Here is a 57671-nt window from a genome sequence, read left to right on the forward strand (position 1 = left end):
ACTGGCGAAAAGCCTGCTGGACGATATCAAAAGTCTGGGTTTTGAAGTACGTGAATTCGGTAAAAATACGCTGATCATTGAAGGTATTCCGGTAGACCTGGGTAGTAACCAGATTAACGAAACACAGCTTTTTGAACACCTGATTGAAGGATTTAAAAATTCTCAGCAGGAACTGAAACTGGATAAAAGAGATGCACTGGCCAGGAGTATGGCCAGAAACAGTGCGATAAAGAGTGGTGTTGTTTTAGGGCAGGAAGAGATGAATATGCTGATTGAACAGTTGTTCGCTTGTAAAGCGCCTAATTTTAGTATTGGTGGTAAACCGGTGATACAGACGATGACTTTGCTGGAACTGGACAAAAAATTTGATAAATAAAGAAATTCATGAATACAATAAATATTCCTCCTGTTGTAAAAAATCTGCTCATTATTAATGTGCTGTTTTTTATCGCGACCTGGGTTCTGGAAACAAAAGGTATAGATCTGGCTACATATCTTGGGGCTTTTTATTTTGACTCTCCAAATTTTAAGATCTGGCAGCCGATTACCTATATGTTTATGCATGGTGGTTTCACACATATTTTATTTAATATGTTTGCGCTGTATTCATTTGGGTCAGTACTGGAAGCACATTGGGGACCAAAAAGGTTCATTAATTTTTATCTGATTACTGGTCTGGGGGCTTTAGCATTACAATGGGGTGTACAGGCATTTGAGATTTATCAGATTACCGGTACTCCGGTTGCACATCAGGTACTTTCTTTGACTTCACTTGAACAAGGGCAGTATAATCCTTCGCTATATAGTGCTAATCAGGCTTCTACTTTATATGGAACTTATTTCGGCCCCATGGTTGGTGCTTCTGGTGCTATCTTTGGTTTACTGGTGGCATTTGGTATGCTCTATCCCAATGCAGAGTTGTATATCATGTTCATTCCCGTACCTGTTAAAGCAAAATACATCATCCCTGTTTATATTCTGATAGAGTTAAGTTTGGGTGTGGCACAGTTTCAGGGGGATTCCATAGCGCATTATGCCCACCTTGGCGGTGCATTATTAGGTTTTATTCTGGTCAGATTATGGAAGAATAAAAACACATTTTACGATTATTATGACTAGAAATACGCTTTTAGCAGATCTTAAATATAAAGTTTTCCGCTCCGGGAATCCTGTGTTCTTTTATATAGGAGTCAATACCATTGTGTTTGTAGCGATGGCACTCTTTGGGGTAACTTATTTTTTAGCCGGAAACACGGGTGTCAGATTCCTGGATTATGCTAAGGAATACCTGGCTTTTCCTGCGGCAGTAGAACGACTGCCTTTACGTTTTTATACGCTGATCACTTATCAGTTCCTGCATCAGAATATCTTTGATGTGTTGTTCAGTATGTTATGGCTTTTTTGGATAGGACGGATCTTTATGGATTTCCTTAAACCACACCAGTTTCATTTCGTATACCTTACTGGTGGTGTAGTTGGTGCGCTGATCTTTATGCTGGCTTATAATTTTATCCCTGTATTCGCGCCTTCGCTACCGTTTATGACAATCATCGGCTCTTCTGCATCCGTGATGGCAATCGCGGTCGCAACCACAACGCTGGTGCCGGATTATACGCTTTCATTAATGCTGATTGGCAGCATCAAACTGAGATACATTATTCTTGCTTATATCGTTATTGACCTGATCAGTATTGCTTCTACCAATGCAGGTTTAAGTTTCGCACACCTTGGTGGCGGATTGTTCGGTTTTGTGTATATCAAATTGCTGCAAAACGGTAAAGACTGGAGCAGCTGGTTTAAGAGAAAGCCCAAACTTAAGGTGGTTAAAAATGATACGGCGAAGGCTGGAGCGAAAGGTAAAGTGAATAAAGTAAACCAGAAAGAGGTGGATATGATCCTGGATAAGATTTCTAAATCAGGGTATGATAAATTGAGTAAGGAAGAAAAAGAAGTGTTGTTCAAAGCAAGTAAGAATTAATGAAGAAAGAGGGATTGGGTTTCTTTGGTAAGCTGCAAGTGCTGATAGGTGCCGTTCTGGCTTTCTGTCTGCTGCTGGGTATTCTGGCCGGCAAGCTCGATCCGCGGGAACATGTACTGATCGCTTTTTTTGGGTTGGCCTATCCCTTTTTCCTGCTGCTGAATTTCCTGATGGTTTTGTGGTGGAGCCTAAGAACAAGATGGGTTTTTGCATTGCTTACTGCTGGTGTGATACTCGTTGGCTGGCATGCCTTGATGGCGACTGTCGGGCTCAAAGGTGAAGCTGGCGAGGGACCCAAAACGGATGCTGCTTTAGTAAGAATGATGACTTATAACGTGCACAGCTTTAAACCTTATGGAGAACAAAGCAATGAGGCCGTGAAGCAACAGATGCTGAATGTTGTACGTACGGAGAACCCTGACATTATCTGCTTTCAGGAATACTATACCCGCCGGAAAGGTCCTTTTGATATTACGGATAGTCTCAAACGCATTTTAAAAACGCGGAACTTTTACTTCGTTCCTTCCTCTAAAAATGACTACGAGGCATATGGATTGGCCATATTTTCAAGATATCCGATTACCAATAAGGGAGAGATCGTGTTTCCGGATCAAAATGGTAATATGAGTATTTATATTGACGTAACGGTTGGCGACAAAAAAATCAGAGTTTATAACGTACATCTGCAGTCTATTTCTTTTGATAAACAAGACTATAACTACCTGGATAAGGTAAAGGCAAAAATGGATGCAGAGATCACTCCGGCAAAAAGAATCCTGAGGATGCTGAAAACGGCCTTTGTGAAACGCAGCGCACAAGTAGATATCATGAAGGCACATATGAAAACCTGCGAAACGCCCTTCCTGATTGCAGGCGATTTCAATGATACACCGGCATCTTATGCGGTTACGCAAATGACAAAATCACTGAATAATACTTTTGTGGAAGAGGGAACAGGTCTTGGGCGTACTTATAACGGCAAATTTCCTAATTTTCAGATTGACTATATCTCAGCTTCAAAGACAATCAAAGTCATTAATCACCGGATAATTGAAGCGAAATTATCCGATCATTTCCCTGTAAGAAGTGACTTAAGGATCAACTAAATATACCTGCAATTTTTTACCTTTGTCGCCAGGGCCTTAATGCGCCCTGCATATAAATATTATAAAATGGAGAACGGCTTACAGCTTTACAACACGCTAACACGTAAAAAGGAACTTTTTGAACCCCTGAACGGACCCAATGTTGGGATGTACGTTTGCGGGCCTACTGTTTACAGTGATGTACATCTGGGTAACTGTCGTACTTTTATTTCTTTTGATTTGATCTTCAGGTATTTGAAATTCCTGGGTTACAAAGTGAGGTATGTACGTAATATTACTGATGCCGGCCATTTGGAGGGCGACCGTGACGAGGGGGATGACAAGTTTGCGAAACGTGCCAAACTGGAGCAGCTGGAGCCGATGGAGATTGTGCAGAAATACACGCTGGGTTTCCATGATGTAATGAGGATGTTCAATACCCTGCCACCAAGCATAGAACCTACCGCTACGGGACATATTATCGAACAGATTGAAATGATCCAGGATATTATTGCAAACGGTTACGCTTATGAGACCAATGGGACTGTTTATTTTGATGTAGAAAAATATAGCCAGACTTATAATTATACTATCCTGACCAACCGTAACCTGGAAGACATGATGGCGAATACCAGGGAGCTGGGCGGTCAGGATGAGAAACGGGGAAGACTGGATTTTGCCTTATGGATCAAAGCTAAACCAGAAACTATTATGCGCTGGATCTCTCCATGGGGAGTAGGATTTCCGGGATGGCATATTGAGTGTTCAGCAATGAGTGCTAAGTATTTGGGTGAAGAATTTGATATCCATGGTGGTGGAATGGATCTGGCTGCAACGCATCATACGAATGAGATTGCACAATCTGAAGCATGTTATCATAAAGAACCGGCAAAATACTGGATGCATACCAATATGCTTACGGTTAATGGTTCACGCATGTCTAAAACAGCCGGCAACGGATTTATGCCATTGCAGTTGTTCAGTGGCGACCATCCATTGCTGACTAAAGGCTATAGCCCGATGACGGTTAAGTTTTTTATGCTGCAGGCACATTACCGCAGTACGCTGGATTTCTCTAACGATGCACTGGATGCTTCAGAGAAAGGTTTCAGAAGGCTGATGAATGCTTTAAGTTTACTGGAGAAACTGGTGGCATCTGATAGCGGAGAATTTGAAATTGAACCTATCAGACTGAACTGTATCAAAGCAATGAACGATGATTTTAACAGTCCGGTAGTAATTGCTGAGCTGTTTGAAGCGGCTAGAATCATCAATACAGTTTATGATGGCAAAGGACGTATTACTGCTGCAGAACTGGAAAAACTGAAGGTGCTGATGCAGGAATTTGTTTTCGATATATTTGGACTGAAGGATGAAGAATCTTCAAATAATGAATTAAACGATGTGCTGGATATGGTAATCGATATCCGTAAGAGCGCTAAAGAAAATAAAGACTACGCCACTTCTGATAAGATTCGTATCGGACTCCAGAATATTGGCATCCAGTTAAAAGACAGCAAAGAAGGTACTACCTGGAATAAAATTTAATATTAACCTACAAAACAACTATTTTAAAATGATGAGGAATAAAATAATCTGCACCCTGATTGCTGTAGCTTTCGCTTTCGGGGCTTTTGCACAGCGTTCTGATGGTACTACAAAGTCGCTGGTTAACGCAGAAAAAGAGTTTGCAGAAAGTGCAGTGAAAAATGGTGTGAAGTCAGCTTTTCATTCTTATAGTGCAAATGATGCAATTGTTTTCAGGCCAAATCCTGTCAATGCAAAAACTTACTATGCTACACAGCAGAATGATAAAAACCTGGTATGGTCACCTTCATATGCAAGGGTAGCAAGGAGCGGCGACTGGGGATTTACTACCGGCGGGTTCACTTTAGAAGGTGATCAGAAAGTGTATGGACAGTACGTTTCTGTGTGGAAAGCGATTAACGGTAAATGGGAATTAGTGATAGATCTGGGTGCAGAACATAATAAGCCATTGCATCCGGTGGCTGAAAAATTTATTGAACCTACCGAGTATTACAAACCTAAATTCAATGGAGAGAAGCAGATTGCTGCCGGAAAAGATATCCTATTTACGACAGAAAGAACATTGAACGCTACCCTGAAGTCTTACGGTATGGGTGCCTTTGGCGGTTTCTTAAATCATGATGCCAGGGTTATTTTTCCCGGATATGAGCCTATCATAGGCAAAGATAAAGCGATTGCTTTCTATTACAATATGGTGAGCAAGATGACCTTAAAAACCACTCAGGCAGATAAAGCTTCAGGTGGTGACCTTGCCTATACTTATGGAATTGCTACTATAGATTACAAAACTGATTTAAGAGAAAGCTTTAATTATGTTTTCATCTACGAGCGCCAGAAAGATCATAACTGGAATTTAATACAGCAAATTTATACGCCGGCAGAACGTTAACCGGCATGCTAAAAGGAAAGGGTTTCTTAAACTAAGGTTTAGAAACCCTTTTTTTATACCTGATAATTAATTGCAGCGTTAATAAAATACGATGAAAAAACACTTACTTTTTACCACGTTATTGTTGCTTGGCTTGTTAACAGCTGAGGCGCAGAAATTCGATAAACAGAGTCACAGAGGGGCAAGGGGACTCATGCCGGAAAATACGGTCCGTTCAATGCTGCGCGCACTGGACCTGGGTGCTACTACGATAGGGATGAATGTGGTCATCTCTAAAGATCATATGGTGGTGCTGTCTCATGAACCCTATTTCAATAATGAAATTAGTCTTACTCCGGCGGGGAAAGAGATTTCCCTGAAAGACGAGAAGAAGTTTAACATGTACCAGATGGATTATGCAGAAATCAAGAAGTTTGATGTAGGCAGCAAAGTACATAAACGTTTTCCTGGTCAGCAGAAATTTAAGGCTTACAAGCCTCTGTTAGCTGAAGTGATCGACTCTGTGGAGGCCTATGTAAAAGCGCATAAGCTGCCAAAGCCGGTTTATGCTATAGAAATCAAGACCATCCGTAAAGGTGATCTGGAGTTTCATCCCGAGCCTGCAGTTTTCTCACAGTTGGTCATGGATGTAATTGTAGCAAAAAAGATGACCAAAAGAGTACTGGTTCAGTCTTTCGATATCAGGTGTCTGCAATATGTGCACGAGAAATACCCAAAGATAAAAACCGGTCTGATGATAGATGAAAAGGAAGATTTTGCCAATAATATCAGTGACCTGGGTTTTAATCCGACGGTATATAGTCCTTACGCCGTATTGGTAGGCAAGGGGCTGGTCGACCGTTGTCATGCTGCTGGTATTAAAATCATACCATGGACAGTAAACAGCAGGGAAGATATGGATTACATGGTTGACTTAGGGGTAGATGGGATCATTACTGATTTCCCTAATCTGTTTAATCACCTGACCATACCTGGAAGTAAGATTAAAACAGGTTCTGAATAATCTTTTCTACAGAAAGACCTTCTGCTTCTGCACGGTAATTACGTACAATCCTGTGGCGGAGGATAGCTTCTGCTACAGCTTGTACATCTTCTATATCAGGTGCATATTTGCCAGAAATAGCCGCATGGCATTTAGCTCCTAAAACAAGAAATTGTGAGGCTCTTGGTCCTGCGCCCCAGTTTACATACTGGTTAATTTCCTGCGTTGCCAATGCGGTTCCCGGACGCGTTTTGCCAGTTAACTTTACCGCGTATTCCAATACATTATCTGTTACCGGTATGTTTTTGATTAATTTCTGGAAATACTGAATCTGCTCTGCATTGATAATCTTCCTCAAGGTGACCTCGGTATTGCTTGTCGTATTTTTAACGATAGTCAGCTCCTCAGCAAAACTTGGGTATGTTAGCGACACATTGAACATGAAACGATCAAGCTGCGCTTCAGGCAGGGGATAAGTACCTTCCTGCTCAATAGGATTCTGCGTAGCCAGTACAAAGAAAGGATTGGGTAAGATATGTTTGTGACCAGCTGCGGTAACAGATTTTTCCTGCATTGCTTCCAGTAAGGCCGCCTGGGTTTTTGGTGGCGTCCTGTTGATTTCGTCTGCCAGCACAATATTAGAAAAGACAGGACCTTTAATAAATTTAAAATTCCTGTCTTCTCCCAGAATTTCTGCACCGATAATATCTCCCGGCATCAGGTCTGGTGTGAACTGTATCCTGTTAAAATTCAGATCCAGTACGTTGGCTACTGTTTGCACCAGTAATGTTTTTGCTAAGCCTGGTACACCTACCAGTAAACAATGGCCATTGCTGAAAATAGAGATCAGTACTGATTTAACTACTTCATCCTGCCCGATAACGACTTTTCCAATTTCACTTTTGATATCCTGATAAGTTTTGTGGAGGGCATCAACTGCCGCTATGTCGTTATGGTATGGCATATTATTTTGTTTCTGTAGTAGCGGGCTTAGTCCATATTTTTAGTTCGTCGCACTCATTGTACTCGTCGTCGATTCTAATATAAGTGTTTTTTCTTCTTTTTTCGAACCATTCACTCATTACGCGATCTTGTTTCTGTTGTTGTGCCTTCTCCTTAAACTTGGTATAATCCTGTTCCAGGTTACCTTTATGCGGGGCGATTTTATTTTTTAATAAGATGACTTTATAACCTTCTTTACCGTCAGCTCCTGTAAATGCAACAGGTTTTGATATTTCACCCACTTTCATTGTATCTACTACTACGAATACTTTAGGATCCAGTTTATCAGAAGGAATGAAGGTAGTTCTTGCCGTAACGTTGTCTGCAAATAATACCATACCACCGTTGTATTTTGACTCTTTATCAGCTGAGAACATAGATGCCGCAGTAGAGAAAGTGATTTTTTTATTGTTGATATTATTATAGATACTGTCTGCATGGAGTTTCAGACGATCCATGCTTTGCGGTGTATTCTGCGGACGGATCAGGATGTGGCGTGCATGTACCTGTTCACCTCTGCGCTCAACAACCTGAAGTACGTGGTAACCAAATTCGGTTTCAAATACCGGAGAAAGCTCTCCCGGCTTCAATTTAAATGCAAAAGCAGTAAATTCTTTAGCCATCATGGTACGGTCGAAAAAGCCCAGGTCGCCACCCTCCGGTGCAGATCCCGGATCTTCCGAATATGTTTTTGCCAGGAAAGCAAAATCTTCACCGCTTTTCACCCGTAACCTGATCGCATCAAGCTTGTCATAAAAACGTTGTTTCTCTGCTTTGGTCAGCTCAGGATGGAGTACAATCTCACCTACTTCAAATTCAGTAGGAATATCCGGTAAGCTGTCTTTTTTATAAGAATCATAATATTTTTGTACTTCTGAAGGCGTAATGCTTACTTTTTCCGTGATCGTCCCCTGCATTTTATTTGCCTGAAGCTGATCTTTTACATCCGGTCTCAACTCGTCTTTGTACTGTAATACTGAACGGTTCAGGAATTCTTCCAGTTTGTCCTGTCCGCCTGCACGCTGAATCTGGTAACGCATTCTGCGGTCCAGTTCATCATCTACCTGCTTATCATCAACCATCACAGAGTCAATCTCCGCCTGTTGCTTTAAAAGATGCTGAACAAGCATTTGCTGTAGAATATAACACTTCATCTTCTCATTTACCGGGTTTCCTGAGTTCAGGTACATTACATATTGCTGGTTTAATTCGGACAATAAGATGACCTCGTTTCCAAGCACTGCAATCACTTTATCTACGCTTTGCTTTTGGGCATGTACATTTAAAAACAAGAAGAGCAATCCGCTTGCCATCAATAAAACTTTCTTCATTATACTTTCTTCAATTATATTTTATTTGCAAATTTACTATTATTCAGCGATTTGTAAGCTGTATTATCTAATCAGTCTCTGCAAGGCAGTCTGATCAATGGTTACTTTGTATTTATTTCTCAGTGCAGTTACCCAGTTGCATTCCAATTGCTGCTGAAAATCGGCTGCCACATCGCTTTTTACTTCGTCATAAGGCTTTGAATCATATACCGTAACATTTGATGTGTAATAGTTGTGGATGTCGCTTTCACTGTCTGCCATGATGTCCCATATCTTACGCTCTGAAATATTAAAAAGCAACAGGGCCTCTTTATATTCATTGATCACCAGAGAATGATCTCTTTGCTGAAGATCAGCAGGTAACGACGCTACAAAAGCAGCTTCATAATTCTTTACTTCCGCCAGATAGGTGCTGTCCTTGTCCAGCTGCAAATTGCATGCGTCCAGCACTTTAAGTTTGAAGTCTACATAAATATTTAAAAAAGAGATCAGCTGTGTCAATGTTGTTTTACCAGAACCGGGACGGTGTTTTTGATATACCCACATGAATTCCTTCAGCTCAACAGGTTTGCCGTTTATAACCGCAACGCTTTGTGCAGCAGCGGCAGCATAGAAAAAACAGAGGATAACAATGCAGCAGGTTTTTCTCACAAAAGCTTAACTAGGGTATTTTTAAGGTATAAAAGTAACAAATAAAGGCACTATAATAAGATATTTAACTAATTTTAACACAAAAATGATGACCTGTAAAACGAAGAGGAATGGGCGAACAACTGACTGATAATGCAGCAGCACTGCGGATGTTTTTTACAGAAGATATTTACCTGGTAGGCACTGAGCCCCTTAGCCTGCCTGTACAAACTGTTCCGGCAACAAATCCGGAACCCGCCCGGGCGCCGGAAGTCGCAGTAATACCCGCAGGCTTAAGTCCGGCACCTGTAATAGTGAAGACTGAGTTTAAGTATCTGGGTAAAAACCAGAAGAATGTGCTGATTATCGTAAATGATCAACAGAACGAAGTGAGCAGCGACAGGGGGAAGGAATTACTTCGAAATATTGTTAAAGCGATACAGCTCTCGGCCAGTGATTTTGCACTGGTAAATTATTCCGCTTATAAAGGGGCACAGTTTACAGAAATGACTACCTTTTTCTCGAGTAAACTCGTGATGATCTTCGGCGTTCAGCCATCATTACTGGGGCTTGGTGATCAGCCAAAAAATATCATTTTTATGGAAGCTGCCACACAGGTTGTTTATGCTGATAATCTTGATCTTCTTGCTGAAGATCAGCTGGGAAAGAAAACACTTTGGGGAAGTATAAAAAAGCTATCAATATGAGCAGACAATTAGTATTTGCTACACATAATCAATATAAAACTGAAGAAGTACGTCAGCTGCTTGGTGATCAGTATGAAGTATTAAACCTGAATGATATCGGCTGCGATACGGACATTCCTGAGACGGCTGATACCTTTGCCGGCAATGCCGAGTTAAAGAGCAGTTTTGTGGTTGATAATTATCAGATCGACTGCTTTGCGGACGACAGTGGGCTGGAAGTGGAATCGCTGAATAATGAACCTGGCATTTATTCCGCCAGATATGCGGGAGAAAGGGGAGATGCTGCTAATATGGCCTTTCTGCTTGAAAAGCTGCAGGGTGTAGTCAACAGGAAGGCGCAATTCCGTACGGTAATCTCGCTGATCCGGAATAAAGAGAAGTTTCTTTTTGAAGGAATTATCCAGGGTACAATCAGGGAAATGCCTACCGGTACCAATGGCTTTGGCTACGATCCGGTTTTTCAGCCAGACGGATATAAGCAGACTTTTGCTGAAATGGATATGGAGCAAAAGAACCAGATCAGTCACCGTGCACTTGCGATGCGCAAACTTATCGCTTTTTTAAAAGAACAGGCTGTTTAGATAAAGAATCAGCTTTCTTCAGCAATCCTGGAACTACTTTCATTGCTGTGTCGGCAAGCTGAGCAGGCGTTTTAGCCGGTATGGAGAGGCTATCAGTTACGCTTTTTAGCTGTTTAACAACGCCACTTACCGTTTTACTGTCTTTTTTAACTGCAGTTTTGGTAGCAGTTGATTTCTTTGCGGGTGCTTTTGTTACCGTTTTTTTGGGTTTTGCTTTAGGATTGGTAATATCTTTTTTGGAACGTGGTCTTAACTCTGGCTTCCAGATAAATCCGGTCAGGATTACATCCTCTTTAATTTCCGCGACCGGCGTAGTAGCGCCTTCTACATCTTTTATCGGCACAACATCAGAGATTTCACTGTTTCTGAAAATGATTTTTATCCTGCTGCTGATGGTTTGGTTCATCTTATCGTAGGCTTTACCATCGTCTGTTTTAGTGAAATATACACTTTCTGCATTCCCGTCAACATACATGCTGCTCAATTTACCCTCCTTGAAAAAGCCGGTAATCAATTTTCCTTTAATCTGGTTGAACTTGGCTGAATCGGCCTCCACATTTACAGAAAATGCATTCTGAATCACCTGCAGGGAGTTTATTTTTTTATTCCTCAGCTGCAGATAAATTGTATCCCCTGTTTGCTGTGAACCCTGTGCCCAGAGTATGGGATTTTTATACCATCTCAAGGTCGAATCAGCACTAGTGTAAAAAAGGGAATCTGCCTTTGCCTGCATGTTCGACTTAAACACGTTCACCTGGTGGTAAGCTTTGATTGTCCTTGTCAGCACCGTATCCATAGGATTAAAAGGTAAACTGTCTTTTGCACTGAGTTTTTTCGCTCCTTTAACCGCTGTCTGTACAGCAGACTTAGTTTTTGGATCTGCAGTTTTTGCATTTGCTTTTCCTTTCAGGCTATCTGTTTTTACTTTTATGCTGTCTGTTTTGCTCCCCCCTGGTTTGACTGAATCTTTTTTAAGGACGATGACTGGTTTTTTGAGGACAGAATCAATTTTGCCTGAAGACAATTTTGGAAGACTATCTGTTAACGCACTATCTTTTTTCAGGCTATCCCTTGTTCCCGGCAAGGCAGTCTTACCGGCATCTTTTAATTTCTTTTTATCGTCAGGCACCTGCTTTCCTTTATTTCCGGCTGGCGCTTGTCCGGGTTTCTTAGCAGCCGGAGTACCAGGTTTTGTAGCTGCACTTTTCCCTTTTTCGCCTGCTTTTCCTTCTCTTACTTCTTCGCCCAGCTCATTGTCCTTTTTAATCACAGGGCCTTTGATCAGTTTTAATGTTTTCTGCAATACCATCTGTGTTTCCAGCGTATCTGCACCGAGCCACAAGCTGTCCGGTTTTTTAACGTCCTTTACCATAATGGAATCATTGGTACCCATTCCGGCATAAGCATTTTTCGTCACCACCGTGCGCTGGTCTTTTTTATAATAATAACCCAGCTGACCATGCATCAGCATTTTATCTACGGTATCCTTAAAAACGATATTTTTAACCGCTTTACCATAACCCGCAATCCCGTCATAATACAGACTATCACCTTTTAATGATCTGCTGCCTGAAGTATATAAATTGTTCTTTCCGAAGTAAGCATAGGTAGTTTTTGTATTGTAGGCACCGTTCTCTGTATACAGATTTCCATCTTTCTCCTTGATATTGGTCGGCCCATAAAAGTATGCCCAGTTGGTTAGTGTATTGTAACGCAGTGTGTCTGATTTTATCGTGCTCTGTTCAGTTACCACCAATACATTATACCTGAAATAAGCGTCCCTGGAATTCGCAAAATAATATCCGTTTTTACTGGTTATCGTAGCGTCTTTATTCACGATTTTACCCCCATTTACGTAAGTACCTACTTTTGGGCCCATATCGTAGTCCAGTATATTTGTCGTTAGTACCGAAGTCCGGTCCAGTAAGCGTACATTGCTGGATAAATGGGCAATTTTTGCATTACCATCGTAGGTGAGCCTGTCAGAATATATGTTTACCGTATCAGCCTGATTAATGTGTACATTCTCATAGGCCTCGAAATAGTTCTTTTTTGTATAAAAAACGGCACTGTCACAAGTCAGAATAGCATTGTCCTGACGAAACACTGGTTTTCTCAGGTAAGTGATATCGCTTTTAGTGATGATTTTGCTTCTTTCAGAACTCTGAAGGATGATTTTCGTTTTTTCCTGTGCCAGTACTGCTGATGGGAGAATGACAAACAGCAGGTAAACTGTCAATGCTTTTTTGAAAAAAGAAGGTATGGATACGACCTGCGCTTTATCACTCCTGGTTTTTAAAACCGAATATAGCCAATTGAAAACGTGTAATTTTTGCACTTTACAAAGGTAGTTTTTTGCTTACCATTTTAAATTAAATATTTTTGACCCATGTTACCCTTACAAAGCTTCAAAGAATATATAGATCATCATTCCTTAGTTCATAAGGGCGACAGAATATTGCTGGCTGTAAGCGGAGGCAGGGATTCCGTTCTGATGGCACATCTTTTTAAACAAGCTGGTTATCAATTTGGCATTGCGCACTGTAATTTCAGACTAAGGGCAGAGGAATCACAAAGAGATGAACAATTTGTAATCTCCTTAGCTGCAGCGCTCGAGGTTCCATGTTACGTAACGCATTTTGATACAAAAGCGTATGCTGCTGCCCAAAAAATATCTACCCAGATGGCTGCGCGGGATTTGCGTTACCGCTGGTTCGAAAGGATCAGGCAAGAGGAGGGCTATGTTAAAATCGGCATTGCGCATCACCAGGGAGATGTGATAGAAACGGTGCTGCTGAATCTGACAAGGGGGACGGGGATAGCTGGTCTGCATGGTATCCAGCCGCAAAAGGAATGGCTGATCAGGCCGCTCCTGTTTTTATCCGCACAGGATATTCATCAATTGATCGTCTCCAATGCTATAGATTATGTGGAAGACAGTTCTAATTCCAGTACTGCTTATGCCAGGAATAAAATAAGACTGGCTGTAGTGCCGGTGCTGAGGGAACTCAACCCTAATCTTGAACAAACCTTTGAACACAATATCCGGCGCTTTGCAGAGACGGAGATGGTACTTCAGCAGGCTGTAGTTCAGCTCAGAGCAGATATCTGTGAGCTGAAAAGTGATGGTATTTATTTATCATTGGAAAAGATCAAAGTTTTGCATCCGCAAAGGTTGCTGCTTTTTGAAATTTTAAGGGAATATTTTTTTACGGAAAATGTAGTGGACGAAATCCTTCATTCGTTAAACAAACAGAGTGGTACCTCTTTTTACAGTCCGGGCTACCGGCTTACGGTCGACAGGGAATTTTTGATCCTAACGGAAAAAGAGGATTCCGCAACCAGGTCAAATATCATGATTCATCCTGCCGATACCTTTGTCGAATTTGATCATCAACAGCTCTGCATCAGCTTTAGCGACACAGTTTTCTTTGAAAATGACAATTGCAAGGCCTTTATTGATGCAGATCTGCTTATATTTCCATTAGTGCTGAGATCCTGGCAGGATGGCGATCGTTTCATGCCATTGGGTATGAGCAATTACAAAAAGCTGAGTGATTTTTTTGTGGATCAGAAGATTCCCCTGCCAAACAAAGAAGCTATTCCTATTTTAATTAATGGAAATGGCGATATCGTGTGGATAGCAGGGTTGCGACAGGACAATCGCTATAAAGTAACGGCGACAACAAAAAAAGTCGCTATATTCGAACAGAAATTTATAATAGATGAGTAACAGGTACGCATTTCTGGAGAAACAATATATTGGTCGTGATTATATCAGGATTTGTATCAGACTATTGATGGCTGCCTTCTGTTTTGGTGCTTATGTCTATGAAAGAGACCGGGATAGAACACAGGATTTATTTCTGGTAGTAGGCTTTGGAATTATTGGTATCTCTATTCTGCTCTTGTTCTTAATTCAGTATAAAACTATCATCAATAATAAAAGTTTGATTATCGATGGATTATGGACGGCAAAAAAGGTGAAAATTGATTTAAACAGCATTGTCAGTGTTAGAAAAGATACTTACAGCAATTATTTGTTTAATAATCCTGTTTATAACCTGCATCGCAAAGGCAGTATCCGTTTTTACTCATCTGGCAAAGACGCAGTCGTGTTAACAGACAGGGATGGTCTGGAGTATTATATTGGTACTCAGCGCCCCAACGAGATGTATCTTGTGATTCAGGATGAGATGAAGACTAAATTGTAAGGGACAGGCGAAATAATTGCAATTGTTTAACACAAAGCTCATTTATAGTACTGTAATTTGCAATTGTAAAGCAGTTTATTAAAAACTGTATTTGAAATCTATATTGATGAAGATAGGTATTGTTTGTTACCCTACATTTGGCGGTAGTGGTGTTGTGGCTACAGAATTAGGAAAAGCGCTGGCTGACGAGGGTCACCAGGTTCATTTTATTACATATAGCCAACCGGCAAGATTAGATTTTTTCTCCGCTAATCTATTTTATCACGAAGTATCCGTAAGAGATTATCCATTATTCGATTATGCACCCTACGAATCTGCATTGGCGAGTAAGCTGGTAGATGTAGTGATGTTCGAGAAGCTCGATATTCTGCACGTGCATTATGCTATTCCACATGCATCGGCTGCTTTTATGGCCAAGCAAATCCTGGAAACTTACGGGATACACATTCCGTTTGTAACTACGCTGCATGGAACTGATATTACACTGGTGGGAAAAGATCCGACCTATAAACCTGTAGTTACTTTTTCAATCAATAAATCTGACGGTGTTACTACGGTTTCGGAAGATCTGAAGAAGGATACGAATAATCATTTTCCGATTACCACGGAGATCAAGGTAATTCCTAATTTTATTGATTTTAACAGATTTAGTCTGCAGCCAAAAGGTCATTTCAAAAAGGCTATTGCGCCAAATGATGAAAGGATTCTGATCCATACCTCTAATTTCCGTAAGGTGAAACGAACCTCTGATGTGATTAAGATGTTTAAAAAGGTGCTGGAGAAAATACCGTCTAAGCTTTTAATGGTGGGTGATGGACCGGACCGTGCCAATAATGAACAGTTATGCCGTGATTTGGGGATCTGCGACCATGTCCGGTTTTTAGGTAAGCAGGATGCGATAGAAGAAATCCTGTCTGTATCTGACCTGTTCCTGATGCCATCTGAAACTGAAAGTTTTGGTCTGGCTGCATTGGAAGCGATGGCCTGCAAAGTGCCTGTAATCAGCTCCAATGCTGGTGGTTTGCCAGAATTGAATGTGGATGGTTACTGCGGTTACATGAGTAATGTAGGCGATGTGGAAGATATGGCCGCAAAAGCTGTGCTGATCTTAGAGAATGATGATACACTCAACCAATTTAAAGAAAATGCCTTTAAAAGGGCTCAGGACTTTGATCTGAAAAAGATCTTACCCATATATATCGACTTTTACAATGAGATTATTACCAAACATCTTGCTAGGCATGCAGATGCGGTGAAAATGGCATAAGCCGATATCACTGGATATAAAAAAGCTTCCTTTCCTGATCAGGAAAGGAAGCTTTTTTATGCTCTTCTATTTATTTTTTAGGTACAAATACAAAACATACCGGTGCGCCAAGGGCGATCCTTTTGCCTGTATCTGTAATTGCACCTGTAATTTGATTACGTTTGAAAATCACGACGTCGTTAGTGTACTGGTGACCTACCAAAAGCCATTTGCCGCTGGGATCTATCACAAAAGCCCTTGGGCCTTTTCCTAAGGTGCCGGATTGACTTTTTTTAATCAGCTGTCCGTCTTTCTGAATTGCAAAAACAGTAATGTCATTTGCCGTACCCCTGTTGCTGGCATAAAGAAATTTACCATCCGCAGAGATCTGTATATCAGCAGAACCTATTTCTCCTTTGAAGTCTTTTGCAACAATATTGGTTTCCTGGATCTTTGTTAAAAGACCATCAGTATAACTGAATACGGTTAAATCACCCTGCATTTCCTGGATCAGGTAAGCAAATTTGCCATTCGGACTAAAAACGATGTGTCTTGGTCCGCTGCCCGGTTTGATATTTATACTGTCCTTAACCTCTAAAATATTATTGGCAGCATCACGGTTATACGCATAGAGATAAATTTTATCCTCACCAAGATCATTGACAATTACCTGTTTTTTATCCGGACTAAACCTCACCATGTGTACATGTGCACTTTTCTGCCTTGCGGTATCTATGCTTGATCCTGTGTGCTGTATGACCTGTTTTGCAGCCGTAAGTGCTCCGCTTGCATCTTTTCCGAATACAGCAATGCTGCCACTGGTATAATTTGCTACGATCACATTTTTCTCATCTGAAATCAGGTAACAAGGATCCTGTCCTTCAGCAGCCTGTTTGTTTAAAAAACTCAACTTACCCACAGCTGCGTCAAAACTAAAGGCACTTACCGTACTTTTAACCCCGTCTTCATTTACTGCATAAACAAACCTTTTTGAAGGATCTACGCTCAGAAAACTGGGATTTACACTTTTCTCTACAGTATTTGCTTTGAAAGTTGCCGTATTGGTATTGAAATCATAAACATAAATACCCTCACTGTTGCCAGGAGTGGTATAAGTGCCTATAATTAAGTTGTAGTCAGCTTTTTGAGCTTGTGCAGTCAGCGTAAAAGCCATAACAGCGAGCAGGTAAAGTGTTCGTTTCATTTTATTCAGGTCTACTTGATCAGATGTTTGATCTGAATCAGTTCATGTTCTTCTAAATAGCGCCATCTTCCACGTGGAAGGTCTTTCTTAGTCAGGTTACCATAAACTACACGGTCCAGTTTCACCACTTCATAGCCTAAATGCTCGAATATTCTGCGGACAATCCTGTTTTTACCACTATGGATCTGGATACCTACTTCACGTTTTGATCCACCGGCAACATAAGATACTGAATCTGGTTTAATAATCCCATCTTCAAGCTCTAACCCAAACTGTATTTTGTTTAAATCTCCCTGGCTTAAGCTTTTGCTTAATTCTACATGGTAGATTTTAGTGATGCCGTTTTTAGGATGTGAAAGTTTATCCGCAAGGTCACCATCATTTGTCATTAACAACAAACCAGTAGTGTTACGGTCTAAACGTCCTACAGGATAAATACGTTCTCTGCTTGCTTTCTCTACAAGAGACATTACCGTACGTCTTTCCTGAGGATCATCAGTTGTAGTGATATAATCTTTAGGTTTATTTAAAATCACGTAAATTTTCTTTTCGCGTTTTAACAGTTCACCATTGTAACGTACTTCGTCTTTTGCAGGATCTACTTTATGACCCAGTTCAGAAACAGGTACTCCATTTACAGAAACTACACCTGCAGCAATCAGTTCATCCGCTTTACGGCGTGAACAGATACCGGAATTGGCGATGTAACGGTTCAAACGAATTTTACCATCGTCTACTACACGTACACCTTCTTTTCTTGTGCGCATTACCGGCGCTTCTGAACGGTTCTTAGAGAAAGGTTTGATGACAGAACCATCTTCTCTTTTTCTGAATGGTCTGCTGTCGGTACTTCTGGAAGCACCACTTTTTTTATCTTCGAAATTCCTGAATGGTCTTTCTCCATCAGTACTGTAATTGTCTTTTTTTACATAACTACGGCTTTCATTTCTCGGCATTTCTTTTGAACTGCCTTCTTTGAATGCACGTGGTTTGAAATCTTTCGCACCTGCGCCTCTTGGTTTGAAGCTGCTGCGTTCTCCATCTCTCGGAGGTCTTGATTTAAAGTCTTTATTTTCACCTTCTTTTCCGCCCCTTGGTTTGAAGCTGCTGCGCTCTCCATCTCGTGGTTTGGAATTACTGCGTTCTCCGTCTCTTAGAGGTCTTGATTTGAAATCTGAAGTGCCTTCAGAACTTCCACCGCTGCTTCTTGGTCTGAAGTTATTACGGTCTCCATCTTTTGGAGCCTTTGCCTTAAAGTCTTTGGAACCGCCGAACTTCGTATTGTCTTTCCCCTCTTTATCCTCAAACTTGTTTTTTCCCTTGTAAGAACTATCAGTTCCACTACGGCTTCTACCTGTTGTGCTTCGGTTTCCCGGTTTGGACTTGTCATCCCGACTGTTCCTGTTGTTGTTATTTATCATGATACGCTGTTAACCACATAATTAATGTGGGGTGCAAATTTAAGAAAAATAGCTTAAATAGCAGCCGATATTTTCCATCCTAATGTTAAATTAAAAATACGCTCCTATGCATGTTTAAACAGGTCTTTTGACCCTAAATTCTGTAATAGCTTGATAATTAGGTTTATATATTGTATGTTTGCAGGCGTTTTATATTAGTTCACCAAAAAAAGGAGGAAAATGATAAAGAAACACATAATAACATGTACGGTAATTTTAGGATTACTGGTTATGGCAAAAGTGTTTGCTTACAACATGCCCCAAGCAGCAAAAAGTACAAAAAAAGTTACCACTACCACAACAATTACTACCATAACAAAAGAGCCGAAATCTCTCATGGCTCAGTTAAATTTTGCAGAAGAATCTTTACCGAAGGGCGATGTCCGGGTAGAGCGAAAAATGAAGAAAGTTCTTGCTGCATACACTTACAGTCACCTGCAAACAAATCGTTTACACCGGATGGCAGCAGAATGGTTCCCTGTTATAGAACCTATTCTTGCAGCATATGGCATACCTAATGATTTCAAATATGTTCCACTTGTGGAATCGGGCTTACAGGGTGGCATGTCACCAAAAGGCGCAAACGGGTTCTGGCAATTTATGCCTGGTACTGCACGCAACTATGGTTTGAAAGTTAATTCATCAGTTGACGAGCGTAAAAACTTACGTAAGTCTACTATTGCAGCCTGTAAATACATCAAAGAACTCTATGGTGTTTTTGATAACTGGGCTTTGGTTGCTGCCGCATATAATGTGGGCGACAATCATATGAAAAAACAGATCAACAGACAGAATCAGGACAATTATTTTAAAATGAAGCTTAACCGGGAAACTGGTGGTTATGTTTATAAACTGATTTCAATGAAACAGATCATGGAATATCCTGTCCGTTATGGTTATGCACCTAAAAGGGAACAGCAGGCTATAAATACGGTCAGAGAATAAAGAAGAATACTGCAATTGGGGAAGGCCGGAATTTATTCCGGCTTTTTGCGTTTTATGCCTTTTCCGGCAATCCTGTTTATGGCTTTTTAATGATCAGAATAAGCTTTTCTATTGATAAAATTTTTAGCATTTTTGTGGCTGCAAATTTGCTGTCTTAATTTCAAAGATTTCAATAGCGTTTTAGATAACATATGAGTAAAAATACCATCGACCTGGGCGAGCAAAAAGATGTTGAAGTATACGGTGCCAGAGTACATAACCTTAAAAATATAGATGTTTCTTTTCCACGAAATAAGCTGGTTGTAATTACCGGTTTGAGCGGAAGCGGTAAATCCTCTCTTGCATTTGATACGATTTATGCGGAAGGACAGCGTCGTTATATGGAAACATTCAGTGCCTACTCCCGCCAGTTTATGGGGGGGATGGAAAGGCCGGATGTAGATAAAGTATCCGGCCTAAGTCCCGTGATTGCCATTGAGCAAAAAACAACCAGTAAAAATCCAAGATCTACTGTAGGTACAATTACTGAAATTTATGATTTTATGCGTTTGCTGTACGCCCGTACGGCAGATGCTTTCTCTTACAATACAGGGGAGAAAATGGAGCGGATGAGTGAAGATCAGATCCTGGATAATATTTACAAAAAATACGAAGAGCTGCCTGTTAACATTCTTGCTCCGGTAGTCAAAGGACGTAAAGGACATTACAGGGAACTTTTTGAACAGATCCGTAAACAGGGATACGTGAAAGTGCGTGTAGATGGGGAAATTCAGGACCTGACTGCAAAAATGCAGGTAGACCGCTACAAAATCCATGACATCGAGATTGTGGTAGACAGGCTTATCATCGACAGAAAAGACCATAAGCGTCTGATTGATTCCGTACAAACGGCCATGCGCCTGGGAAAAGGAATTATCAAGATCAGCGACAAGGAGAATAACGTTTCTCACTTCAGTCGTTTTCTGATGTGCCCTACCACGGGAATTTCTTATGATGAACCTCAGCCTAATAGTTTTTCGTTCAACTCGCCTTATGGTGCTTGTGAACAATGTGATGGTTTAGGCTACATTTTCGTAGTAGATAAGGAGTCGGTCATGCCGAATCCGAAACTAAGTATCATGAACGGTGGACTTGCGCCGCTGGGCGAGTATCGTGATATCTGGATGTTCCAGGTGATCAAAGCACTGGCCAAAAAATATAATTTCTCTTTGTCTACCCCGATTGAAAAACTGGGGGATGATATTACTGATATGCTCCTCAATGGCAGTCCTGATTTATTATCAGTAGCGGTTGAATACAATAAGTGGAATGTGCAGAACTATCAGATCACTTTCGACGGAATTATCAAATTGCTGGAAGAGCAGCAGGAGAAAAAAGGAGAGGGTGCTACGGATGATATGGAGAATTTCCGCAAGCTGAAGACTTGTCCTACCTGTCATGGTGCCCGCTTAAAAAAGGAGAGCCTGCATTTCAAAATTGACGGTAAAAATATATTTGAACTGGCAGAGATGGACATCAACAGCATTAAAAGCTGGTATGTAAATCTGGAAGACCGTTTGAGCGAGCGACAAAATACCATAGCCAAAGAAATCCTGAAAGAGATCAGGACGAGGCTGGGTTTCCTTACCGATGTAGGTTTAAATTATTTATCGCTGGACCGTACTGCAAAAACTTTGTCAGGCGGTGAAGCACAAAGGATACGTTTGGCTACACAGATCGGGTCTCAGCTGATGAATGTAATGTATATTCTTGATGAGCCGAGTATAGGTTTGCACCAGAGAGATAACGAACGTTTAATCGGCGCCTTAAAAAACCTGCGTGATCTGGGCAACACTGTATTGGTTGTGGAACATGACAAGGACATGATCCTGGAAGCTGATTACGTAATTGACGTTGGTCCTGCTGCTGGTTTGCATGGAGGACAGATTGTTGCTGAGGGCACCCCGCAACAGATTCTTAAATCGAAAACACTTACTGCTGCCTATTTGAACGGCAGGAAAAAGATAGAAATACCTGCGAAAAGAAGGGCGGGTAACGGACATCAGCTTTCGCTGATCAAGGCAAGTGGTCATAACCTCAAAAATGTTTCTGTAGATTTCCCTTTGGGTAAGTTTATCGCCGTTACAGGTGTATCGGGCAGTGGAAAATCAAGTCTTATTACAGAAACCTTATATCCGATCCTGAACCATCATTTTTTCAGGGCTAAAAAACATCCTTTAGCTTATGAAAAGATAAATGGCCTGAAGGAAATTGATAAGGTAATTGAAATTGACCAGGCACCTATTGGCAGAACACCAAGGTCTAACCCTTCTACTTATACCGGAGTATTCTCTGATATCAGAAACCTGTATGTGCAATTGCCCGAAGCCAAAATACGGGGCTATAAACCGGGCCGCTTCTCTTTCAACGTTAAAGGAGGAAGATGCGAAACCTGTCAGGGTGCCGGAATGAAAGTGATAGAAATGAACTTTTTACCTGATGTACATGTGCCTTGTGAAGAGTGCGGCGGAAGAAGATATAACAGGGAAACATTGGAAGTTCGTTACAGAGGTAAGTCGATCAGCGATGTACTGGATATGAGTATCGAAGATGCCTGTGCATTTTTTGAAAATATGCCGGTAATCTTCCGTAAAATCAAGACACTGAAAGATGTTGGTTTGGGTTATATCACGCTGGGACAGTCATCCACTACCTTATCAGGCGGAGAGGCACAGCGTGTAAAACTGGCCACTGAGTTATCAAAAAAGGATACGGGTAAAACTTTCTATATCCTTGATGAGCCGACTACAGGTCTTCATTTTGAAGATATCAATGTATTGCTGGGCGTGCTGAATGAACTGGTAGAAAAAGGAAATACCGTGCTTGTGATTGAGCACAACCTGGATGTGGTTAAAGTGGCCGACTGGGTAATTGATCTTGGTGAGGAAGGTGGCGCTGGTGGTGGTAAGATTCTTTTTGAAGGTACACCGGAAGGTCTGATCCAGAATCCGATTAGTTTAACGGGTAAGTTTCTGAAAAAAGAGATGGACATTTAATAGACAGCCTGATGATTAATCTGCTTACTGCTGAACAAATGCGTTTAACTGATGCATTTACAATTGAAAACAAACCAGTGTCGAGTATAGACCTGATGGAATCAGCGTCAATGGCTTTTGTGGATGCATTTGTTGAAGAAGTAGGTGATAAAACAACTGCTATAGCTATTTTATGCGGTAAAGGGAATAATGGTGGCGACGGTTTGGCAATAGCCCGCATCTTAAAGGATAGGGGCTACACAGCAATAGCTGTTTACCTCATTGATTTTTCTTCGCGGACTACACCTGAGTATGAGGCTAACCTGGCCCGGTTAAAAGAGCTGGACTTACAGCAGTATAGGGTGACTGCGGCGGAACAGCTTCAGGGTTTGGACGCGGCAGTAATTATCGATGCTGTTCTGGGCTCGGGGCTGAATAAAAAATTAACATCAGCATATGAGCGTCTCGCTGAATTGGTTAATGCATTAGAGGGTCAGGTTATTGCAGTCGATGTGCCCACCGGTTTTCCTGCAGAGGGTATAATTGATCCGGACGATATCTATTTAAAAGCGGACCTGGTGATCTGTTTTCAGCGTCCTAAAATCAATTTCTTTTTCCCGGAATCTGTATTGGCTTTAAACCGTTTCCGTGTGGTTCAAATTGGTTTGGATGAATCTTTTATCGAAGAGCAGTATAGCGGATATCGGTTGGTTGACAAACATACCATTCAGGAATTGTATCAGCCAAGGAAGCCTTTCAGTCATAAAGGTACCTATGGGCATGCGCTGATCATTGCCGGACGGCCTCAGACGATGGGTGCAGCTTTACTGGCTGCCAAAGCATGTCTGCATAGCGGTGCAGGTTTAACTACACTTTCGATTCCCCCGACAGGTCTGACGGCACTGAATACCGCTTTGCCGGAAGTGATGTATCTGGAAAGGGAAGAGCTGAGCAAAGCAGATGTCAGAAAATATAAAGCAATAGCGATAGGTCCCGGATTAGGCACTGGAGATGAAAGTACCAATTTGGTCAAACATATGCTTCAACTCAATGTTCCCCTGGTAATTGATGCAGATGCATTGCATATTCTGGGGGAAAACGAAGATTTAAAAAAGATGCTCAGTCCCGGTGCTGTGCTGACCCCTCATATGAAAGAATTTGATCATTTATTTGGTCGGCATCAATCCTGGTGGGAACGTTTACAAACAGCTAAAGAAAAGGCGGTACAAACTCGCTGTGTCATCTTACTCAAAAATCAATACACTTTTGTGATCAATACTAAAGGAGAGGTGACAATCAATCCAACAGGTAATCCCGCTATGGCGCAGGGTGGAATGGGAGATGTACTCACCGGATTGATAGTCTCATTTATGGCTCAGGGTTATGATGCTGATAAAGCTGCGATTTATGCTTGTTATCTGCATGGTCTGGCAGGTGATGAACTGGCGCAAAACAGAATTAGCGTAAGTGCATCGGAGGTAGCAATGCATGTATCTGCTTCGCTAAAAGGTTTGATCAAATAGATACGCCACCCATGGCTACTAATTTTTCCATAGTAGGGTTGATACTGCCGCCACGTTTTTCCAGCGTAACAGCGAATGCCTGGGCAGTTCCGATTTCTTTCATGGCAACCAGTAATTTCTTTGGCTCTGCTTTGGCGTCAAAGACGCCAAGATCTACAGGTTTACCATTAACCAATGCCCAAAGTTGGTATTGGTGACTTTCATCATTTTGAGGTAAAGCCATTCTGGTATTGTCAACCATTACATGCTGACCTTTTTTATGCCAGTAAACCACCATATTAGCTTCAGGAGCAATCTTTGTCCCTGCCAGCTTCACGATAGTCCATGTAGGGTCTGCGCTCATTGAGGCAATCTGCTGCAAATCTTCATTCTCATCTTTCATGAAACTAACAGTGGCAGCAAACTTTTCTTTACTTTGATTTAAGGCAACGATCTGGTCGTTCGCAATAGCCAGTTTGCTATGTGCACTATATAAAGAGAATACACTAACTACCAGCAGTACTGCGCAGGCGGCCAATGCAAATCTTAAAGTTTTTACGGTACCGGTATGATCCGGGTAAAGTGGTACAATCAGGGCTTCTTTTTCAGGGAGAGGCTCAGCTGCACCAGTAGTTCCGGACAAGGCAGATATTTGTGCAAAGATTCTTTGCTCTAAACCTGAGGTAGGTTGTATGGCATGTTCCATTGCATACTGCTCCAGAGCGATTTCAATAGCGTTGATCTCCTCTTTTACAGCAGGATATCTTTTCGCCATTTCCTCGACTTCTAACTGCTCTTCAGCAGTTAACTGTCCTAAAACATAAAGTTCGAGTTTGCCTGATTCTATATATGCTTTTGCTTCTTCCACTTAATTAAAATACTTTCTTAGTTCCAAAATAGCCATCCTGATCCTGGTTTTCACAGTACCTAATGGTAGATCTAACTCTTCTGCAGCTTCAACCTGTGTATATCCTTTAAAGTATACCAATTCTAAGACGTTAATAAAATCCGGTTTAAGGGAATTGACCATGTCTTTCAGACCCAGGGTGTCAGCATTAAAAGAAACCTTTCTTTGCGAGTCAATAAAATCTACGTTATTTTCTATGTCTTGGTTTTTGCTGGCATTTCTAAAATCTTTAGATCTTAGTTTGTCAATGGCTAAATTGCGGGCAACATTCATCATCCATGTGAATAAACGGCCTTTGGAGCTATCATAACTCTCTCCTGAGTTCCATATTTTTATAAAAGTTTCCTGTAACAGATCTTCGGATACTTCCGGATGTTGTACGATTCTTGTAATTACACCCAGTAAAGCTGCAGAATACATATCGTATAATGCTTGAATAGCAATGGTTTCCTGCGCCTTTAGAGCGCGGACGAGATCTTCTTCCGTGAGGGATATTTTATTTGTTGCTGCCAAGTTTGCTAATATAAAAAAAATATAACAAGTCCAACATTATATTTGTTTGCACTCGTGAGGCTTAATCTAGAAATCAAATAAGTGTTTTTCTGCGTGGTAAGAAGACCTTACCAATGGTCCGCTTTCTACATATTTAAGCCCTTTAGCTAAGCCTATTTCTTTATATTTTGCAAATTGATCGGGGTGGATCCAGTCTACTACCGGGTGATGGTTACGTGTTGGCTGGAGGTATTGTCCCAAAGTAAGGATATGAACTCCGTTGGCCACCAGGTCATCCATTGATTCCAGTACATCATCTTCAGTTTCTCCTAAACCCAGCATAATACCTGTTTTAGTTCTAAGGCCGAATTCAGAAATTCTTTTCAGGCATTCCAGACTCCTGTCATATTTCGCCTGTACACGTACCTGTTTTGTTAAGCGGCGCACGGTTTCAATGTTATGAGACATTACTTCGGGGCGTTCTTCCAGTACGCGGTATAGATTATCCCATATTCCCCTGAAATCGGGAATTAGTGTTTCAAGCGTTGTTTCCGGGCTTTCTCTTCTGATGGCCTGAAGTGTTTCCGCCCAAATAATTGAACCACCATCTTTCAGGTCATCACGATCCACAGAGGTAATTACACAATGTTTAACCTGCATTAACTTCACAGAGTTGGCGATACGGTTTGGCTCATCCGTGTCCACTGCCTTTGGTCTGCCGGTAGCTACTGCACAGAATGAGCAGGAACGGGTGCAGATATTACCAAGGATCATGAAGGTGGCCGTACCAGATCCCCAGCATTCGCCCATATTAGGACAATTACCACTTTCGCAAATGGTATGTAACTTATGCGTGTCTACAAGACTGCGTACTTGTGCATATTCTTTACCTACAGGAAGCTTAACTCTAAGCCAGTCTGGTTTACGTTGTACTGTGTTCGCTGAAACAACTGGAAGTTCGATCATGTAGCAAAGTTAAGCAATAGGTTTGAATTGTTATAAACCTGAAATGTTTGTACGTTGTAATGTTATTCATCCTTTCCTGTATTTTATGGGTATGGACTGACAGATATTGTTATCGGGAAAAATAAATGTTAATCTTGTGCTAAATAAATAGCAATATGGCAACTTCAAAAATAACTTATAACGGCGGTTTAAGAACCACTTCTGTGCATGAACGCTCGGGTAATGAAATTATCACCGATGCGCCAATTGATAATAAAGGTAAAGGCGAGGCATTTTCACCGACAGATTTGCTGGCTACCTCCCTGGGAAACTGTATGCTCACCATCGTAGGGATTGCTGCTGCAGAGCATGGCTTCAACATTGATGGCACGACCTGCGAAATCACTAAAATTATGGCTGAAGGCCCAAGAAGGGTGTCAGAAATCATTGCGAATTTTCAGTTTCCTGAAAACAGCTATTCAGATAAAAACAAATTGATTATTGAGCGATCAGCAAATACCTGTCCGGTGTTTTACAGTTTGCATCCGGACATCAAAAAAACGATTACGTTTAATTACTAATCACTTCTCCAACTTCTTCTGCTGAGATGTCGCTATGTGAGGCATCCAGCACGCAGTTGCCGTTTTTAATCAGTAAAATCTGTGGGGACTCATGATGAACACTGAATGTTTCGGCTATCTGTGCAGAAATTGCACGGTAACTGATCAGGTCCAGAAAGTACAGGTTTGTTTCTGGCGGAATACTTTCCCAGTCCATCTCAAATCTTCTCTTCGCCATCATACTTACAGAACAGCGGGTGCTATGTTTAAAAATTAAACTATATCCTTCTGCTTCCTTTATCTCACTGATCTGATTCAGGTCAGTTATTTTCTTCCACTCCATTGTTCTTTTCTAATTTTGTTGCGCTTACTTTCTTCGGCTGCCTTTTGGATACGAACTATACGCAGGGCAAATTCTATCCGAACAGGCTTCTAAAAGTGTTATTGCAAAAAATACGCCAATTAATATCATCGCTACTTTCTTCATCTCGTTGTTTTTTCTCTGCTAATCTACGTTATTTCAGAAAAAAAACAAAGCTGATATTACACAGTATGAAGTAAATGCGCCATTTTGATAGCAGTTATTGCAGCCTCATCTCCTTTATTTCCATGTTTGCCGCCAGATCTGTCTAAGGCCTGCTGCAAATCATTGGTAGTCAGTACGCCAAAGATTACTGGTTTGCTATATTTGACACCTACCTGTGTTACGCCATTCGCTACCGCATCACAAATAAAATCAAAATGTTTGGTATCACCCTGAATAACACAACCCAGGCAAATTACAGCATCAAGATCGTTATGTTTTTTCAACAGTATCTCTGCTGCACCTGTAAGCTCGAAGCTGCCGGGAACTGCTATAGAAAGAATATTCTCCTCTTTAACGCCGTGTTTTAATAAGGTTTCAAGCGCGCCTTTGTAAAGGCTGCCAGTTACATCAGCGTTCCATTCTGCCACTGCGATTGCAATTTTATAAGCACTGCCCTCAGGTACAGTAGTGTGTGAGAAATCCGAAAGATTCTTTAATTGTGTTGCCATGGATGCAAAGATAAGTAATACAAACAAAAAAAGGCCCGCATTACATGCAGGCCTTTGTCAGATATTTTCAATGTTTTATTTACTTTACCTGTGCACTTGCACGGGCAATATACTCATCAATCATTGCAGCTTCCTGACTTGAAGGATATTGAGTTTTTATTTTTGTATAAGCTTCTTCAGCTGAAGCGAAATCTTTCTGGTTTTCATAAACTAACCCTAATTTCTTAAGGAACAATGGAGAAGTAAACTTGTTGCTTGATTTATCCGCTGCTTTTTTATAATAAGTGATCGCTTGTTTGTAATCTTTCAATTCGCTGTAAGCATCGCCCAACATACCTAATGCTAAAGGATCTGCCACCGGACTGCCGGTTTCTGCATATTTACCTAAAGCTTCAGTTGCCTTTTTGTACTCACCTTTACGTAAATAAATACCACCAAGATAAAGGTTAGCTAAGTTTGCTGATTTAGTATTGTTGTATTCATCTGCAATTTTCTCGAATCCAGGATAACCGGAATCTCCGTTAATTGCTTTATTCGCTAAAGAATCAACTCCAACATATTGCTCTGCTTTGTACATTTTTGCAGAAGCTTCTTCAGCTCTGCCTTTTAAATATACATTCTGGTACCAGAAGAATATGGCAATTAATACAACTACTGCACCGGCTATGAATAAAAGGCTTTTAGAGTTTTCTTCTAAAAATGAACCCTTTCTTACATTTTGATTTACTTCTTTTTCGGTTGTGGACATTTTGTTTTAAAAAATTAAGGATTGCAAAAATACATTTTTCGGTCAAAGTATCAATCTATTTTGAAGTATTTATGTAAAATTTATTATAGTTATCTGGTTTGGAAAGAGCTGAATCTGATATAAATAGGTTATTAGGGATAAACAAATCTTTATGGAGCGTTATTTTAACAAAGCTAAACGGTAACTTTGCCTCCTCATCTATGTGGTTAAAAAATATTACTCTGCTCAATTTCAAGAATTATGCTGATGCAGATCTGCGTTTCTCTAAAACAGTGAATGCATTTGTAGGAAATAACGGTGCCGGAAAGACAAATTTGCTGGACGCTATCCACTATTTATGCCTTTGCAAGAGCTATTTTAATCCTATCGACAGTCAGCAGATCAAAACGGCCGAAGAACTGTTCCTGATTCAGGGTGATTTTGACCGGCAGGAGAAAAATGAAAAGATCACCTGCGGGGTAAAGAAAAACCAGAAAAAGCAATTCAAGCGCAATAAAAAGGAATATGATAAACTAGCCAGTCATATCGGCCTGTTTCCATTGGTTATGATTTCCCCTTATGATGTAACGATTATCATGGATGGCAGCGAAGAGCGCCGGAGGTTCATGGACAATGTGATCTCGCAGACGGATGCAGGGTATCTGGATGAACTGATGATTTATAACCGGCATTTACTGAACAGGAATGCTTTGCTGAAACAGATTGCATTAACGCGTCGCTATGATCCCGCATTGCTTGAGATTTTTGACGAACAGCTGGTAAGTTCGGGACAAAAGATCTTTGCCAAGCGTAAACAGTTTATGCAGGATTTTATCACGCTGTTCAATAAATACTATCAGTATCTTACTGACGATGCCGAACCGGTGGATCTGACTTATCATTCTCAGTTGAATGATACCGCTTTTGAAACCTTGCTGGCAAACTCGATAGAAAAGGATAAGGTATTGGAGCGAACCACTACAGGTGTTCATAAAGATGACCTTATTTTTAGTTTGCGCGACATGCCATTGAAGAAATTTGGTTCTCAGGGACAACAGAAGTCATTTTTGATTGCGTTAAAACTCTCGCAGTATGCGTATGTTGAAAAGTACAAAGGCTTTAAACCGCTGCTGCTGCTGGATGACATCTTTGATAAACTGGATGATCAGCGGATGCATAAGTTAATGGAAATGGTTTCGCATCACGACTTCGGGCAAATATTTATTACTGATACCGGCAAAGAAAGAGTATTAAATATTTTTAATCAGATCAAAGTTCCGGTAACTTTGTTCGAAGTAACTAACGGAGCAATACATCATGCGTAAACCAAATGATATGACCCTTAAGGATGCCATTACAAAAATGTTATCCGTTTACAGATTGCGTGGAAAATATGATGAAACGGGGGTAGTGGCCATGTGGCCGGAGATTATGGGAACGGCGATAGGAAACCGGACTACCCAGATTTATATTGCACATAAAAAGCTCTTTGTGCGGATCGAATCCTCAGTCATCAAAAATGAGCTGTTAATGGTGAGAACCGGCATCATTCAAAGATTAAATGAACGTGCCGGTTCTGAAGTAATTACTGAAATTATATTTTTATAGCGACTAGCTTCTGCCGCCACCGAAAATTTTACTAACTACCCAAATAATCAACGCAAGTACTACAACTACGATGATTACGCCCGACCATACGCCGGCTTTGAATATACCTTCAATTGCAGAACAGCTGGCAAGAGTTGTCATTAATAAGGCAATTAGAGCGAGTGGAAAATATCTTTGAATGTTCATGTGAGTGTTTTTAGTGGTGAATTTATTTTATCACAACAAACTTTCAATCGAATGGTTTTCCAAAAGCGCTATTTTCCGTTTACCTTCAATAATTCGATCTCAAAAATTAAGGTGCTGTAGGGTGGAATGTCCTGTCCTGCTCCACGTTCGCCATAAGCAAGCTGATAAGGAATAAAGAACCGGTATTTTGAGCCAACTGGCATCAGTTGCATACCTTCTGTCCATCCTGGTATTACTCTGTCCAGCGATAATGAAAGGGGTTCATTTCTGTCATATGAGCTGTCAAACTGTTTGCCATTCAGTAATGTGCCTTTATAATTCACTAAAACTGTATCTGTAGCTTTTGGTTTGATGCCTGTACCTTGAGTAAGTACCAGATATTGTATACCACTTGCAGTAGTTTGTACACCTGGTTTTGTTTTATTGCTTTCCAAAAATGCTTTTCCTTCGGCGATGGCAGGACCAAATTTCTGCTGACTTAAGCTTTTAAAAAGATTACCGATTGCTTTCTGTGAAGCTTCTTGAGTCAATAACGGAGTTTGTCCGGCAAAAGCATCTTTAAGGCCTTTTACCAGCAAATCATAATTCAGGTTTTTAACGCCATCATTTTTAAGGCTGGAAGCCATTGATGTTCCAAAGGCATAACTTGCCGAGTCCAGCAAAGTTTTAGGTTTTACTGCAACAGCAGTTGTTACTGTTTTTTTTACTACTGCTTTGCGTTTAACCTGGGCAGTTACTGCATAGCCGCAAAAGGGGATCAGCAGGGTGATTAAGAATTTGTTCATTGTTTTAGATGGTTCAGAGAAATATTGGGTTAAAAAAATAAGCACCTTTCTGGGGTGCTTATGTATGAGCTTAAATTCAAAAGAATTAAAAACGTTCAGCAGCAGTGAAGAAGAAATCACCTTCAATTGCAGCATTTTCATCAGAGTCAGATCCGTGAACAGCATTTGCATCGATAGATTTTGCATATTTATTACGGATAGTACCTTCCGCAGCATCTGCAGGGTTGGTTGCACCGATCAGGTTTCTGAAGTCTTCAATTGCATTGTCTTTCTCAAGAATTGCAGCAACGATAGGTCCTGAAGACATGAAGCTTACTAAATCCTTGTAGAACGGACGTGCGCTGTGTACTTCGTAAAATTTACCAGCAGTTTCTTCTGTTAGTTTTGTGTATTTTAAGGCAACGATTTTAAAACCGGCAGCAGTAATGTCATTGATAATTGCTCCGATGTGTCCATTTGCTACAGCATCTGGCTTAATCATTGTAAATGTTCTGTTAGTACTCATCTTTTATGTGTTATTTTTTTGCAAAATTACATTTTCTACTGTTAATATTAAACATCAAAATATAAAGGAATCATTTCATCATTAATTTATTAGCTTTGCAGCGAAAAATATGCTATCCCTTTCAGAATTAAAAACATTGCTGGCAACGCCGCAGAAGATTGTAATTACAACACATCACAAACCAGATGGTGATGCAATGGGCTCATCCTTAGGTTTGTATGCTTATTTGATCCAGAAGGGTCATCATGTGAAGGTAATTACCCCAACCGACTATCCTTATTTTTTACATTGGCTGCCTAATAACTCCGATGTATTGATTTATACCGAAGCAAAAGAGCAGGCCGAACAGCTTGTAGCAGATGCCTCACTGGTATTTTGTCTCGACTTCAATACGTTAAGCCGTATCAATGAGCTGGGAGAGGTGATCCGTAATGCAAATGCTTATAAGATCATGATAGACCATCATCTTGATCCGGAAGATTTCGACGATTACAGACACTGGAGTATCAATGCCTGTGCGGCAGCACAACTGGTTTACGACTTTATTGTAAATGAACTTCAGGATGCTGCGGCAATGAATAAGGATATTGCTACCTGTTTATATACAGGTATCATGACCGATTCCGGATCTTTCCGTTTTGCGTCTGCAACATCCACTGTTTACAGAATTGGTGCAGACCTGATCGATGCGGGTGCAGAACACTGGAGAATTCATCAGCTGGTATACGACAATGCGACGGAAAATCGTTTACGGTTTTTAGGAAACTGCCTTACCAACAAGCTGCAGATTTTGAGAGAGTCCAATACGGCGATTATTTCAGTAACTGCTGAAGAGCTGAAGCGTTTTGAAATTGTAACGGGCGATACAGAGGGCATCGTAAACTATGCACTCTCCATCAACGGGATTAAACTTGCTGCGTTTATTATTGAAAGATCGGATAAGGTTAAAATGTCCTTGAGATCTACCGGAGATTTCCCTGCCAATGAAATCTGTAAGAAATATTTCAACGGTGGTGGTCACAGAAATGCAGCGGGCGGCTATTCAGACAGAAACCTGGAAGATACCATTGCTTATTTTAAGTCGATATTACCGGAATATAAAACACAGCTTTTGCAATAAAGAGATAAATTATAAATTTAGCCTGGAAATCGACAGATGCTGATTGACCAGCAAAATATAAGAACAACGAAAAACAAACAATAGAAAAATGAACCTGCATCAGCTGACCGTTTATAAATCAGATGAATTAAGCGATGCAAGCTTCATAACCGTAAAAAAACAAATAATAGAAAAATGAAAAAAAGTTTAGTAATTCTTTTTGCAGCTACACTTGGTTTAGCAGCTTGTAACAACTTCAAAAAAGGTCCGGGTGGGTTAATGTATCAGATCCACAAGACTGAAGGAAAAGATAAAATAGTTGAAGGAGACATTATCAAAATCAATGCAGTTCAAAAAACTGAAAAAGATTCAGTAACCAGCAGTACTTATGATATTCAGCAGCCAGCTGTTTTCCCTGTATCTAAAAAACAATGGGCAGGAGATATCTCTGACGCTTTGATGTTATTAGCTGAAGGTGATAGTGCTACTTTTAAAATTGACCTGGATTCAATGGCTAAATATTCAAACCAGCCAAAACCAGCAACCCAGAAAGATAAATACATGGTTTTCACAGTGAAAATCGAAAAAGTAATGCACAAAGCTGCTGGTGAAGCAGATTCAACTTTCCAGAGAAAAGCAACTGAATTCTTCCAGAAAGATTTTCAGGCTACAGTAGCAAAACATAAAGCAGCTGAAGCAGGTAAAATCAAAAACTTTATCGCTGATAACAACCTTAAAGTTCAAACTACAGCTTCTGGTTTACAATATGTAATTACTGCACCTGGTGATAGCCAGAGAGCAACACTTACTGATACTTTAATGGTAAACTACACTGGAAAATTGCTGACTAAAAAATCTGACGGTAAAGAAAATATCTTTGATACAAGTGTAGAGAAAGTAGCAAAAGAATCTGGTAAATACAACCAAATGGCTCAATATGGTCCTCGTCCATTCTCTTTAGGCAGAGCAATCCCCGGATTTGATGAGGGTCTGAAACTAATTGGTAAAGGTGGAAAAATCACTTTGATTATTCCTTCAGCTTTAGCTTATGGCGAAGGCGGTATGCCACAGGGTGGTATTACTCCATTCTCTCCATTATCTTTTGATGTAGAGATCACTGATATCAAAAAAGCAACCAATGCACCGGCTGCAGCTCAAACGCCAACAATGGCACCTGCACCAACAAGATAATTTCGTTCAAAAACGAATGATGAACCCTGTCCGAATTTCGGACAGGGTTTTTTTGTTAACTTTGTTTTATGCTTTTAACAGATACACACACGCATTTGTATTATGAAACAGATGCGGAAAAACAGGCGTTGTTATTTCAGCGCTGCTTTGATAATGGTGTAAACCGCTTATTCCTCCCCAATGTAGATGTCTCCTCTATCGCTAAAATTGATGATCTGGTTAGGAAATATCCGGAAAATTGTTTTGCCATGTCTGGTCTGCACCCCTGCGATGTGAAGGAAGGTTATGAAAGTGTATTAAAAGAAATCCATGAAAGTATTGGCAGCCGTAAAATCTATGCCATAGGAGAGATCGGGATTGATTTATACTGGGATAAGAGTACACTCCAGCTACAGCAGGATGCTTTCCTTACACAAATTAAATGGGCAAAAGCATTGCAGCTACCTATAGTGATACATTGCCGTGATGCGTTTGATGAGGTGTTCGAAATCCTGGAGGAAGAGAAAGGGGCCGACTTAAGAGGGATCCTGCATTGTTTTACCGGGAATATTGATCAGGCAATCAGGACTATTGAGCTCGGATTTTATTTGGGGATAGGTGGTGTGGTTACTTATAAAAAGGCGGGGCTCGACGAGGTATTGTCACAGGTTTCGCTGGATCACCTGGTGCTGGAAACGGATTCTCCTTATCTGGCGCCTGTGCCTTACAGGGGTAAACCTAATGAGAGCAGTTACCTGGTACATATTGCGCAGAAGATAGCAGATATCTATCACATATCTATAGAGCAGGTGGCGGAAGTGACAACGGCCAATTCTATTAAAATATTTAACGTTTAAGCTTTACATGACTAAAATTTTAATCATCTATACTGGCGGTACCATTGGTATGGTCAACAATCCGCATACCGGCGCATTGATTCCTTTTGATTTCGAACAGATTCAGCAGAATGTACCCGAGCTGGCACGTTTAAATTATGACCTGGATGTATACTCTTTTAACCCCATCCTGGATTCCTCTAATATGGATCCCCAAATCTGGGCTAAAATAGCCGGACTGATCAATGAGCGATATGAAATATATGATGGCTTCGTTATTCTTCATGGCTCTGATACGATGGCATATACTGCTTCGGCATTGAGCTTCATGTTAAAGAACCTGGGGAAACCTGTAGTGCTGACAGGCTCACAATTACCTATCGGCGAGATCAGAACTGATGCCAAGGAAAACCTGATTACCGCACTGGAGATTGCGGCAACTAAAAATAACGGACAGGCAATGGTTCCTGAAGTCTGCATTTATTTTGATTATCAGCTGTTCCGCGGTAACCGCTCTATCAAATACAATTCAGAGAAGTTTGAGGCTTTCCGTTCACCAAATTACCCTAAACTGGCAGAAGCGGGTGTTAACCTTTCATTTTTCAATAATTATATCAGTCAGCAGCCTGTATCCGCATTGCGGCTTGAAACTAATTTCAATACGAACATCAGCGTATTGAAGCTGTATCCGGGAATTAGTGAAAATGCAGTTAAAGCAATCACCAGGTCTTCTGCTGAAGCGATTGTCATGGAAACTTTTGGTTCAGGCAATACCACTACCGCAGCCTGGTTTACTGATAGCCTGCAGGAAGCAGTAGATGCAGGAAAGCTCATTGTAGATATCTCACAATGCCAGGGCGGATCAGTAGAACTTGGTAAGTACGAAACGAGTAAGAAGCTGCAGCAAATGGGAATAGTCAGTGGATTCGACATGACTTTTGAGGCTACAGTTACAAAAATGATGTACCTGCTTGGTCAGGGATTAACTTACAAAGAAGTCTCTTCGCTAATGGAACAATCGCTTCGGGGTGAGCTTACAGCATAAGTAAAACTTATGTAATATGGGCAGAGATACAGTTCCGGAAAATATAATTACCTTATTTTTGACTATCGACCCTTACGTTATCAAATACTCAGCACCGGTATGGATTAAATGTAAGGCGGGGATAGGAGAAAAAATACAGAAAACATGAAGATAGAACAGATTTATACCGGTTGTTTAGCTGAAGCAGCATACTATATTGAAAGTAACGGCGAAGCGGCAATTATTGATCCTTTACGCGAAGTACAGCCTTACCTGAAAAAGGCGAAACTGGCGGGGGCGACTATCAAATATATTTTTGAAACTCATTTTCATGCTGACTTCGTTTCGGGGCATGTCGATCTTGCTCAGCAATCGGGTGCCACAATCATCTATGGTCCCACTGCAACAACTAATTTTGAGGCACATATCGCGGCAGATGGCGAAGTTTTCAAAATTGGAGAGCTGACGATTAAGACATTACACACTCCCGGGCATACACCAGAATCCACAACTTACCTGCTGATGGATAAAAACGGTGAACCCTATTGTATTTTTACAGGAGATACCTTGTTTATCGGCGATGTTGGTCGCCCTGACCTGGTACAGAAAGGCAACCTGACCATGGAAGATATGGCGGGTACTTTATATGACTCTCTGCATAGTAAAATCCTTCCTCTGCCAGATCACGTGCTGGTATATCCTGCGCACGGTGCTGGTTCTTCCTGCGGAAAGAATATGAGTAAAGAAACCTTCGATACGCTTGGTCATCAGAAAGAAGTAAACTACGCGATTAAAGCAAAATCGCGCGAACAATTTATTACTGAAGTAACGGATGGTATTTTACCTCCACCACAATATTTTGCTAAGAATGCAGCCATTAATAAGAATGGCTATGAGAGTTTTGCTGATGTCCGCAAGAAAGGGTTGATGCCTATGGGAGCGGAAGAATTTGAAGTAACCGCAAACCATAGTGGGGCCTTGATTCTGGACACCAGGGATCCGCAGGATTTTGCAAAAGCTTTTATTCCTTCATCTATCAATATCGGCTTAGGCGGACAGTTTGCACCCTGGGTTGGTGCTTTAATTACTGATTTGCAGCAGCCGCTGTTATTAATTGTAGATGAAGGCAAAGCCGAAGAGGCGATCACCCGTTTAGCCAGGGTAGGGTATGACCAGGCAATTGGTTACCTTGAAGGGGGAATCGATACCTGGAAAGCTGCCGGAAAAGATATTGACAGTATATCATCTCTTTCCGTCACCGATTTTGAGGAGAACCTGAACGCGCATCCGGATCTGAAGATTTTAGATGTACGTAAACCCGGAGAGTATGAGACGGGACATTTGGTTTCCGTTGAGAGTCACCCGCTTGATTATATCAACGAATGGATGAACGAAATTAAATCTGATGAAACCTATTACATTCATTGTGCAGGTGGATACAGATCCATGATCGCTGCTTCTATATTGAAAGCAAGGGGCGTGAATGAGGTGATCGATGTTGCAGGCGGTTATGCCGCTATCAAAACTACCGGTTTGAAGAGAACAGATGGTGCGCTGGCCGGAAATACAACACATTAGAGTAGCATGGAAGAATACGATGTATTGATTATTGGCGCCGGACCTATTGGAATGGCATGTGGAATAAATGCCAAGGCAGCCGGATTGAGTTATGTGATTGTGGAGAAAGGTGCGCTGGTCAACAGCCTGTACAATTATCCTGTATTCATGACTTTCTTTTCCACCTCTCAAAAACTGGAGATAGGTGGTGTACCCTTTGTGAGCATCAATCCTAAACCAAACAGGAATGAGGCAGTGGAATATTATCGTCGTGTAGCAGAAAAGTTTGAGCTCAATATCAACCTGTTTGAGCAGGTAAACGCGGTGCAAAAGCAAACAGAGGGTAATTTTGAGGTTAGTACTTCAAAGAGACAATACAAGGTGAAAAATGTGATTATTTCTACCGGATTCTATGATGTTCCCTTACTGATGAATATTCCGGGTGAGCAATTGCCTAAAGTAGCCCATTATTATAAAGACCCTCACTTGTATGCTTTTCAGGATGTAGTTGTTATTGGAGCCAATAACTCCGGGATTGACGCCGCGTTGGAAACTTATCGCAAAGGTGCAAACGTCACACTGGTTATCCGTGGACCTGAAATCGGTTCTTATGTTAAATACTGGGTGAGACCGGATATTGAAAACCGGATTAAAGAGGGGGAAATCAAAGCCTTCTTTAATGCTGAGGTAACAGAGATACAGGAAGATAGCGTGACCATAAAAACACAGACAGAAACATTTACCTTGAAAAATGATTTTGTGATTGCAATGACAGGATATAAGCCTGATTTTGAGATGCTGAAAAAGCTGGGCGTAACCTTAGGCGATGAAAATGCAAACCGACCTGTTTATGATCCGGATACAATGGAAACAAGTCTGCCGGGATTATATCTCGCTGGTGTAGTTTGTGGCGGTATGGATACCCATAAATGGTTTATAGAAAACTCCCGTGTTCATGCAGATCAGATCTTTAAACATATTGGTGCAAAGAATTAGCTGAAATTAATTAAGTTTGCACATAATTTCAAACCTGAATGCCAGGAATAAATCAGATTAAGAAACCCATAGCCGCAGATATCGAAGTTTTTGAAGAAAAATTCAAAGCTTCCATGCACAGTGATGCGCCGCTGCTTGACCGTATCACACACTACATTGTGAAAAGGAAAGGCAAGCAGATCAGACCCATGTTTGTTTTTTTTGCTGCCAAGCTTTGCGGGGGAATTATAGAATCTACCCATCGTGGTGCTGCCCTGGTAGAATTACTGCATACGGCTACACTTGTTCATGATGATGTGGTTGATAATGCCTATGAGCGCAGGGGATTCTTCTCCATAAATGCTTTATGGAAAAATAAGATTGCTGTTCTGGTAGGAGATTATTTGCTGGCTAAAGGTCTGCTGCTTTCTGTCAACAACAATGAATTCCGTTTATTGCAGATTGTTTCTGAGGCTGTCAAACAGATGAGCGAGGGAGAGTTGCTGCAGATTGAAAAAGTAAGGCGGATGGACATCGGTGAAGAACTGTATTTTGATGTCATACGCCAGAAAACAGCCTCCCTGATTGCTTCCTGCTGTGCTTGTGGTGCTGCATCAGCTGGTGCTGATGAGGAAACAGTGGAGAAAATGCGCTTGTTCGGAGAAAAGGTAGGCATAGCTTTCCAGATCAAAGACGATACGTTTGACTTCGGTACTGATGATGTTGGCAAACCTTTGGGGATCGATATCAAAGAGAAGAAAGTAACGCTTCCCTTGATCTATGCATTAAACCGCGCGGATAAGACGGAGAAGAAAAAAATCATTAACCTGGTTAAAAATCATAATGATGAGCCTGCGAAAATACAGCAGATCATTGATTTTGTAAATGAAAAAGAAGGCGTCCACTATGCTAACCAGAAAATGGCCCAGTATCAGCAGGAAGCATTTGATATTTTATATACTTTCGAGGAAAGCGATGCAAGAACCGGACTTGAACAGTTGGTTCGCTATACTACGGAACGTAAAAAATAATTATTCCGCCCCCATTCTAATTTTATTTTAATATATTTCAACTGTTTTTGAGTTTTCGACTGTAATAAATCGATCATGGGCTAGTTTATCTACCGTCTATAACGGTGTACGCTCGTATTGATGTTATTGCTTGATCAATTCCTTATTTCATCAGTAAATATATCATAATGAAATTTTTCACCTCCCTTGTGCTGATCGGATTGGCTCTTTCTGCCGCTGCTCAGGACAATTTTACGCCAGATTTTATACGTATCAATACAGAAGTTCAGCAAAATTCGAAAGCTTACAGTACGCTCCAATCAGCTACTGAAACTATCGGGCACAGACTTACCGGTTCTGCGAACGGGGCTAAGGCAGAGGCATACGCTTATCAGCTACTAAAATCTTATGGGTATACAGTCCGGTATCAGCCTTTTGAAGTGGAGAGCTGGAGCAGGTTGACTAATGAAACCAGGATAGGGGGAACGACAGCTTCACTAAAAAATGTGGCGTCGGTAACATTGGCACATTCTCCGGTAAAAGCATCGGTCACTGCGGAGCTGATAGACATGGGAAATGGATTGGAAGACGACTATCTGAAATCCGGCGATAAAGTAAAAGGTAAAATTGCATTGGTATACCTTGGTGTTTTGCCGGGTTCGCCTGCCGGCACACCAACTTTGCATAGGTCGGAGAAAACAGCTATAGCCACAAAACATGGCGCCATAGGTATCATATTAATAAATGGTGTAAAAGGTGGTGTTTTACTTACAGGAACAGCGTCTGTTACTGGGAAGCTTATTCCTATTCCCGCAGTATGTATAGGTCTGGAAGATGGCACGCAAGTAAAACAGCAAATGCGTACATCGCCACAATTTGCCAGTTTGAACATGACCAATTTTTCAGGAATGATCAAAGCAAGAAATGTGATTGCAACTCTCAAAGGTAATTCCCTTCCTGAAGAAAAAATTGTTGTCGGTGGTCACCTGGATAGCTGGGACCTGGCAACCGGGGCAATTGACAACGGGATTGGCTCATTTGCGATCATTGATATGGCAAGAACTTTTAGTGCACTGCGGCTCAAAACCGGGCGTACTGTCGAATTTGTCTTGTTTATGGGAGAAGAGCAGGGATTGCTGGGGTCTAAAGCATATATCGCTGCTGCGGAAGCTAAACATGAGCTTGACGAAGTAAAGTTTATGCTCAACTATGATATGACCAATGATCCTAAGGGTTTCTCTACAAGCAGGTCTGAAATGAAAGCATTATTTACAGGCTGGGGCGCTCAGATCAATCAAATTGATGCTGGCTTCAGCAATGTGTTTTTGGCAGGCGCTGGTCTGCATAGTGATCATCAGCCTTTTATGTTACAGGGAATCCCTACAGGTGGAGGTACCGGAGGTGAGTTACCTAATCATTCAGGTCAGTTTTACCATTCAGATGGTGATAGCTTCAAGCTGGTAGATGAACAGCAATTAAAAAATACAGTGCGTTATAGTGTTATGCTGACTTACGCTTTGGCCAATACAGACAAGATTCCTGTCACCCGTCAATCGGAAGAAAAGCTGAAAGCTTTCTTGCTGGAGAATAATTTGAAAGAACCTTTGCAGATCGCAGGAGAATGGAGATGGGAAAATGAATAATCTGCCTGCAATTCATAATTTCGTCTATATTTGCTTTGAAATAAAATTATTGTTTAGTCGATGCGAAATATCAATATAAAGGAACTGGCCAAAGTACTCAACTTATCTACGTCTACTGTTTCCAGGGCCTTCCGGGATAATAGTGATATCAGCAAGGAGACGAAGGACAAGATATTGGCTGCGGCCAAAGAACTCAATTATCAGCCAAATCATTATGCCAGTAATTTAAGAGAGCAGCGGAGTAAAACGATCGCTGTGATTGTTCCCGAACTGGCTAATAACTTCTTTTCGCAGGCTATCAATGGTATAGAACGTATTGCGAGAGAAAAAGGATACCATATTCTGATTTATGCTACTGACGATGACTATGAGAAGGAAGTATCTTTTATCAGGCATTTGCATAACGGAAGGGCAGATGGTATTATCATGTCTGTATCAGGAGAGGCTAATGACCATAACTATTTGAATGAGCTCAATCAAAAGCGCCTGCCACTGGTGTTTTTTGACAGGGTATATGAAGATATCAAAACACCCCGTGTAATTACCAATGATTATGATAGCAGTTTTTCTGCTACTCAGCATTTGATTAAACAGGGTTGTACCCGGATAGCCTACCTGGTAATTAACAAAAACCTGTCTATCGGTAAAACAAGAATGCAGGGATATATAGATGCACTGCAGAAATATGATATTCCATATGATGATCATTTGGTGGTGGATTGTACCAACAGCTACCGGAAAAACAATATCATTTTAAAAGATATGTTTGGCAGGCTGAAACCTGACGGCGTGTTTACGTCGGTTGAGCGTTTAGCTTTTGCAACTTATTATGCCTGTTATGATCTGGATATTTCCATCCCCGCTCAGGTTAAGGTAGTCGGATTTTCCAGCCTTGAAATCGCTCCTCTTTTAAATCCTTCGCTAACCACAGTTACTCAGCCTGCAACCAAAATTGGCGTAGAGGCAGCATCACTTTTATTCCGGATGTTAGAGGATCCTCAGAGTGTAAATATCAGCCAGGAAATTGTGCTGGATTCCAAGCTGGTGAAGCGAAATTCTACTGCCTTATAAGGCCTTCAGATTCTTCCTGTTTCTTACTCTGGAAACGCACCTTTTTTGCAAAAAAAAATCTGCTTTTCCTGAAAACGCGCAGAATTCGCTTTTTCAATTCTCATAGAATTGTCAGATACACTGGAATAGTTCGGGAACGTTCCCGGTATCGTTCCCGTAAAACAGCCTGAAAATAGCTTAGTGTAAATAAAACACTTTACAAGTCTTTGTATGTATCATAACTATTTGTAATACAATTGAATGCGTGTGTTTTTTCATGGTTAATTGAAAAAGTGTCTAAAAATAATAGGGTAGTTTTTGACCATTTTTAGATATAAAATATTGTGCTAAAATGTTTTTTGATATAAAATTTTGAAATATCATCTGCTCGTGTAAATTTACCGTATGTGTGGTACACAAACATATTATCCAAATATATAAACCAAAAAGAGTATCAAATATGAAAGTATTTTACGTGATGAGACAAGCTTTGGTGTTGATTTTTTTGACACTTGCAGCGCTCACAGTACAGGCACAGACCGGTTCGGTTAGTGGTAAAATTATCGATGAAACGGGACAAGGTCTTCCCGGGGCATCAGTGGTGGTTAAAGGCCAGGGAAAAAGCTCCAGTACAGATGTTAATGGTAATTTCAGGATTATAGGTTTGGCAAACGGACCGGTTACCTTAACCGCAAGTTATATCGGCTACAGCTCTACAGATTTGACAGTAACTGTGAATGGTAATACAGTTGCCAATTTTAACCTGAAACCAGATGCGCAAAATCTGAACGAAGTAGTTGTAATTGGTTATGGTACTGCTCAGAAAAAAGACCTGACAGGATCAATTACTACCGTAAGTGCTAAAGATTTTCAAACGGGTAACATCACTTCACCAGAGCAATTGATTGCAGGTAAAGTTGCTGGGGTATCTATCACTTCCAATGGTGGTCAGCCAGGCGGTGGGAGTGTCATACGTGTAAGGGGTGGAGCTTCACTGAATTCCAGTAATGATCCATTGATTGTAATTGACGGTATACCTTTCAGTGGTAACACCATTTCAGGTGCAGCAAATCCTTTGAGTTTAATCAATCCAAATGATATTGAAACCTTTACTGTTTTAAAGGATGCGAATGCAACAGCTATTTACGGTTCAAGAGCTTCTAACGGAGTTATCCTGATTACTACCAAAAAAGGCAAATCAGGCGCACCGGTTATCGATTTTAGTACGGTTAATTCTTACGCTACAATTGCTAAAAAATTAGATGTATTAACAGCCGACCAGGTTCGCGCTTATGTAAATGCCAATGGCGATGCCGCACAAAAGGCTTTGTTAGGAACTGCCAATACAGACTGGCAGGATGTAATCTATAACAATGCTTTCACTACAGATAATAACTTAAGTATCGCAGGAAGTTTCAAAAACGTTCCTTATCGTGTATCTGGCGGTTATTTAGATCAAAGAGGGTTATTAATTACTGACCGTTTAAAAAGAGCTTCAGGCGGAATTACGCTGAACCCTACTTTCTTTGATAATCACCTGAAAGTGGATTTGAACTTAAAAGGAACGCTAAGTGAATCTCATTTTGCTAACCAGGATGCAGTAAGCGCGGCGGTTCAATTTGACCCGACACAGCCAGTATATGCCAATAATCAGTATGGTGGATATTTCGAATGGATAGGTTCAACTGGTCAGCTGAATCCGAATGCACCAAGAAATCCTCTGGGATTGATTGAGCAAAATGATAACAATGCAAAAGCAGACAGAAGTTTTGGTAACCTGAGATTAGATTACTCTTTCCACTTCTTACCAGAGCTGCATGCCAATGCAAACGTAGGTTATGATGTTTCTAAAGGTTACGGTATGACCAATGTGCCAGCTTATGCAGCACAGAGTTTTGCTCAGAATGGTAAGGCTGATATGTACGAAGGTGTGCAAAATAACAAACTGGTTGAATTTTACCTGAACTATAACAAAGACCTGAAAGGTATTAAGAGTAATATCAACGCTACAGCAGGTTATGGTTTCTATGATAACTCAGCGAAGACTTATAACAAGGGTACTTACAGCGCATTGGGCACACCAATTGTTACACCAGTTTTCCCTTTTGATATACAGCAGAACCGACTGCTTTCTTATTACGGTCGTTTAGTATATACATTTAATGACAAATATATTTTATCAGGAACCATGCGTGCTGATGGTTCATCTAAATTCAGTGAAGATGACAGATGGGGTTATTTTCCTTCCGCTGGTTTTACCTGGAGAGCAATCGATGAGTCATTTCTTAAAGACAGTAAAGTATTGTCTGATTTAAAACTTCGTTTGAGCTACGGTATTACTGGTCAGCAGGATGGTATTGCTAACTACAGTTATTTACAGAATTATTACAGCAGTAGCAACGAATCTCAATATCAGATCGGTAACCAGTTTTACCATTTTTATACACCAATTGCTTATGATAAGGATCTGAAATGGGAAACGTCAACCACTTATAACGCAGGTATTGATTACGGTTTCTTTAAAGGGCGTGTTTATGGTAGTATAGATGTATACAGCAAAAAAACCAAAGACTTACTTAGTAAAGTGCCAATTTCAGTAGGTACGAACTTTACCAACATTTTGTTAACAAATGTGGGTAATATGCAGAATAAAGGGATTGAGGCAAGTATCAATGTAGGCATCATTAAAAGTGAAGACCTGAACTGGGATGCAGGTTTTAACGTAACGTATAACAAAAACGAAGTCACTAATCTTTCCCTTAACCCGGATCCAAACTTCAAAGTTGGAAAAGATGGTGGTGTAGGAATAACAGGTGCTACAGGAACTACATTGCAATGGAATTCACCAGGTTATAATCCTGACTCTTATCTGGTTTACAAACAGGTTTATGACGCCAACGGCGCACCACTTCAGGGGGTATATGTAGATACCAACAATGATGGTGTGGTAAACGAACAGGACAGATATTTTTATAAATCTCCGGCACCAAAAGTATTGATGGGCTTTACTACTTCATTAAGTTATAAAAAATGGACGCTGAGTACCGTATTACGTGCTAACCTGGGTAATTACATCTATGATAACATATCTTCAAATTTTGGTGTAAGCAGAAACTTATTGAGTCCAAGTGGATTGATTAACAATGCAACCAACTCATTCTTCGAGACGAATTTTAACAATAATGAATTCCTGAGTGATTTCTATATACGGAATGCTTCATTCCTGAAAATGGATAATGCTGGTCTTGCTTATAACTTCGGCCGTCTTTCGCCTAACAGAACGACCACCCTGCGTATTACAGCAAATGTTCAGAACGTATTTGTAGTTTCAGATTATAAAGGTCTGGATCCGGAGATCAGTTCAGGTATTGATTTCAAAGTATATCCAAGACCACGGACCTACAGTCTGGGTGTTAATGTTGGATTTTAATAAATTATAAAATAAAGAGAGATGAAAAATCTATTTAAAATATTCATATCATCAGCTGTTGTATTGGCTTCGTTCTCGTCTTGTAAAAAAGACCTGAACCTAACACCAACAAATGATATCATTAATGAGCAGGTATATGCCAGCGCAGCTGGATACAAGCAGGTATTTACTAAGGTTTACGCAAGTTTTGCGACAGTAGGCGGAAGTGGTGCAGGAGATAATGGCGACGTAAAAGGTATTGATGCGGGAGCGTCCGATTTTATTCGCTTATACTGGAACGTGCAGGAGCTGACTTCAGATGAAGGTCTGTGTGTATGGAGTGATCCCGGAGTTTACGATTTAAACAATATGACTTTTACTTCTGATAATATCCTGCTTCAGGGATTATACAGCAGAAGTATTTACCAGATCACTATTGCAAATGAATTCCTTCGTGAAAGTACTCCGGAGAAACTGGCGTCGAGAAATATCACTGGTGCTGAAGCGGAAGAAATTGCTAAAAACAGAGCTGAAATAAGATTTTTACGCGCTTACCAATACTGGGTATTAATGGACCTTTTTGGTAATCCTCCTTTTCTTACGGAAGACAACCTGATTGGTAAAGTATCTCCACAGCAAATCAAACGTCCTGAATTATTCAAATATGTTGAATCTGAGTTATTAGCAATTGAAACTTTATTGCCTGCAACAAATGAATATGGTCGCGTAACTCAGGGAGCGGATTGGATGTTATTGTCTCGTCTGTATCTTAATGCGAATGTATACACTGGTACGGCTAAAAACACTGAAGCAATTACATATGCAAGTAAAGTGATAAATGGTGGTTATGCATTGCAAAATACTTACAAAAACCTGTTTCTTGCTGACAATAATGTAAACAACCGTGAAACCATTCTGGCAATCAACTACGACGGAAACTTCACGCAGAATTTTGGTGGTACAACCTTCCTTGTGAATGCCTCTATTAATGGTGATATGGATCCGAAGTCATTTGGTGTACCTAACGGTGGATGGGGCGGTATCCGTTCAAGATCTACGCTACCAGCTGTGTTTACAGATGCAGCCGATAAAAGAGCAATGTTTTTCGGTGATAAAGCGGCTAATGATAATGTAGCAGTATTTACTGATGGCTTACGTGTAACCAAATTCAGAAATGTAACCCAGGGCGGATTAACGCCATCAAGTTCAAATGGTACTTTCAGTTCAATTGACTTCCCGCTTTTCCGTTTACCAGAAGCTTATCTGAATTATGCAGAAGCAGTACTTCGCGGTGGATCGGGTGGCAGCACAGCTGATGCAATTGCTTATGTAAACAAACTACGCGAAAGGGCTTATGGCAGCGCTGCTGGCAATGTGACTACCTTAACATTGGATAATATTTTGACAGAGAGGGCGAAAGAATTCTACTGGGAAGGTTACAGACGTACAGATTTGGTACGTTTCAGCAAGTTCACGGATGGTTCTTATTTATGGCCATTCAAAGGTGGTATTAAAGCAGGACGTGCTGTGGCATCATCCCGTAATATCTTCCCTTTGCCTTCATCTGATGTGATCGCGAATACTAATTTGACTCAAAACCCAGGTTACTAACAAGAAATTATAATTGATATGAAATCATTATATATAAAGACCCTGAGCTATAGTATGTTGATACTATTGTTCATGTCCTGCAAAAAGGATGAAACAAAAACTGTGGCAGGAACAGGCACAGCACCGGCAATTACTGCAACGACTAATACACTTGTGCTAAAAATGGCAGATTCCGCAGCTACGGCTACAGTTTTCAACTGGACTGCATCCTCATTTAGTTATAACGCTGGTGTTTCTTATACCTTGCAGATGGATCTGGCTGGTAATAACTTTAGTAAGGCAACAGAGATTGCGTTGTCAAATGGCCTGACCAGATCTTTCTCTGTGTATGAACTCAATAGCATGATGGCTATTATAGGTGCAAAAGTTGATGTGCCTAATCGAATCGAGGTAAGAACAATGGCTACGATTAGTAGTAATTATGCGCCTGCATATTCGAATGTACTGCCCCTTACTGTCACTCCTTTTTATGTGGAGGTTGTTTATCCGGCTTTATGGATACCTGGCAGCTACCAGGCCTGGGCGCCAGATCGTGCGCCCAAAATAGTCTCTGTGGCGAATGACAAGTCTTATGAAGGATATCTCTATTTTCCTGATGCAAATACAGAATTCAAAATAAACATCGCACCGGATTGGAACCATACCAATTATGGTACCTCATCTCCCGGAACACTGAATCCTACGGGAGGAGATAATTTAAAAGCTGCGACTGCCGGTTATTATTTATTGAAAGCAAATACCGCAGCACTTACTTATTCAATTACTAAAACAACATTTGGAGTTTTAGGCAGTGCTACAGGATCTGCCACTACAGATACGCCGATGTCTTACGATCCGGTAACTAAAGTATGGAAAGTAACCAGGGCTTTGGTTCCGGGCGATCTTAAATTCAGAGCTAATGGAACTGATGTAATCAGTTATGGTTCAAACACACCTGCCGATGGTAAACTGAAGCTTAGTGGTACTAACATTCCAGTCGCTGAAGCCGGTACTTATGAAATTATTTTCAACGTAAGTATCCCGGGCAATTACAGATACACACTAACAAAACAATAACAAACACACCCGGTGCCCTGACTAATGTCAGGGCATTTTTTGCTGAAATCTCTTTTTAAATTTCCGATGAAAAACCTGAATCTAAGCTTCAAGCTCCTATTACTTTTACTCCTGCCCTTGCTGGTACAAGCACAGCGCATTGTGAAGAGCAATGCTAAATTTGACCATGTAGACCCTATGTTCTGGTGGGTAGGTATGAAAAACCCTAAGCTCCAGGTCATGGTCCATGGCAAAGCTATTGCAGGTTATACGGTGAAGGTAGATTATCCGGGAGTTAAACTTGTAGAAGTTCACAAAGTAGAAAATCCTAATTACTTATTTATTGACCTGGAGATTGCTGCAGATGCAAAAGCAGGAAAGTTCCCTATCCGGTTTCTGGAGAATGGTAAGAATAAGGGATCATACAGTTATGAATTAAAAAACAGAGACAAATCGGCATCACGTATTCAGGGTGTTACAAACAAAGACCTGATCTATTTCCTGATGCCGGACCGTTTCTCTAACGGTGATCAATCCAATGATGTGGTTAAAAGCATGGCGGAAAAAACCATGAACCGTGCAGAAATGTATGCCCGTCATGGTGGTGATATCCAGGGTGTCATCAATCACTTTGATTATCTTAAAGCTTTGGGGGCTACGACGATCTGGATGACTCCGGAAATTGAGAACGATATGACCAATGCTTCTTACCATGGTTACGCTGTAACGGATCATTATAAAATAGATCCCCGTTATGGTACGAATGAATTCTATAAATCCTATGTGGATCAGGCACATGCACAGGGTTTAAAGATCATTAAAGATATTGTCCACAACCATATTGGTACCGGACACTGGATGTTTAAAGACATGCCAATGAAAGACTGGCTGAACCAATGGCCGGTTTTTACGCAGACAAGCTACCGCGACGAACCCGTAATGGATCCGCATGCAGCTGAGTCCGATAAGAAAAAAACGGTAGACGGATGGTTTGTCAACAGCATGCCGGATCTGAATGAAAGAAATCCTTTCGTACAGAACTACCTTACACAAAACCACATCTGGTGGATAGAATATGCCGGAATTGATGGTTTGAGATTAGATACTTATGCGTATAACGACGCTCCATATATGGCCGACTGGGCCACAAAACTAAAATCTGAATTCCCATCGTTAACCATTTTCGGTGAAACACTGGTAAATTCAGTACCTTCTCAGGCTTTCTTTACTCAGGGTAATACAGTAAACAGGGGATTGGATACGCAGTTACCGGGAATTACCGATAATGTGCTTAAAAATACGATCTACGAAGCGCTGAATGGTAAGATTGGCTGGACAGATGGCGTATTCAGGTTATACAATGTGCTTTCACAGGACTTCCTGTACCAGGATCCTTCAAGGAATGTGATCTTCTGGGATAACCATGATATGAGCCGTTTCTATTCTGTTATCAATGAAGATTTCGATAAATACAAATCAGGGATGGCACTATTGCTCACCATGAGAGGTATTCCTCAGTTATATTATGGAACTGAAATCTTAATGAAAAACTTCTCTGATCCTGATGGTCTGGTACGTTCAGATTTTCCCGGGGGATGGGCAAGTGATCAATCCAATAAGTTCACTGCAGCAGGAAGAAACAAACAAGAAAACGAAGCCTGGAACTTTGTCAGCAAACTGGCTAATTACAGAAAGAACAGTCCTGCACTACAGACAGGAAAAATGATCCAGTATGTGCCGGAAGATGGTGTATATGTTTACTTTAGATGCGCAGTAGAAAACGGAGGTAAAAGTGTGATGGTTATCCTCAATGCAGAGGATAAAGCTAAGATACTAAAAACTGGTAGGTTCGCTGAGCAAATGACGAATACTACTTCGCTGAAAAATATACTGACCGACGAAAAACTAAACGATTTTAAAACGATAGCTGTTCCGGCAAAAACAACGCTGGTACTAGAACTAAATTAATATGAACAATTCAACTATAGCTTGCATTTTTGATCTTGACGGTGTCCTGGTAGATACCGCAGTTTATCATTACCAGGCCTGGAAAAAACTGGCAAATTCATTGGGGTTTGATTTTAGTCACGCTCAAAATGAACAGTTAAAAGGAGTAAACCGCATGCGTTCACTGGATATGATACTAGACTGGGGCGGGATCACCAAAACAGCTGCTGAAAAGGAAGAGCTGGCTACCCTGAAAAACACATGGTATGTAGATATGATCAATAAAATGTCGGCCTCCGAAGTATTACCCGGCTCGCAGGAACTACTGGAGCAACTGAAAAGCAGAGGTGTAAAAATTGCCCTGGGCTCAGCAAGCAAAAATTCAGGCCTGATCCTGGAAAGAACAAATCTGACACATTTTTTTGATGCTATTGTAGATGGTAATTCTGTAACTACTTCCAAGCCCGATCCGGAGGTTTTCCTTAAAGGAGCCGAACTGCTCAAGGCAGCACCTGAAGATTGTATCGTATTTGAAGACGCATCAGCTGGTGTACAGGCAGCGATAGCGGCCAACATGGCGGTGATAGCGGTGGGAGAAGCTGAAAACCTGCCCGGTGCAGACCTTTTTATTAAAGATCTTTCTGGTGTAACAGTGGATGAACTGATCACTCTAATTGCACATAAAACAGAAAATAAATAAGGATAAAAGGGAAAATAAGAGGCTGAATAAGCTCTTCATAACCATTAAAAAAGATAAGAAGCTAATGAAATCATATATACAAGCGGAAGAGTGGAACATTATTGAGGAAGGTTTTGATCCTCACCTGAATAAAATATCTGAAAGTATCTTCAGTATTGGTAATGGCCGTATGGGGCAGCGTGCAAATTTTGAAGAGAGCTATAGTGGTGAGACCTTACAGGGCAATTATGTTGCGGGTGTATATTATCCTGATAAAACCCGTGTGGGATGGTGGAAAAATGGTTATCCGGAATATTTTGCTAAAGTATTAAATGCGGCCGACTGGATGTGTCTGGAGCTGAAAGTTGATGACGAGATTGTAGATTTAAGCTTATGCAAAGTTACCGCTTTCAAACGGGTGCTGAACATGAAAGCAGGTTACCTGGAACGTTCCTTCACGGCTGAACTTGCTTCGGGGAAGCAAATTAAAGTGATCTCAAAACGTTTCTTCAGTATTGCTAACGACGAGGTAGCCGCATTGCATTATCAGCTGGTAGCGCTTAATTTCTCTGCTAAACTAACGATCAGCTCTTTCATTGATGGCGATGTTAAAAATCAGGACTCCAATTATGATGAGAAATTTTGGGACGAGGTCAGTAAAACCCAGAATGAAAGCGGGTCATTCCTGACCATGCGTACTAAGAAAACGGCATTTGAAGTAACGACTGGTGTTAAAACGGTAGTCCTGCATAACGGCACAGCTCTAGCACTTGCCCAAAATGAAGCTAATAAAGAAAAATACCTGGGGGAATCAGCCTCTATTGCTATCGCGGAAAATTCAACTGTAGATATCTATAAATATGCCACCAATCTTTCCTCACAGATTTATGATACAGCAGAACTATTAACTACTGCGGTTAATGTGATCAATGCTGCTGTAGAAAAAGGATTTGAAGTATTGCTGGAAGAGCAGGCTGCTGCATGGGCAGCGAAATGGGAAGAGGGTGATATCATCATTGAAGGTGATGTATCTGCCCAGCAAGCTATCCGCTTCAATATTTTTCAGCTGAACCAGACTTATACGGGTAAGGATGCCCGTTTAAATATCGGCCCCAAAGGTTTTACAGGCGAAAAATACGGAGGTTCTACGTATTGGGATACTGAAGCATATTGCATCCCCTTTTATCTCTCTACTGCACCGCAGGAAGTTTCGAGAAATCTGCTGATTTACCGTTATAAACATTTGCAAAAAGCAATTGAAAATGCGGAGAAATTAGGCTTTAACAAGGGAGCCGCTTTATACCCGATGGTGACCATGAATGGTGAAGAATGCCATAATGAATGGGAAATCACTTTCGAAGAAATCCACCGGAACGGAGCTATCGCGTTTGCGATATTTAACTATATCAGGTATACGGGCGATCAAAGTTACCTGAAAGAATTTGGCCTCGAAGTACTGATTGGTATTGCGAGGTTCTGGAAGCAGCGTGTAAACTGGAGTGCTGATAAAAAGCAGTTTGTGATGCTGGGTGTAACAGGACCTAACGAATATGAAAACAATGTAAACAATAACTGGTATACCAATACTTTGGCTGCCTGGTGTTTAAGTTATGCTGTTGAAGCGGCAGGGATAGTGAAGGCAGAGGATGCCGTGCAATATCAGGTGATTATCGAAAAAACAGCGTTAGACGAGCTTACAGAGTTTGCGGACTGGACAGCCGTAGCAGAAAATATTTACCTGCCTTATGATGAAGAACAAGGTGTTTTTCTACAGCAGGATGGATTTTTAGATAAAGAGCAGATTTTGGTGAAAGACCTGCCGGCTACTGAACGTCCTTTAAATCAAAAATGGAGTTGGGACAGGATCCTGCGTTCCGGATTTATCAAACAGGCTGATGTACTGCAGGGAATGTATTTCTTCGAAGATAATTATGATCTGGAATCACTGCGCCGGAACTTTGACTTTTATGAGTCGCGCACCGTACATGAAAGCTCACTGTCGCCTTGTGTACATAGTATTTTAGCGGCTAAGTTAAATGACGGAGAACGTGCATATGAGTTCTATCTCCGTACTGCACGTTTGGATCTTGATGATTATAATAATGATACAGAAGACGGTCTGCATATCACTTCCATGGCAGGTACCTGGATGAGTATTGTGGAAGGCTTTGCCGGGATGCGGGTACGTGACGGACATTTGTCTTTCAATCCTTTTCTTCCTGAACAATGGAATTCTTTCTCCTTCATCATCGGTTTCCGCGGCGTTCAGCTCAGGATAAAAATCAGGAAAGAAGAGATGGCTATCATTAATCCTGCAAAAGAATTGCTGGACATTAATATCTTTAACAAGTCTTACAGTATTCCGGAGGGTGAAACTGTAATTGCCTATAAGGGATTATTGGTATGATCGCCCTGCGCCGGAATTTAGCTGTTGTTATATTAATATTTTCAGGATTTATGAATGATGCTTTAGCGCAGGAGAATAAAAAGATAATGGTTTACCAGCTTTTACCAAGGTTATTTGGTAATCAGCACCAACAGAATATTCCCTGGGGAACTATAGAACAGAATGGCAGCGGTAAGTTTGCAGATATTAACGGACCTGCATTGGATGGAATTAAAGAGTTAGGGACTACACATGTGTGGTTTACGGGAGTAATTGCTCATGCAACACTCACTTCCTATAATGATACTGACCTGGCGGCAAATAATGCAAATGTTGTGAAAGGCAGGGCTGGCTCTCCTTACGCGGTGAGAGATTATTATGATGTGGATCCGGATCTGGCTGTTGAGGTGAAGAACAGGATGGGGGAGTTTGAAGAACTGATCCGTAGAACACATGCAAAGGGCCTGAAAGTGATTATCGACTTTGTGCCTAATCATGTGGCACGTCAGTATCGTTCTTATGCTAAACCTGCCGGGGTTAAAGATTTTGGTGAAGGGGATGATGTGCATGTAGCCTTTAGTGCAGCGAACGATTTCTATTACGTTCCGGGAAAAGATCTAGTTGTACCATCGCTGAAAGCGGAACAGCATAGTCCATTAGGAGAGCTGCAGCAACAAAAATACGTGGAATCGCCTGCAAAAGCTACTGGTAACAATGTGTTTTCTGAAAAGCCGGGAATAGACGATTGGTATGAAACGGTAAAGCTGAATTATGGTGTAGATTATGAAAATCATATTGCACAGCATTTCAATCCCACTCCGGAAGTATGGACCAAAATGAGGGATATCCTGGTATATTGGACAGATAAAGGGGTGGATGGGTTTCGCTGTGATATGGCAGAAATGGTGCCTCTTGCATTTTGGGGATGGGTAATTCCTGAAGTAAAAAAAGTGAAACCGGGCCTGATTTTCATTGGTGAGGCTTACGATCCCTCTACTTATAAATCTTACCTGACTACCGGTCAGTTTGATTACCTCTACGATAAAGTAGGACTCTATGATGGCCTTAAAAAGCTGATCAGAAGTGAAGAACATGCAGATGTAAATGATATCAGGAAAGTCTGGCAAGTAGAAAGCGCTGGCTTCGGCGATCAGATGCTACGTTTTCTGGAGAACCACGATGAAGAGCGTATCGCTTCAAATGGTTTTGCTGGCAGGGCAGAACTGGCACTTCCTGCAATGGTGGTCTCAGCAACACTATCAGGCGGACCCGTAATGACTTATTTTGGTCAGGAAGTAGGCGAGCCTGCAAGGGGAGCAGAAGGCTTTGGCGGAGAAGACAACCGGACAACAATTTTTGATTACTGGGGGGTACCTGAGCATCAGAAATGGATGAATGGCGGTGCCTTTGATGGCGGACAGCTTGGAACCGCACAGAAGGCGCTGCGGGATTATTACGTTAGGTTACTTCAGTTCACAGCATCTTCTGCAGCGCTGGCTAAGGGAGAATTCTGGGAGATTCCGGTAAACGGGAATATGAACAAACGCATGTATGGTTATGTGCGTTATACGGCTACTCAACGATTGCTGATCCTGGTTAATTTTGACCGTCATTACCGTATGGAAGGCCAGGTGCAGATTCCTGAGCGCATTTTACAGCATAAGCCATTCACCCACGCAGAAGATAAGCTGTCTGATCTGAAAATTAACGATATTAAAGAAAATAAAATACCTGTATGGGTATTACCAATGAGCGCGCAGATTTTAGAATTTTAAGTGCTCATCACTAACCAAAAAAGCTATCCATTATGGAACAAAATAGAGTTGCTGCTTCAAAACCAAGATTGTCTAAAGCCCAGATCTTTAATCTGAGTGCCGGATTTTTCGGAATACAGTTTGGTTTCGCCCTTCAAAATGGAAATGCATCAAGAATTCTGCAGACATTCGGTGCAGATGTGGAGCATCTTTCTCTTTTTTGGCTTGCAGCACCTTTAACAGGAATGATTGTTCAACCTCTGATCGGATATTATAGCGACAAGACCTGGAACCGTTTTGGCAGAAGAAGACCTTATTTCCTGGTTGGTGCAGTTCTAACTGCAATTGCATTAATTCTGATGCCTAATTCGGCCACGATGGCCAGCCTGATGCCACCTATCGTTATCGGTGCGGGGATGCTGATGATTATGGATGCTTCCATTAATGTGGCGATGGAGCCATTCCGTGCTTTAGTGGCTGATAAATTACCAGAAAGTCAGCGGAGCTTTGGATTTTCTATGCAGACCTTTCTGATTGGTGCAGGTGCTATTTCAGGCTCCTGGTTACCTTATATATTTTCTGAATACCTTGGTGCTTCAAAAGTTGCTGCTGCGGGACAAATTCCGAATAATGTTATCTATTCATTTTACGGAGGCGCGGCAATATTGTTGCTCACCATTTTATGGACGGTCATCAGTACCAAAGAATATCCGCCGGAAGAAATGGCCTTATACCATGCCGGAGAACCTGAAGCAGAAGAGAGTAAAGGCATCATGTCTATTTTCACTGATTTCTCAAATATGCCGCTGACTATGAAACAGCTGGGTCTGGTGCAGTTTTTCTCCTGGTTCGCTTTATTTTCCATGTGGGTATTTACCACGCCTGCTATTGCACAGCATATCTATAAAGTGCTGCCGGGTGATACCTCTTCCGTTAAATTTGCTGATGCCGGGAACTGGGTGGGTATTTTATTCGGTGTATATAATGGCGTTTCTGCTATTTATGCATTGATTTTACCTGCAATCGCCAGGGCAACCAGTCGTAAAGTTGCCCATGCATTTTCATTAATTGCGGGTGGAGCAGGATTATTGTCCATTTATTTCATCAGCAATCCTGATCACCTGATTTATTCTATGATCGGTATCGGCCTGGCCTGGGGAAGTATTCTTTCCATGCCTTATGCGATCTTATCCAGTGCCATACCTGCCCGTAAAATGGGTGTTTACATGGGTATTTTCAATTTCTTTATCACCATGCCACAGATTGTGAATGGCTTTTTCGGCGGACTGATTGTAAAAAAATTCTACCATGGTGAGGCGATCTATGCGATTGTGCTAGCGGGAATCTTCATGATTCTGGGCGCAGTATCCGTACTGTATATTCAGGGCAATAAAGAGAAGTAACATTTTTAAGGCATTGTTCATAATGCTGATCCTTATCTTGATATTTAAAGATTATCAAACAAAAGATCAGCAGGATGAATAAAATCTCTACTCTAATTATTGCCGGATTGTGCAGCGTTCAGCTAGCGAATGCACAGGAAGTAAAACCGGATCCCAAACAACTTAAACCGAAATCGGCAGCAATGCCCGTTAATGAAGAAGTTAACTCTCGTAAAATTGTTACCGAAAGCGCTGTTGTTACCCAACATCAGGTAAACATCAAAGGTCAGCGTGTACCTTATAAGGCAACAACCGGAACCTTACCGGTATGGGATGAAGAAGGCAAAGCAATAGCCGGGTTATTTTATACTTACTATGAACGTTCAGATGTAAAAGACCGGGCCAGTCGTCCTCTGGTCATCTCCTTTAACGGCGGGCCGGGTTCTGCGTCTGTATGGATGCATATCGCTTATACGGGACCTGTGGTATTAAACATCGATGATGAAGGTTATCCCGTGCAACCTTATGGTTACAAAGAAAATGGTGCTTCCATTCTGGATATGGCAGATATTGTTTATATAGACCCGGTAAATACGGGTTACTCGAGGGCAATCAACAAAGATATTCCGGGGACCAAATTTTTTGGTGTAAATGCAGATATCAAATACCTGGCAGAGTGGATCAATACATTTGTTACCCGGAACGACCGCTGGGCATCTCCTAAATTCCTCATTGGTGAGAGTTATGGCACCACACGTGTTTCAGGCCTGGCACTTGAATTACAAAACTCACAATGGATGTATTTGAATGGCGTCATCCTGGTATCACCAACAGACCTGGGGATTGACAGGGGAGGCGCAATGACTGCTGCCCTGCGTTTGCCTTATTTTGCTGCTACTGCATGGTACCACAAAACATTGAACGCTGTTTTTCAAGCTAAAACGGTTCAGGATTTTCTGCCGGAAGTAGAAGCCTATACTATGAACACACTTGTTCCCGCGATGGCTAAAGGGAGTCAGCTAAGTGATGCAGAGCG

The 57671-nt window shown here is 41.1% G+C and carries 51 protein-coding genes (2 of these 51 cut by a window edge); 36 read left to right on the forward strand and 15 right to left on the reverse strand.

The genetic code is table 11. The annotated features are described in order from the left end of the window. From mutL to OQX62_RS02620, 7 genes are all read left to right on the forward strand, one after another. Positions 1-376, forward strand: partial view of a DNA mismatch repair endonuclease MutL gene (gene mutL / locus OQX62_RS02590; protein ID WP_265829848.1) — the final stretch only. Its footprint begins 1496 nt before the window's first position; only the last 376 of its 1872 coding nucleotides appear in the window; its start codon lies off the left edge, out of view; it ends in the stop codon at positions 374-376. A gap of 8 nt (positions 377-384) precedes the next feature. Beyond that, the gene (locus tag OQX62_RS02595) at positions 385-1119 is read left to right on the forward strand and encodes a rhomboid family intramembrane serine protease (protein ID WP_265829849.1); all 735 of its coding nucleotides are present in this window, start codon (positions 385-387) and stop codon (positions 1117-1119) included. Continuing rightward, positions 1112-1978 (forward strand): rhomboid family intramembrane serine protease, encoded by an 867-nt coding sequence (locus OQX62_RS02600; protein WP_265829850.1) that lies wholly within the window; start codon positions 1112-1114, stop codon positions 1976-1978. The genes OQX62_RS02595 and OQX62_RS02600 overlap by 8 nt, the downstream gene beginning before the upstream one ends. Beyond that, positions 1978-3084 (forward strand): endonuclease/exonuclease/phosphatase family protein, encoded by a 1107-nt coding sequence (locus tag OQX62_RS02605; protein ID WP_265829851.1) that lies wholly within the window; start codon positions 1978-1980, stop codon positions 3082-3084. Before OQX62_RS02600 ends, OQX62_RS02605 begins: the two co-directional genes overlap by 1 nt. Before the next feature lie 66 nt (positions 3085-3150). After that, positions 3151-4611: a cysteine--tRNA ligase gene (cysS, locus tag OQX62_RS02610; protein WP_265829852.1), complete on the forward strand. Its 1461-nt coding sequence runs from the start codon at positions 3151-3153 to the stop codon at positions 4609-4611. Positions 4612-4639: 28 nt separating this feature from the next. Continuing rightward, positions 4640-5500 (forward strand): nuclear transport factor 2 family protein, encoded by an 861-nt coding sequence (locus OQX62_RS02615; RefSeq protein WP_265829853.1) that lies wholly within the window; start codon positions 4640-4642, stop codon positions 5498-5500. Positions 5501-5591: 91 nt separating this feature from the next. Further along, positions 5592-6503, forward strand: coding sequence for a glycerophosphodiester phosphodiesterase family protein (locus OQX62_RS02620; protein ID WP_265829854.1), 912 nt, complete (start codon positions 5592-5594; stop codon positions 6501-6503). Here the strand turns inward: OQX62_RS02620 and OQX62_RS02625 are convergent. The 3 genes from OQX62_RS02625 to OQX62_RS02635 form a co-directional block, all read right to left on the reverse strand. Next, on the reverse strand, positions 6484-7446 hold the full coding sequence (locus tag OQX62_RS02625) for an AAA family ATPase (RefSeq protein ID WP_265829855.1): 963 nt from the start codon (positions 7444-7446) through the stop codon (positions 6484-6486). The two genes, OQX62_RS02620 and OQX62_RS02625, sit on opposite strands and share 20 nt — an antisense overlap. A gap of 1 nt (position 7447) precedes the next feature. Further along, a complete protein-coding gene (locus OQX62_RS02630) occupies positions 7448-8815 on the reverse strand; it encodes a peptidylprolyl isomerase (RefSeq protein ID WP_265829856.1) in 1368 nt (455 codons plus the stop codon). 63 nt (positions 8816-8878) lie between these two features. After that, complete coding sequence (locus OQX62_RS02635; RefSeq protein ID WP_265829857.1) at positions 8879-9466, reverse strand: hypothetical protein; 588 nt, start codon at positions 9464-9466, stop codon at positions 8879-8881. A gap of 110 nt (positions 9467-9576) precedes the next feature. Here OQX62_RS02635 and OQX62_RS02640 point away from each other — a divergent pair, with 110 nt between their 5' ends. Next, complete coding sequence (locus OQX62_RS02640; RefSeq protein ID WP_265829858.1) at positions 9577-10152, forward strand: hypothetical protein; 576 nt, start codon at positions 9577-9579, stop codon at positions 10150-10152. Next, positions 10149-10733 carry a non-canonical purine NTP diphosphatase gene (locus OQX62_RS02645; protein ID WP_265829859.1) on the forward strand — a complete coding sequence of 195 codons (585 nt, stop codon included), beginning with the start codon at positions 10149-10151 and terminating at the stop codon, positions 10731-10733. Before OQX62_RS02640 ends, OQX62_RS02645 begins: the two co-directional genes overlap by 4 nt. On the opposite strand, the gene OQX62_RS02650 is transcribed toward OQX62_RS02645, so the two are convergent. After that, positions 10702-13071, reverse strand: coding sequence for an OstA-like protein (locus OQX62_RS02650; protein WP_265829860.1), 2370 nt, complete (start codon positions 13069-13071; stop codon positions 10702-10704). The two genes, OQX62_RS02645 and OQX62_RS02650, sit on opposite strands and share 32 nt — an antisense overlap. A 51-nt stretch (positions 13072-13122) precedes the next feature. Here OQX62_RS02650 and tilS point away from each other — a divergent pair, with 51 nt between their 5' ends. From tilS to bshA, 3 genes are all read left to right on the forward strand, one after another. After that, positions 13123-14466: a tRNA lysidine(34) synthetase TilS gene (gene tilS, locus OQX62_RS02655; protein WP_265829861.1), complete on the forward strand. Its 1344-nt coding sequence runs from the start codon at positions 13123-13125 to the stop codon at positions 14464-14466. Next, positions 14459-14947: a hypothetical protein gene (locus OQX62_RS02660; protein WP_265829862.1), complete on the forward strand. Its 489-nt coding sequence runs from the start codon at positions 14459-14461 to the stop codon at positions 14945-14947. Before tilS ends, OQX62_RS02660 begins: the two co-directional genes overlap by 8 nt. Before the next feature lie 106 nt (positions 14948-15053). Next, a complete protein-coding gene (gene bshA, locus OQX62_RS02665) occupies positions 15054-16214 on the forward strand; it encodes an N-acetyl-alpha-D-glucosaminyl L-malate synthase BshA (protein ID WP_265829863.1) in 1161 nt (386 codons plus the stop codon). Positions 16215-16284: 70 nt separating this feature from the next. Here bshA and OQX62_RS02670 read toward each other — a convergent pair whose 3' ends face one another. Together OQX62_RS02670 and OQX62_RS02675 are read right to left on the reverse strand one after the other, a co-directional pair. Next, positions 16285-17397, reverse strand: coding sequence for a lactonase family protein (locus OQX62_RS02670; RefSeq protein WP_265829864.1), 1113 nt, complete (start codon positions 17395-17397; stop codon positions 16285-16287). 11 nt (positions 17398-17408) lie between these two features. After that, positions 17409-18818, reverse strand: coding sequence for a pseudouridine synthase (locus OQX62_RS02675; RefSeq protein WP_265829865.1), 1410 nt, complete (start codon positions 18816-18818; stop codon positions 17409-17411). Positions 18819-19088: 270 nt separating this feature from the next. On the opposite strand from OQX62_RS02675, the gene OQX62_RS02680 reads away from it, so the two are divergent. From OQX62_RS02680 to OQX62_RS02690, 3 genes are all read left to right on the forward strand, one after another. Further along, the gene (locus OQX62_RS02680; RefSeq protein ID WP_265829866.1) at positions 19089-19802 is read left to right on the forward strand and encodes a lytic transglycosylase domain-containing protein; all 714 of its coding nucleotides are present in this window, start codon (positions 19089-19091) and stop codon (positions 19800-19802) included. 191 nt (positions 19803-19993) lie between these two features. Beyond that, a complete protein-coding gene (gene uvrA, locus OQX62_RS02685; protein ID WP_265829867.1) occupies positions 19994-22837 on the forward strand; it encodes an excinuclease ABC subunit UvrA in 2844 nt (947 codons plus the stop codon). Positions 22838-22848: 11 nt separating this feature from the next. After that, positions 22849-24339, forward strand: a complete 1491-nt coding sequence (locus OQX62_RS02690) for an NAD(P)H-hydrate dehydratase (RefSeq protein ID WP_265829868.1) — start codon at positions 22849-22851, stop codon at positions 24337-24339. Here the strand turns inward: OQX62_RS02690 and OQX62_RS02695 are convergent. From OQX62_RS02695 to lipA, 3 genes are all read right to left on the reverse strand, one after another. Further along, positions 24332-25186, reverse strand: a complete 855-nt coding sequence (locus tag OQX62_RS02695) for an anti-sigma factor (RefSeq protein ID WP_265829869.1) — start codon at positions 25184-25186, stop codon at positions 24332-24334. The genes OQX62_RS02690 and OQX62_RS02695 overlap by 8 nt on opposite strands. Next, positions 25187-25738, reverse strand: a complete 552-nt coding sequence (locus OQX62_RS02700) for an RNA polymerase sigma factor (RefSeq protein ID WP_265829870.1) — start codon at positions 25736-25738, stop codon at positions 25187-25189. It lies immediately after the preceding gene. A 66-nt stretch (positions 25739-25804) separates the two neighbouring features. Then, positions 25805-26683 (reverse strand): lipoyl synthase, encoded by an 879-nt coding sequence (gene lipA / locus OQX62_RS02705; protein ID WP_265829871.1) that lies wholly within the window; start codon positions 26681-26683, stop codon positions 25805-25807. 155 nt (positions 26684-26838) lie between these two features. Here lipA and OQX62_RS02710 point away from each other — a divergent pair, with 155 nt between their 5' ends. Then, the gene (locus OQX62_RS02710) at positions 26839-27243 is read left to right on the forward strand and encodes an OsmC family protein (RefSeq protein WP_265829872.1); all 405 of its coding nucleotides are present in this window, start codon (positions 26839-26841) and stop codon (positions 27241-27243) included. Here OQX62_RS02710 and ytxJ read toward each other — a convergent pair. From ytxJ to OQX62_RS02725, 3 genes are all read right to left on the reverse strand, one after another. After that, positions 27233-27565, reverse strand: coding sequence for a bacillithiol system redox-active protein YtxJ (gene ytxJ, locus OQX62_RS02715; RefSeq protein ID WP_265829873.1), 333 nt, complete (start codon positions 27563-27565; stop codon positions 27233-27235). The genes OQX62_RS02710 and ytxJ overlap by 11 nt on opposite strands. 200 nt (positions 27566-27765) lie before the next feature. Further along, complete coding sequence (gene ribH, locus OQX62_RS02720; protein WP_265829874.1) at positions 27766-28257, reverse strand: 6,7-dimethyl-8-ribityllumazine synthase; 492 nt, start codon at positions 28255-28257, stop codon at positions 27766-27768. 79 nt (positions 28258-28336) lie between these two features. Further along, complete coding sequence (locus tag OQX62_RS02725; protein WP_265829875.1) at positions 28337-29005, reverse strand: tetratricopeptide repeat protein; 669 nt, start codon at positions 29003-29005, stop codon at positions 28337-28339. Positions 29006-29205: 200 nt separating this feature from the next. On the opposite strand from OQX62_RS02725, the gene recF reads away from it, so the two are divergent. Both recF and OQX62_RS02735 read left to right on the forward strand, forming a co-directional pair. Then, positions 29206-30309, forward strand: coding sequence for a DNA replication/repair protein RecF (recF, locus tag OQX62_RS02730; RefSeq protein WP_265829876.1), 1104 nt, complete (start codon positions 29206-29208; stop codon positions 30307-30309). After that, on the forward strand, positions 30302-30592 hold the full coding sequence (locus OQX62_RS02735; RefSeq protein ID WP_265829877.1) for a DUF721 domain-containing protein: 291 nt from the start codon (positions 30302-30304) through the stop codon (positions 30590-30592). Before recF ends, OQX62_RS02735 begins: the two co-directional genes overlap by 8 nt. A 3-nt stretch (positions 30593-30595) precedes the next feature. Here the strand turns inward: OQX62_RS02735 and OQX62_RS02740 are convergent, their stop codons facing one another. The 3 genes from OQX62_RS02740 to OQX62_RS02750 form a co-directional block, all read right to left on the reverse strand. Continuing rightward, a complete protein-coding gene (locus OQX62_RS02740; protein ID WP_265829878.1) occupies positions 30596-30778 on the reverse strand; it encodes a hypothetical protein in 183 nt (60 codons plus the stop codon). Positions 30779-30846: 68 nt separating this feature from the next. Further along, on the reverse strand, positions 30847-31563 hold the full coding sequence (locus OQX62_RS02745; protein ID WP_265829879.1) for an FKBP-type peptidyl-prolyl cis-trans isomerase: 717 nt from the start codon (positions 31561-31563) through the stop codon (positions 30847-30849). Positions 31564-31648: 85 nt separating this feature from the next. Beyond that, positions 31649-32068, reverse strand: coding sequence for a nucleoside-diphosphate kinase (locus tag OQX62_RS02750; protein ID WP_265829880.1), 420 nt, complete (start codon positions 32066-32068; stop codon positions 31649-31651). A 109-nt stretch (positions 32069-32177) separates the two neighbouring features. On the opposite strand from OQX62_RS02750, the gene OQX62_RS02755 reads away from it, so the two are divergent. The 18 genes from OQX62_RS02755 to OQX62_RS02840 all read left to right on the forward strand — a co-directional run. Then, positions 32178-33188 carry a DHH family phosphoesterase gene (locus tag OQX62_RS02755; protein WP_265829881.1) on the forward strand — a complete coding sequence of 337 codons (1011 nt, stop codon included), beginning with the start codon at positions 32178-32180 and terminating at the stop codon, positions 33186-33188. Between the two features lie 174 nt (positions 33189-33362). Continuing rightward, positions 33363-34358, forward strand: coding sequence for an FKBP-type peptidyl-prolyl cis-trans isomerase (locus tag OQX62_RS02760; protein ID WP_265829882.1), 996 nt, complete (start codon positions 33363-33365; stop codon positions 34356-34358). 68 nt (positions 34359-34426) lie between these two features. Beyond that, positions 34427-35194 carry a TatD family hydrolase gene (locus OQX62_RS02765; RefSeq protein ID WP_265829883.1) on the forward strand — a complete coding sequence of 256 codons (768 nt, stop codon included), beginning with the start codon at positions 34427-34429 and terminating at the stop codon, positions 35192-35194. Between the two features lie 7 nt (positions 35195-35201). After that, positions 35202-36218, forward strand: a complete 1017-nt coding sequence (locus tag OQX62_RS02770) for an asparaginase (protein ID WP_265829884.1) — start codon at positions 35202-35204, stop codon at positions 36216-36218. Positions 36219-36362: 144 nt separating this feature from the next. Then, on the forward strand, positions 36363-37775 hold the full coding sequence (locus OQX62_RS02775) for an MBL fold metallo-hydrolase (protein WP_265829885.1): 1413 nt from the start codon (positions 36363-36365) through the stop codon (positions 37773-37775). 6 nt (positions 37776-37781) lie between these two features. After that, positions 37782-38750, forward strand: a complete 969-nt coding sequence (locus tag OQX62_RS02780) for a YpdA family putative bacillithiol disulfide reductase (protein WP_265829886.1) — start codon at positions 37782-37784, stop codon at positions 38748-38750. 38 nt (positions 38751-38788) lie between these two features. Then, positions 38789-39760 (forward strand): polyprenyl synthetase family protein, encoded by a 972-nt coding sequence (locus OQX62_RS02785; protein ID WP_265829887.1) that lies wholly within the window; start codon positions 38789-38791, stop codon positions 39758-39760. A gap of 167 nt (positions 39761-39927) precedes the next feature. After that, a complete protein-coding gene (locus OQX62_RS02790; protein WP_265829888.1) occupies positions 39928-41382 on the forward strand; it encodes a M28 family peptidase in 1455 nt (484 codons plus the stop codon). 60 nt (positions 41383-41442) lie between these two features. Continuing rightward, entirely contained in the window at positions 41443-42453 is a 1011-nt protein-coding gene (locus OQX62_RS02795) for a LacI family DNA-binding transcriptional regulator (protein WP_265829889.1), read from the forward strand. 439 nt (positions 42454-42892) lie between these two features. Next, on the forward strand, positions 42893-45862 hold the full coding sequence (locus OQX62_RS02800) for a SusC/RagA family TonB-linked outer membrane protein (RefSeq protein WP_265829890.1): 2970 nt from the start codon (positions 42893-42895) through the stop codon (positions 45860-45862). A 21-nt stretch (positions 45863-45883) separates the two neighbouring features. After that, positions 45884-47452 (forward strand): RagB/SusD family nutrient uptake outer membrane protein, encoded by a 1569-nt coding sequence (locus tag OQX62_RS02805; protein WP_265829891.1) that lies wholly within the window; start codon positions 45884-45886, stop codon positions 47450-47452. Between the two features lie 18 nt (positions 47453-47470). Next, positions 47471-48508, forward strand: coding sequence for a SusE domain-containing protein (locus OQX62_RS02810; protein ID WP_265829892.1), 1038 nt, complete (start codon positions 47471-47473; stop codon positions 48506-48508). 66 nt (positions 48509-48574) lie between these two features. After that, positions 48575-50455, forward strand: a complete 1881-nt coding sequence (locus OQX62_RS02815) for a glycoside hydrolase family 13 protein (RefSeq protein WP_265829893.1) — start codon at positions 48575-48577, stop codon at positions 50453-50455. Position 50456: 1 nt separating this feature from the next. After that, positions 50457-51134 carry a beta-phosphoglucomutase gene (gene pgmB / locus OQX62_RS02820; RefSeq protein ID WP_265829894.1) on the forward strand — a complete coding sequence of 226 codons (678 nt, stop codon included), beginning with the start codon at positions 50457-50459 and terminating at the stop codon, positions 51132-51134. 64 nt (positions 51135-51198) lie between these two features. Then, positions 51199-53520: a family 65 glycosyl hydrolase domain-containing protein gene (locus OQX62_RS02825; RefSeq protein WP_265829895.1), complete on the forward strand. Its 2322-nt coding sequence runs from the start codon at positions 51199-51201 to the stop codon at positions 53518-53520. A 50-nt stretch (positions 53521-53570) separates the two neighbouring features. Then, positions 53571-55274 carry an alpha-amylase family protein gene (locus OQX62_RS02830; protein WP_265829896.1) on the forward strand — a complete coding sequence of 568 codons (1704 nt, stop codon included), beginning with the start codon at positions 53571-53573 and terminating at the stop codon, positions 55272-55274. 32 nt (positions 55275-55306) lie between these two features. Further along, the gene (locus OQX62_RS02835) at positions 55307-56656 is read left to right on the forward strand and encodes an MFS transporter (RefSeq protein WP_265829897.1); all 1350 of its coding nucleotides are present in this window, start codon (positions 55307-55309) and stop codon (positions 56654-56656) included. A gap of 74 nt (positions 56657-56730) precedes the next feature. After that, on the forward strand, positions 56731-57671 hold the 5' portion of the coding sequence (locus OQX62_RS02840; protein WP_265829898.1) for a S10 family peptidase. It continues 607 nt past the right edge of the window; only the first 941 of its 1548 coding nucleotides appear in the window; the start codon lies at positions 56731-56733; the stop codon falls past the right edge of the window.

It is taken from the genome of Pedobacter sp. MR2016-24 (assembly GCF_026239655.1).
GTDB lineage: Bacteria > Bacteroidota > Bacteroidia > Sphingobacteriales > Sphingobacteriaceae > Pedobacter.

Bases quoted from the DNA above. Each gene is read 5' to 3' on its own strand.
- OQX62_RS02595 (WP_265829849.1), top strand. From the start codon at position 385: ATGAATACAATAAATATTCCTCCTGTTGTAAAAAATCTGCTCATTATT.
- OQX62_RS02765 (WP_265829883.1), top strand. From the start codon at position 34,427: ATGCTTTTAACAGATACACACACGCATTTGTATTATGAAACAGATGCG.
- ytxJ (WP_265829873.1), bottom strand. From the start codon at position 27,565: ATGGAGTGGAAGAAAATAACTGACCTGAATCAGATCAGTGAGATAAAG.
- OQX62_RS02645 (WP_265829859.1), top strand. From the start codon at position 10,149: ATGAGCAGACAATTAGTATTTGCTACACATAATCAATATAAAACTGAA.
- OQX62_RS02755 (WP_265829881.1), top strand. From the start codon at position 32,178: ATGCTATCCCTTTCAGAATTAAAAACATTGCTGGCAACGCCGCAGAAG.
- OQX62_RS02620 (WP_265829854.1), top strand. From the start codon at position 5,592: ATGAAAAAACACTTACTTTTTACCACGTTATTGTTGCTTGGCTTGTTA.
- OQX62_RS02600 (WP_265829850.1), top strand. From the start codon at position 1,112: ATGACTAGAAATACGCTTTTAGCAGATCTTAAATATAAAGTTTTCCGC.
- OQX62_RS02775 (WP_265829885.1), top strand. From the start codon at position 36,363: ATGAAGATAGAACAGATTTATACCGGTTGTTTAGCTGAAGCAGCATAC.
- OQX62_RS02740 (WP_265829878.1), bottom strand. From the start codon at position 30,778: ATGAACATTCAAAGATATTTTCCACTCGCTCTAATTGCCTTATTAATG.
- OQX62_RS02690 (WP_265829868.1), top strand. From the start codon at position 22,849: ATGATTAATCTGCTTACTGCTGAACAAATGCGTTTAACTGATGCATTT.
- OQX62_RS02625 (WP_265829855.1), bottom strand. From the start codon at position 7,446: ATGCCATACCATAACGACATAGCGGCAGTTGATGCCCTCCACAAAACT.
- OQX62_RS02780 (WP_265829886.1), top strand. From the start codon at position 37,782: ATGGAAGAATACGATGTATTGATTATTGGCGCCGGACCTATTGGAATG.
- OQX62_RS02760 (WP_265829882.1), top strand. From the start codon at position 33,363: ATGAAAAAAAGTTTAGTAATTCTTTTTGCAGCTACACTTGGTTTAGCA.
- recF (WP_265829876.1), top strand. From the start codon at position 29,206: ATGTGGTTAAAAAATATTACTCTGCTCAATTTCAAGAATTATGCTGAT.
- ribH (WP_265829874.1), bottom strand. From the start codon at position 28,257: ATGGCAACACAATTAAAGAATCTTTCGGATTTCTCACACACTACTGTA.
- OQX62_RS02770 (WP_265829884.1), top strand. From the start codon at position 35,202: ATGACTAAAATTTTAATCATCTATACTGGCGGTACCATTGGTATGGTC.
- OQX62_RS02605 (WP_265829851.1), top strand. From the start codon at position 1,978: ATGAAGAAAGAGGGATTGGGTTTCTTTGGTAAGCTGCAAGTGCTGATA.
- OQX62_RS02805 (WP_265829891.1), top strand. From the start codon at position 45,884: ATGAAAAATCTATTTAAAATATTCATATCATCAGCTGTTGTATTGGCT.
- OQX62_RS02660 (WP_265829862.1), top strand. From the start codon at position 14,459: ATGAGTAACAGGTACGCATTTCTGGAGAAACAATATATTGGTCGTGAT.
- OQX62_RS02615 (WP_265829853.1), top strand. From the start codon at position 4,640: ATGATGAGGAATAAAATAATCTGCACCCTGATTGCTGTAGCTTTCGCT.
- OQX62_RS02825 (WP_265829895.1), top strand. From the start codon at position 51,199: ATGAAATCATATATACAAGCGGAAGAGTGGAACATTATTGAGGAAGGT.
- tilS (WP_265829861.1), top strand. From the start codon at position 13,123: ATGTTACCCTTACAAAGCTTCAAAGAATATATAGATCATCATTCCTTA.
- OQX62_RS02710 (WP_265829872.1), top strand. From the start codon at position 26,839: ATGGCAACTTCAAAAATAACTTATAACGGCGGTTTAAGAACCACTTCT.
- OQX62_RS02750 (WP_265829880.1), bottom strand. From the start codon at position 32,068: ATGAGTACTAACAGAACATTTACAATGATTAAGCCAGATGCTGTAGCA.
- OQX62_RS02800 (WP_265829890.1), top strand. From the start codon at position 42,893: ATGAAAGTATTTTACGTGATGAGACAAGCTTTGGTGTTGATTTTTTTG.
- OQX62_RS02810 (WP_265829892.1), top strand. From the start codon at position 47,471: ATGAAATCATTATATATAAAGACCCTGAGCTATAGTATGTTGATACTA.
- OQX62_RS02745 (WP_265829879.1), bottom strand. From the start codon at position 31,563: ATGAACAAATTCTTAATCACCCTGCTGATCCCCTTTTGCGGCTATGCA.
- pgmB (WP_265829894.1), top strand. From the start codon at position 50,457: ATGAACAATTCAACTATAGCTTGCATTTTTGATCTTGACGGTGTCCTG.
- OQX62_RS02830 (WP_265829896.1), top strand. From the start codon at position 53,571: ATGAATGATGCTTTAGCGCAGGAGAATAAAAAGATAATGGTTTACCAG.
- OQX62_RS02815 (WP_265829893.1), top strand. From the start codon at position 48,575: ATGAAAAACCTGAATCTAAGCTTCAAGCTCCTATTACTTTTACTCCTG.
- OQX62_RS02785 (WP_265829887.1), top strand. From the start codon at position 38,789: ATGCCAGGAATAAATCAGATTAAGAAACCCATAGCCGCAGATATCGAA.
- OQX62_RS02640 (WP_265829858.1), top strand. From the start codon at position 9,577: ATGGGCGAACAACTGACTGATAATGCAGCAGCACTGCGGATGTTTTTT.
- lipA (WP_265829871.1), bottom strand. From the start codon at position 26,683: ATGATCGAACTTCCAGTTGTTTCAGCGAACACAGTACAACGTAAACCA.
- OQX62_RS02795 (WP_265829889.1), top strand. From the start codon at position 41,443: ATGCGAAATATCAATATAAAGGAACTGGCCAAAGTACTCAACTTATCT.
- cysS (WP_265829852.1), top strand. From the start codon at position 3,151: ATGGAGAACGGCTTACAGCTTTACAACACGCTAACACGTAAAAAGGAA.
- OQX62_RS02670 (WP_265829864.1), bottom strand. From the start codon at position 17,397: ATGAAACGAACACTTTACCTGCTCGCTGTTATGGCTTTTACGCTGACT.
- OQX62_RS02735 (WP_265829877.1), top strand. From the start codon at position 30,302: ATGCGTAAACCAAATGATATGACCCTTAAGGATGCCATTACAAAAATG.
- OQX62_RS02835 (WP_265829897.1), top strand. From the start codon at position 55,307: ATGGAACAAAATAGAGTTGCTGCTTCAAAACCAAGATTGTCTAAAGCC.
- OQX62_RS02725 (WP_265829875.1), bottom strand. From the start codon at position 29,005: ATGTCCACAACCGAAAAAGAAGTAAATCAAAATGTAAGAAAGGGTTCA.
- OQX62_RS02680 (WP_265829866.1), top strand. From the start codon at position 19,089: ATGGCAAAAGTGTTTGCTTACAACATGCCCCAAGCAGCAAAAAGTACA.
- OQX62_RS02630 (WP_265829856.1), bottom strand. From the start codon at position 8,815: ATGAAGAAAGTTTTATTGATGGCAAGCGGATTGCTCTTCTTGTTTTTA.
- bshA (WP_265829863.1), top strand. From the start codon at position 15,054: ATGAAGATAGGTATTGTTTGTTACCCTACATTTGGCGGTAGTGGTGTT.
- OQX62_RS02790 (WP_265829888.1), top strand. From the start codon at position 39,928: ATGAAATTTTTCACCTCCCTTGTGCTGATCGGATTGGCTCTTTCTGCC.
- uvrA (WP_265829867.1), top strand. From the start codon at position 19,994: ATGAGTAAAAATACCATCGACCTGGGCGAGCAAAAAGATGTTGAAGTA.
- OQX62_RS02675 (WP_265829865.1), bottom strand. From the start codon at position 18,818: ATGATAAATAACAACAACAGGAACAGTCGGGATGACAAGTCCAAACCG.